General features: G+C 61.0%; 51 protein-coding genes (1 of these 51 only partly in view). 23 read left to right on the forward strand and 28 right to left on the reverse strand.

Annotation, left to right across the window (positions count from 1 at the left end; all coding sequences use genetic code 11):
• Window positions 1-712: 712 nt before the first annotated feature.
• Window positions 713-880 (reverse strand): hypothetical protein, encoded by a 168-nt coding sequence (locus ACUY2T_RS05525; RefSeq protein WP_448307858.1) that lies wholly within the window; start codon window positions 878-880, stop codon window positions 713-715.
• A gap of 79 nt (window positions 881-959) precedes the next feature.
• Between ACUY2T_RS05525 and ACUY2T_RS05530 the strand changes: the two genes are divergently transcribed.
• The 5 genes from ACUY2T_RS05530 to ACUY2T_RS05550 all read left to right on the forward strand — a co-directional run bounded on the left by ACUY2T_RS05530 (window position 960) and on the right by ACUY2T_RS05550 (window position 6,284).
• The gene (locus ACUY2T_RS05530) at window positions 960-1,949 is read left to right on the forward strand and encodes a hypothetical protein (RefSeq protein WP_448307859.1); all 990 of its coding nucleotides are present in this window, start codon (window positions 960-962) and stop codon (window positions 1,947-1,949) included.
• A gap of 275 nt (window positions 1,950-2,224) precedes the next feature.
• Window positions 2,225-4,012, forward strand: coding sequence for a long-chain-fatty-acid--CoA ligase (locus ACUY2T_RS05535; protein WP_448307860.1), 1,788 nt, complete (start codon window positions 2,225-2,227; stop codon window positions 4,010-4,012).
• 3 nt (window positions 4,013-4,015) lie between these two features.
• Window positions 4,016-4,924, forward strand: a complete 909-nt coding sequence (gene glfT1, locus ACUY2T_RS05540) for a galactofuranosyltransferase GlfT1 (protein WP_448307861.1) — start codon at window positions 4,016-4,018, stop codon at window positions 4,922-4,924.
• Window positions 4,925-5,104: 180 nt separating this feature from the next.
• A complete protein-coding gene (locus tag ACUY2T_RS05545; RefSeq protein WP_448307969.1) occupies window positions 5,105-5,830 on the forward strand; it encodes a GtrA family protein in 726 nt (241 codons plus the stop codon).
• Window positions 5,823-6,284 carry a GtrA family protein gene (locus ACUY2T_RS05550; protein ID WP_448307862.1) on the forward strand — a complete coding sequence of 154 codons (462 nt, stop codon included), beginning with the start codon at window positions 5,823-5,825 and terminating at the stop codon, window positions 6,282-6,284. The genes ACUY2T_RS05545 and ACUY2T_RS05550 overlap by 8 nt, the downstream gene beginning before the upstream one ends.
• A gap of 369 nt (window positions 6,285-6,653) precedes the next feature.
• Here the strand turns inward: ACUY2T_RS05550 and ACUY2T_RS05555 are convergent, their stop codons facing one another.
• Entirely contained in the window at window positions 6,654-8,093 is a 1,440-nt protein-coding gene (locus ACUY2T_RS05555) for a hypothetical protein (RefSeq protein WP_448307863.1), read from the reverse strand.
• A gap of 25 nt (window positions 8,094-8,118) precedes the next feature.
• Window positions 8,119-8,841: a hypothetical protein gene (locus ACUY2T_RS05560; RefSeq protein WP_448307865.1), complete on the reverse strand. Its 723-nt coding sequence runs from the start codon at window positions 8,839-8,841 to the stop codon at window positions 8,119-8,121.
• A gap of 183 nt (window positions 8,842-9,024) precedes the next feature.
• Here ACUY2T_RS05560 and ACUY2T_RS05565 point away from each other — a divergent pair, with 183 nt between their 5' ends.
• From ACUY2T_RS05565 to ACUY2T_RS05575, 3 genes are all read left to right on the forward strand, one after another.
• Window positions 9,025-9,249, forward strand: a complete 225-nt coding sequence (locus ACUY2T_RS05565) for a hypothetical protein (protein WP_448307970.1) — start codon at window positions 9,025-9,027, stop codon at window positions 9,247-9,249.
• 155 nt (window positions 9,250-9,404) lie between these two features.
• Window positions 9,405-10,817, forward strand: a complete 1,413-nt coding sequence (locus ACUY2T_RS05570; protein ID WP_293792024.1) for an FAD-binding oxidoreductase — start codon at window positions 9,405-9,407, stop codon at window positions 10,815-10,817.
• A gap of 45 nt (window positions 10,818-10,862) precedes the next feature.
• Window positions 10,863-11,621 carry a decaprenylphospho-beta-D-erythro-pentofuranosid-2-ulose 2-reductase gene (locus ACUY2T_RS05575; RefSeq protein ID WP_293792025.1) on the forward strand — a complete coding sequence of 253 codons (759 nt, stop codon included), beginning with the start codon at window positions 10,863-10,865 and terminating at the stop codon, window positions 11,619-11,621.
• Window positions 11,622-11,756: 135 nt separating this feature from the next.
• Here the strand turns inward: ACUY2T_RS05575 and ACUY2T_RS05580 are convergent, their stop codons facing one another.
• From ACUY2T_RS05580 to trxA, 5 genes are all read right to left on the reverse strand, one after another.
• Window positions 11,757-13,400, reverse strand: a complete 1,644-nt coding sequence (locus ACUY2T_RS05580) for an MDR family MFS transporter (RefSeq protein ID WP_448307867.1) — start codon at window positions 13,398-13,400, stop codon at window positions 11,757-11,759.
• A 104-nt stretch (window positions 13,401-13,504) separates the two neighbouring features.
• Window positions 13,505-14,281 carry a PspA/IM30 family protein gene (locus tag ACUY2T_RS05585; protein WP_293792028.1) on the reverse strand — a complete coding sequence of 259 codons (777 nt, stop codon included), beginning with the start codon at window positions 14,279-14,281 and terminating at the stop codon, window positions 13,505-13,507.
• Window positions 14,282-14,409: 128 nt separating this feature from the next.
• The gene (locus ACUY2T_RS05590; RefSeq protein ID WP_448307868.1) at window positions 14,410-15,486 is read right to left on the reverse strand and encodes a DUF6114 domain-containing protein; all 1,077 of its coding nucleotides are present in this window, start codon (window positions 15,484-15,486) and stop codon (window positions 14,410-14,412) included.
• On the reverse strand, window positions 15,476-16,051 hold the full coding sequence (locus ACUY2T_RS05595; RefSeq protein ID WP_293792031.1) for a DUF6230 family protein: 576 nt from the start codon (window positions 16,049-16,051) through the stop codon (window positions 15,476-15,478). Before ACUY2T_RS05595 ends, ACUY2T_RS05590 begins: the two co-directional genes overlap by 11 nt.
• A gap of 164 nt (window positions 16,052-16,215) precedes the next feature.
• Entirely contained in the window at window positions 16,216-16,587 is a 372-nt protein-coding gene (trxA, locus tag ACUY2T_RS05600) for a thioredoxin (protein ID WP_293792032.1), read from the reverse strand.
• Here trxA and ACUY2T_RS05605 point away from each other — a divergent pair.
• Window positions 16,577-17,215 (forward strand): hotdog fold domain-containing protein, encoded by a 639-nt coding sequence (locus ACUY2T_RS05605; RefSeq protein WP_448307971.1) that lies wholly within the window; start codon window positions 16,577-16,579, stop codon window positions 17,213-17,215. The genes trxA and ACUY2T_RS05605 overlap by 11 nt on opposite strands.
• Window positions 17,216-17,292: 77 nt before the next feature.
• Here ACUY2T_RS05605 and ACUY2T_RS05610 read toward each other — a convergent pair whose 3' ends face one another.
• The 3 genes from ACUY2T_RS05610 to ACUY2T_RS05620 all read right to left on the reverse strand — a co-directional run bounded on the left by ACUY2T_RS05610 (window position 17,293) and on the right by ACUY2T_RS05620 (window position 18,835).
• Window positions 17,293-17,715 (reverse strand): CrcB family protein, encoded by a 423-nt coding sequence (locus tag ACUY2T_RS05610; RefSeq protein ID WP_448307870.1) that lies wholly within the window; start codon window positions 17,713-17,715, stop codon window positions 17,293-17,295.
• A complete protein-coding gene (locus ACUY2T_RS05615; protein ID WP_448307871.1) occupies window positions 17,712-18,224 on the reverse strand; it encodes a fluoride efflux transporter FluC in 513 nt (170 codons plus the stop codon). The genes ACUY2T_RS05610 and ACUY2T_RS05615 overlap by 4 nt, the downstream gene beginning before the upstream one ends.
• Before the next feature lie 65 nt (window positions 18,225-18,289).
• Window positions 18,290-18,835 carry a YceI family protein gene (locus ACUY2T_RS05620; RefSeq protein ID WP_448307873.1) on the reverse strand — a complete coding sequence of 182 codons (546 nt, stop codon included), beginning with the start codon at window positions 18,833-18,835 and terminating at the stop codon, window positions 18,290-18,292.
• A gap of 116 nt (window positions 18,836-18,951) precedes the next feature.
• On the opposite strand from ACUY2T_RS05620, the gene ACUY2T_RS05625 reads away from it, so the two are divergent.
• Window positions 18,952-19,443: a MarR family winged helix-turn-helix transcriptional regulator gene (locus tag ACUY2T_RS05625; RefSeq protein ID WP_448307874.1), complete on the forward strand. Its 492-nt coding sequence runs from the start codon at window positions 18,952-18,954 to the stop codon at window positions 19,441-19,443.
• Window positions 19,444-19,483: 40 nt separating this feature from the next.
• On the opposite strand, the gene dnaB is transcribed toward ACUY2T_RS05625, so the two are convergent.
• Complete coding sequence (gene dnaB / locus ACUY2T_RS05630; RefSeq protein ID WP_448307875.1) at window positions 19,484-20,974, reverse strand: replicative DNA helicase; 1,491 nt, start codon at window positions 20,972-20,974, stop codon at window positions 19,484-19,486.
• A gap of 503 nt (window positions 20,975-21,477) precedes the next feature.
• Between dnaB and ACUY2T_RS05635 the strand changes: the two genes are divergently transcribed.
• Complete coding sequence (locus tag ACUY2T_RS05635; protein WP_448307876.1) at window positions 21,478-23,121, forward strand: flavin-containing monooxygenase; 1,644 nt, start codon at window positions 21,478-21,480, stop codon at window positions 23,119-23,121.
• Window positions 23,122-23,780: 659 nt separating this feature from the next.
• Here ACUY2T_RS05635 and rplI read toward each other — a convergent pair.
• From rplI to ACUY2T_RS05670, 7 genes are all read right to left on the reverse strand, one after another.
• Window positions 23,781-24,233 carry a 50S ribosomal protein L9 gene (rplI, locus tag ACUY2T_RS05640; RefSeq protein ID WP_005292476.1) on the reverse strand — a complete coding sequence of 151 codons (453 nt, stop codon included), beginning with the start codon at window positions 24,231-24,233 and terminating at the stop codon, window positions 23,781-23,783.
• An 82-nt stretch (window positions 24,234-24,315) separates the two neighbouring features.
• Entirely contained in the window at window positions 24,316-24,918 is a 603-nt protein-coding gene (locus ACUY2T_RS05645; RefSeq protein ID WP_005292478.1) for a single-stranded DNA-binding protein, read from the reverse strand.
• 142 nt (window positions 24,919-25,060) lie between these two features.
• On the reverse strand, window positions 25,061-25,357 hold the full coding sequence (rpsF, locus tag ACUY2T_RS05650; RefSeq protein ID WP_293792073.1) for a 30S ribosomal protein S6: 297 nt from the start codon (window positions 25,355-25,357) through the stop codon (window positions 25,061-25,063).
• 185 nt (window positions 25,358-25,542) lie between these two features.
• Window positions 25,543-25,725, reverse strand: a complete 183-nt coding sequence (locus tag ACUY2T_RS05655; RefSeq protein WP_448307877.1) for a hypothetical protein — start codon at window positions 25,723-25,725, stop codon at window positions 25,543-25,545.
• Complete coding sequence (locus ACUY2T_RS05660; RefSeq protein ID WP_448307879.1) at window positions 25,718-27,229, reverse strand: glycosyltransferase family 87 protein; 1,512 nt, start codon at window positions 27,227-27,229, stop codon at window positions 25,718-25,720. Before ACUY2T_RS05660 ends, ACUY2T_RS05655 begins: the two co-directional genes overlap by 8 nt.
• A gap of 4 nt (window positions 27,230-27,233) precedes the next feature.
• On the reverse strand, window positions 27,234-29,990 hold the full coding sequence (locus tag ACUY2T_RS05665) for a transglycosylase domain-containing protein (protein WP_448307880.1): 2,757 nt from the start codon (window positions 29,988-29,990) through the stop codon (window positions 27,234-27,236).
• Entirely contained in the window at window positions 29,983-30,390 is a 408-nt protein-coding gene (locus ACUY2T_RS05670) for a DUF5318 family protein (RefSeq protein ID WP_293792049.1), read from the reverse strand. The genes ACUY2T_RS05665 and ACUY2T_RS05670 overlap by 8 nt, the downstream gene beginning before the upstream one ends.
• A gap of 123 nt (window positions 30,391-30,513) precedes the next feature.
• Here ACUY2T_RS05670 and ACUY2T_RS05675 point away from each other — a divergent pair, with 123 nt between their 5' ends.
• From ACUY2T_RS05675 to ACUY2T_RS05690, 4 genes are all read left to right on the forward strand, one after another.
• On the forward strand, window positions 30,514-31,605 hold the full coding sequence (locus ACUY2T_RS05675) for an inositol-3-phosphate synthase (protein ID WP_448307882.1): 1,092 nt from the start codon (window positions 30,514-30,516) through the stop codon (window positions 31,603-31,605).
• A gap of 211 nt (window positions 31,606-31,816) precedes the next feature.
• The gene (locus ACUY2T_RS05680; RefSeq protein ID WP_448307883.1) at window positions 31,817-32,284 is read left to right on the forward strand and encodes a MarR family winged helix-turn-helix transcriptional regulator; all 468 of its coding nucleotides are present in this window, start codon (window positions 31,817-31,819) and stop codon (window positions 32,282-32,284) included.
• A 26-nt stretch (window positions 32,285-32,310) separates the two neighbouring features.
• A complete protein-coding gene (locus ACUY2T_RS05685) occupies window positions 32,311-33,240 on the forward strand; it encodes a universal stress protein (RefSeq protein ID WP_448307884.1) in 930 nt (309 codons plus the stop codon).
• Window positions 33,241-33,279: 39 nt separating this feature from the next.
• The gene (locus tag ACUY2T_RS05690) at window positions 33,280-33,798 is read left to right on the forward strand and encodes a hypothetical protein (RefSeq protein ID WP_448307886.1); all 519 of its coding nucleotides are present in this window, start codon (window positions 33,280-33,282) and stop codon (window positions 33,796-33,798) included.
• 16 nt (window positions 33,799-33,814) lie between these two features.
• Here ACUY2T_RS05690 and ACUY2T_RS05695 read toward each other — a convergent pair whose 3' ends face one another.
• Window positions 33,815-36,742 carry a leucine--tRNA ligase gene (locus ACUY2T_RS05695; RefSeq protein ID WP_448307887.1) on the reverse strand — a complete coding sequence of 976 codons (2,928 nt, stop codon included), beginning with the start codon at window positions 36,740-36,742 and terminating at the stop codon, window positions 33,815-33,817.
• 84 nt (window positions 36,743-36,826) lie between these two features.
• Between ACUY2T_RS05695 and ACUY2T_RS05700 the strand changes: the two genes are divergently transcribed.
• The 3 genes from ACUY2T_RS05700 (at window position 36,827) to ACUY2T_RS05710 (ending at window position 39,961) form a co-directional block, all read left to right on the forward strand.
• The gene (locus ACUY2T_RS05700; RefSeq protein ID WP_448307888.1) at window positions 36,827-37,507 is read left to right on the forward strand and encodes an SdpI family protein; all 681 of its coding nucleotides are present in this window, start codon (window positions 36,827-36,829) and stop codon (window positions 37,505-37,507) included.
• A gap of 477 nt (window positions 37,508-37,984) precedes the next feature.
• Window positions 37,985-38,914, forward strand: coding sequence for a ribokinase (locus ACUY2T_RS05705; RefSeq protein WP_293792060.1), 930 nt, complete (start codon window positions 37,985-37,987; stop codon window positions 38,912-38,914).
• Window positions 38,915-39,961, forward strand: a complete 1,047-nt coding sequence (locus ACUY2T_RS05710; RefSeq protein ID WP_448307889.1) for a nucleoside hydrolase — start codon at window positions 38,915-38,917, stop codon at window positions 39,959-39,961.
• A 49-nt stretch (window positions 39,962-40,010) separates the two neighbouring features.
• Here ACUY2T_RS05710 and ACUY2T_RS05715 read toward each other — a convergent pair whose 3' ends face one another.
• The 3 genes from ACUY2T_RS05715 to ACUY2T_RS05725 form a co-directional block, all read right to left on the reverse strand.
• Window positions 40,011-40,262: a hypothetical protein gene (locus ACUY2T_RS05715; protein WP_293792063.1), complete on the reverse strand. Its 252-nt coding sequence runs from the start codon at window positions 40,260-40,262 to the stop codon at window positions 40,011-40,013.
• 234 nt (window positions 40,263-40,496) lie between these two features.
• Window positions 40,497-40,799: a hypothetical protein gene (locus ACUY2T_RS05720; RefSeq protein WP_293792064.1), complete on the reverse strand. Its 303-nt coding sequence runs from the start codon at window positions 40,797-40,799 to the stop codon at window positions 40,497-40,499.
• A gap of 76 nt (window positions 40,800-40,875) precedes the next feature.
• A complete protein-coding gene (locus ACUY2T_RS05725) occupies window positions 40,876-42,219 on the reverse strand; it encodes an anion permease (protein ID WP_448307890.1) in 1,344 nt (447 codons plus the stop codon).
• 579 nt (window positions 42,220-42,798) lie between these two features.
• On the opposite strand from ACUY2T_RS05725, the gene ACUY2T_RS05730 reads away from it, so the two are divergent.
• Window positions 42,799-44,172 (forward strand): MFS transporter, encoded by a 1,374-nt coding sequence (locus tag ACUY2T_RS05730; protein ID WP_448307972.1) that lies wholly within the window; start codon window positions 42,799-42,801, stop codon window positions 44,170-44,172.
• Between the two features lie 105 nt (window positions 44,173-44,277).
• Entirely contained in the window at window positions 44,278-45,291 is a 1,014-nt protein-coding gene (locus tag ACUY2T_RS05735) for a bile acid:sodium symporter family protein (protein ID WP_448307891.1), read from the forward strand.
• A gap of 22 nt (window positions 45,292-45,313) precedes the next feature.
• On the opposite strand, the gene ACUY2T_RS05740 is transcribed toward ACUY2T_RS05735, so the two are convergent.
• Genes ACUY2T_RS05740 through ACUY2T_RS05760 form a run of 5 tightly spaced genes read right to left on the reverse strand, consistent with a single transcriptional unit; the run spans window position 45,314 to window position 49,370 of the window.
• Window positions 45,314-45,874, reverse strand: a complete 561-nt coding sequence (locus ACUY2T_RS05740; RefSeq protein ID WP_448307892.1) for an NUDIX hydrolase — start codon at window positions 45,872-45,874, stop codon at window positions 45,314-45,316.
• Window positions 45,875-45,921: 47 nt separating this feature from the next.
• Window positions 45,922-46,299 carry a branched-chain amino acid transporter permease gene (locus ACUY2T_RS05745; protein WP_448307893.1) on the reverse strand — a complete coding sequence of 126 codons (378 nt, stop codon included), beginning with the start codon at window positions 46,297-46,299 and terminating at the stop codon, window positions 45,922-45,924.
• Window positions 46,300-47,067: an AzlC family ABC transporter permease gene (locus tag ACUY2T_RS05750; protein WP_448307894.1), complete on the reverse strand. Its 768-nt coding sequence runs from the start codon at window positions 47,065-47,067 to the stop codon at window positions 46,300-46,302.
• A complete protein-coding gene (locus ACUY2T_RS05755; protein WP_448307895.1) occupies window positions 47,068-47,832 on the reverse strand; it encodes a hypothetical protein in 765 nt (254 codons plus the stop codon). It abuts the gene before it with no gap.
• 53 nt (window positions 47,833-47,885) lie between these two features.
• Entirely contained in the window at window positions 47,886-49,370 is a 1,485-nt protein-coding gene (locus ACUY2T_RS05760) for a CCA tRNA nucleotidyltransferase (protein WP_448307973.1), read from the reverse strand.
• 506 nt (window positions 49,371-49,876) lie between these two features.
• On the opposite strand from ACUY2T_RS05760, the gene ACUY2T_RS05765 reads away from it, so the two are divergent.
• The 3 genes from ACUY2T_RS05765 to ACUY2T_RS05775 form a co-directional block, all read left to right on the forward strand.
• The gene (locus ACUY2T_RS05765; RefSeq protein ID WP_448307896.1) at window positions 49,877-50,686 is read left to right on the forward strand and encodes an NUDIX hydrolase; all 810 of its coding nucleotides are present in this window, start codon (window positions 49,877-49,879) and stop codon (window positions 50,684-50,686) included.
• An 86-nt stretch (window positions 50,687-50,772) separates the two neighbouring features.
• Window positions 50,773-53,664, forward strand: coding sequence for a hypothetical protein (locus tag ACUY2T_RS05770; RefSeq protein ID WP_448307898.1), 2,892 nt, complete (start codon window positions 50,773-50,775; stop codon window positions 53,662-53,664).
• A 254-nt stretch (window positions 53,665-53,918) separates the two neighbouring features.
• Window positions 53,919-57,186, forward strand: partial view of a murein biosynthesis integral membrane protein MurJ gene (locus ACUY2T_RS05775; RefSeq protein ID WP_448307974.1) — the 5' portion only. 488 nt of this gene lie beyond the right edge of the window; only the first 3,268 of its 3,756 coding nucleotides appear in the window; it begins with the start codon at window positions 53,919-53,921; its stop codon lies off the right edge, out of view.

Here is a 57,186-nt window from a genome sequence, read left to right on the forward strand (position 1 = left end):
CCTACCGCCCCACTTATCCCATAAACCACCCTGAAGCCCGCCCTGGTGGGGCACTAAGTGCCGGAAAAGTTGCAGTCTAAAGCGCTAACTGTCGGAAAAGTTGCTAAACGTAAATCCTCGTCGCCGACACCCTGCTCAAAAAACTCGCTGACCTGCAGATTTACAAAACTGAAAATGTCTCCCGATAACACATTGCAACTTTTCCGACATTTTCCCATCCAGCAGCTGCCCTTAGGGCCACCAGACCACCCACCCAGCACTCACACCAATAACAACGCCCCCAGTGGCCCCAATACTCACTTCCACGCATTCGGCCCCACACCCCCGCGCCCGGCGCCAGCACGCCGCCCGCCACCAGCACCACATCCACGTCCGGCGCCAAGCTGCACATACACCATCAAGGGGGTTCTCGCATCTCGATCTTTTGTACTTGTGGATAAATCGCCCACCCGCAGAGAGTTATTCACAAGTCCAAGCCACCCATATTCCACCAAGCTCATTCAATTGCGAGAATGGCCGCGAACCCGGATGCGTTGCCGAATCTCTCTATCCATCTCTCTATCTCCGACACATCTCTTGAAACACATCTCTTAGATACATCTCTTGAAGCACATCTCTCAAAGGCCACGCAGACCAGGGGAAACAGGGGGTCAACAGTGAAACAGTCCAAGGCTCGTAGAACAACAAATTACACCGCACACCAATTGAGCGATTACAGCACGAGCGGCAGTGCAAACACCAACACACCCGCCAGCACTGCAACCAACACACCCGCCAACGCTGCAACCAGCACCAGCACCAGCACCAACACAGCAACCAGCGCAAGCAACGGAAAAGCAAGAACCAAATCCACGCCCACTCGACGGGCGCGTGCGGTCACATTTCCCCAGGTACCACCACGCAGGAAGGCCAAGCTGCTCCTCGACGTTCACACGATGAACCCCTCGGAGGCACGGAAAATGCAGCGACTCGCAGCGAGGGGTGAGGCGGTCAGACTTGCACCGGGAGTTTACATTCCCGCAGGTCAGTGGCGTGAGTTTGAACAAGACCCCGACGCAGAAGCAATTAAAGCGCGAGCCAGAATCGCCGCCGAGTACATCCGCAGTGGTCCAGCCGTCGTGGCGGGCAAGTCGGCAGCCTTCCTCCACGACCTGCCCCTCGAGAAGTTCGAGCCGCCGGAGACGGTGGAATTGGCGTCACCAAAAAGAAGCCTGATGGGAAGAACCGGCAGGTCAGAGCGCCACCTCGCTACGCCGGGGCAAGGCCAGCGCGCTGTGCTGATCCCCACAGAGTTCGGCGAAATCTGGACCAGCGGACTGCTGGATACGTGCCACGACCTGGGGCTTCGACACTCACTGGACGACGCCGTCATCGCCACGGAGGCCGCGCTGCACACAAAGAAAATCACGTGGAACGCATGGCGCACGTGGCGCGCGTGGCAAGACGGGATGTGCGCCCCAGGCGCCACTCTGACCGCCACGCTGACCGCCACGCCGGAAACCGCGCCCATCCGCCACGGCGCCCAACGCGCCCGCACGGCCGCGCGCCTCATCACCCGCTACTCTGAAAGCCCGCGCGAATCGCAGCTGAAGATCCGCTTCTGGGAACACGGCCTGCCCGCACCGTTTCAGCAGGTCAACATACTCAACGAGGACGGCTGGACCATCGGGCGCGTCGACATGTTTTTCGACGTCGGCCTCGCCGTCGAATACGACGGCCGCGAGAAGTACGGCGCCACCACCGACGCCACGAAGCGCGCCCTCCTGCAGGAACGCCAGCGCGAAAACGACATCCAGGCCCGCGGCATAACGCTGCTGCGAGTCACGGCGGAAACGTACCTATCCGGCCGCGCAATCGAGCAGGTCAGCAAGCATTTCCACACCCTTGCGGCACGCCCGACCCGCCCGCCGTGCGCCCTCTGGAGCGGCGGCACGCTCGCCTGGTCATAGCCATTTTTATCCTTTCTTATTGACGCCCCTCGTTCCCGCCACCTTCACCTCCAGCCTCCCGAACCGTCCTCCCCGACCCGGCACAAACTAGAGATAAAAAGAGAATTAATAAACCCGGCCAGAGGAGGCAGCCAAACAGTTAGACTCGGTCAGTGTTACGGCACATGTCGCAGCCCTCACGAGCCCCCTCCAGGGCTGACGTGCAAACCAAACACAAACAACCAGTCATAAACCATCCCGAACAACCACTAAAAACGTAGAACCAGGTGAAACAGTTGACCAACCCAGCAGCCGACAACGGTGCAGGTGCCGCAGGCGCAACCGCCTCCGAGGCTTTCAACTCGAAGGCATGGCTGCAGCATTACACGCCGTGGACGCAGCACACCATTGACCTCGACGACCCCGCGGAGAACCCCTCCGGCTTCACCATCCCGCAGGTCTTCTGGCATGCGGTGGAGACCATCGGCGAGCGCAACGCATACTCCTTCTTCGGGAAAGTCACCACCTACGAGGAGTACGGCCACCAGGTTGCCATCGCCTCCCAGGGGCTCAAGAAACTGGGCGTGCAACGTGGCGATCACGTCGCCATCGTGCTGCCGAACTGCCCGCAGGCTCTCATCGCGTTCTACGCCGTTCTGAATGTCGGCGCGGTGCCCATCCTGCACAACCCGCTATACACTGCCGCCGAGCTCAATCATCCATTTAACGACCACGCAGCGAAGGTCGGCTTCTTCTGGGACAAGGTCAGCGACGTCGCTGAGCACCTGCGGCTGGATAGCCCTCTGGATACCGTCATCGCCGTCACACTCCCCGACGAAATGCCAGCTCCGCTGCGCTACGCCTTGAAGCTACCGATCCCGAAGATCAAGGCCATGAAGGACAAGCTCACCGGCCCGGCACCTGCCGCACTCTCCTGGAAGCGCTTCATGAGCTCCGGCGGGAATGGCAAGCAGTCATGGCGTGAGGGCGTCATTAACAAGAAGATCGAACCAAGCGACCCGGCGCTGATCCTGTACACCTCCGGCACCACCGGCAAGCCGAAGGGCGCCGTGCTGACACACCGTAACCTCATCGCGAACCTCCGCCAGGGTCAGACCTGGGTGAAGGGCCTGGGTAAGGGTCCAAAGCAGGAGGTCATGCTGGCCGCGCTGCCGATTTTCCATGCATACGGCCTTACCATGAACATCACGCTCGCCCCGATGATCGGCGGCGAAATTCAGCTGCTACCCGCACCCGAAATGCCGCTGGTGATGCGTGTGATGAAGAAGAACATGCCCTCCTGGATGCCGGGCGTGCCTGCGCTGTACCAGAACATTATGAAGGAGGCCGAGAAGCGCGGAATGTCGATCTCCGGCATCCGCAACTCCTTCAGCGGCGCCAGCGCCCTGCCCGCAGAGACCGTCCGCGAGTGGGAAAGCTCCACCGGCGGCAACATCGTCGAGGGCTACGGCCTGACCGAAACCTCGCCCATTATCGCAGGTAACCCCATGGGTAAGGGTCGCGAGGGCTACATCGGCGTGCCCTTCCCGTCCACCGAAATCCGCGTGGCCAATCCGGATAACCCCGCCGAAACGATGCCCGATGGCGAGGCCGGCGAGCTGGTCGTCCGCGGCCCGCAGGTGTTCAAGGGCTACCTCAACCGCCCGGACGCGACCGCCAAGGCCTTCTATGAGGACTGGTTCCGCACCGGTGACATGGCCGTCATGGAATCCGACGGCTACCTGAAGATCGTCTCCCGCATCAAGGAAATGATCATCACTGGCGGCTTTAACGTCTACCCCGCCGAGGTCGAGGAAGTGCTGTGCGAGCACCCCTCCATCGAGCAGGCCTCCGTCGTCGGTGTGGAGCGCAAGGACGGCTCCGAAACCGTCGCTGCGGCTGTGGTTTTGGCCAATGGCGCTGTTATTGACGCCGACGACTTCCGCGCCTTCGCCAAAGAACGACTTACTGCGTATAAGGTGCCTAGGGTATTCCATGCCTTCCAGGAACTGCCCGCCGACCAATTGGGCAAGGTGCGCCGACGCGAGGTGCAAGAACTGGTAGCGGAGAAGGAGAACGCCTAGAACATGCCCCTGAGCAGGAACGATACCGTCGCAGCAGTGATCGTCACGCACAATCGCGTGGAGCTGCTGGAAGCCTCGCTGCGCCAAGTCGCAGGCCAGGAAGGCGCGGAAGTCGCGCACGTAGTGGTTGTGGATAACGGCAACGACCCGGCGGTGCGGGAGCTGGTGGAAGACGTGTGTGGCTCGCGGGCGCACTACGTGGGCTCCGAGACGAACCTGGGCGGCGCGGGCGGATTCGCACTGGGATTCCTCACTGCTCTTTCTTTGGGTGCCGATGCGATTTGGTGTGCCGACGACGACGGCAGGCCGGCGGATGAACATGTGCTGGCCACCTTGCAGGAGGTTGCGGAGCGCGAGGGGCTGGAAGAGATCAGCCCGGTGGTGTGCAATATCGATGCCCCGGAGCGGTTGGCTTTTCCTCTGCGCCAGGGGCTGGTGTGGCGGCGCACTTTGTCCGAGCTGGAGGGGTCTTTCCTGCCGGGGATTGCCAGCCTCTTCAACGGCGCTTTGATCAGTGCCCACGCGATGGAGATTATTGGTGTTCCCGATTATCGGCTTTTCATCCGTGGCGATGAGGTGGAATACCACCGCCGCCTGGTCCGCAGCGGCCTACCCTTTGGAACGTGCCTGACCTGCGCTTACCTGCACCCCGACGGGTCGGATGAGTTTAAGCCGATCCTCGGCGGGAAGATGCATACGCAGTACCCGGACAATGAATTCAAGCGCTACTTCACCTACCGCAACCGCGGATACATCATGAACCAGCCGGGCATGCGCAAGCTGCTGCCGCAGGAATACGCCCGCTTCGGTTGGTTCTTCCTCGTACAGAAGAAGGACCCGAAGGGGTTCGCAGAGTGGCTGCGGCTACATGCGCTCGGTCGGCGTGAGCAGTTCCGCCGGCCAGGTCGGTAGCGCGGGCACAGTTCGGCGCTGGAGCAGGGCCACTCGGTCGGCGCACGCAGTTCTAAGAAACTTTTTAAGCACACACACCGGGAAGAATTTTCCTTTTCACCCGGTCGCGGGCGTAGTCTTAAGTGACTATCGCGGTGATCCTGCAAACGCTAGACACCGCCGAGCACTACTTAACCGAGGATCAAGTTAGCCGAAGTGACCGTGTCCGATACCCAGCCTTCCACCATCGCTGAGCCCGCCAAGGCCGCTGACGACGCAGGCGTCAATAAGAAAAACGTCGACGACGCAGCTACCGCATCTGCGCGTCCGCTTTCGCGCGGCCGCACCGTCGCACGGCAGTTCATCCAGTTTGGGATTGTTGGCGCGTCCGGGTTCATCGTCAACCAGGCGATTTTCGTGCTGGCGAAGAAGATCAGCGAGGCCGGATGGGGTATCGACGTGCAGGATGCGTTCCTGAACCTCCTCGGCAGCCAATACCATTTCCGCTGGTACCACGTGTTTTCCGTGATCGCTTTTGTGCTGGCGAATATTTGGAATTTCTGCCTGAACCGCTATTGGACGTTCCGCCACGAGCACAAGCGTGCGTGGTGGAAGCAGCTCCCGCAGTTCATGGCTGTGGGCGTGTTCGGGCTGATTATCACGCTGCTGGTCTCGACGGCGCTGGTGAATCCGGAGTCACCGATCGCGCTGCCCCACGACTTTTTCGATAACTCCACTGGGCTGCGCACGCGCGCGTACTGGGGCAACTTCATTGGTGTGATTGTGGCCGTGCCGGCGAACTTCCTGTTCAACAAGCTGTGGACGTTCCGCTCGGCGCCGCGCGACCACAAGCGGGTGGTGCGCACGGTCGAGCCGCGGACGGGCGCGGGCAATGCGGCAGGTGCTGACGGTGATGCGGATGACTAACTCTTCTTTTGATGACGCCCCCTCGTCGTCCCAGGGTGGTGGCCTTAGTCGGGCGCAACGTATGATCCGTTCGCAGCTAGTGAAGTTTGTGCTGGTCGGAGGGTTCAGCGCCATCGTCGACTTTGGTTCGACGGCGCTTTTCACTTTTGCTTTTGGCTTGAGCGATGGCGTGGCGAAGGCGCTGGGATTCGTGCTGGGAACCCTGACGGCATACTTCATCAACCGTCGGTGGACTTTCCAGGCGGAACCGAGCGGGCGTCGGTTTGCCATAACCATGGCGACCTACGGCCTGACCTTTGCGGTGCAGTGGGGGCTGTACAAGGTGTCGATTCCGTGGCTGGAGGGTTTCGACCTGAATGCGTTCTGGGTGCGTGCGATTAGTTTTGTGATTGCCCAGGGTACGGCGACGGTGCTGAACTTCCTGATCCAGAAGTTCTTTATTTTCAAGCGCTAGCTGGTGGGCCGGGCTGGGTCTGGGTCGGGCTGGGCTGGCTGGTGGGCAGGTGGTCCGGGCGGACTGGTGAGCCGGTGGGCTCGCGGGAGGCTAATTTGGGGGTCTCCGGAGGCTCCGACAAGGCCTAAATGTCGCTAGAACGGGAATTTGTTAACGACACCAGTTTGCAATTAACCAAACACGCAGGTCAGAACGTTTCCATTTTTCGGGATCCGCCGCAAGCCGCCGCAGATTCCCGATTCAACGACATTCGGGGCCCGCAACGACATCCCCAGACCCGCGGGGAAGCTGATATGTGGCCCAGGGTGCTGCAGATCCCCGGGCCCGCGGGAGGCTGATGGGAGCTGAGTCTGGACGCCCGGCCCCCGCCTAGTGCTGCAAGATGAAGCGGTACATCTCCAGGCGTTCCAGCATCGAACACTGTGGAACCAATGGAACTGCCTGGTCATCGGGCTGAGGTTCCCACTTGCAGGCTCCAACCTGCGCCAAGATGCGCCCGGTCCGGCGCGACAACCATTTGATCTCGCTGGCACTGAGGGCGTCGGCACCAAGAGCAGTATCCGTCGGCGGCAGCTTCGCATCCGCGCGCGTGTAACCAAGCGCCGACATGAAGGCCTCGCTGACCTCCCCGGCTTCCGACTCCACCAGCGTGGACAGTGCAATGATCCGCGCCCACGCGGCGGCGCGCCCGATCTTGCTCTTCTCAATCGGCACATCGGCCAACAACTCGGCGGCGTGCTCGGTGACGTTCGCGGGCCGCTCCAAATCCAATGCCTGCAGCAGCGGAATGAACTCGTACAACGCACCGTCGCGCAGCAGCTCTCGCAGCTCAGGGGTAATTTCCGCGAGGATATTCTCAACGGTATCCTCACCGGCCAGCGCCACATTCACTTCCGAGATGTCGACCATCGCCGGAATGCCCGCAGGGTGCAGGTGCGCGGCGAACTCGTCATCCTGATTCTTTTTGACGCCACCCGCCTCCGCGGCTTCATCGTCGGAATCCGCAAGGAAGTCAGCAGCCAGGAGGACTGCTTCGTCGTTTGCTTCGCCCGGCGCGCCGAACAAGTCCTGGGATGAGGCAAGGAAAGGATCGAAGTGCGAGTCCCGGGAGGGGTCGACGAACTCAATTTCGTCGTGGCGGGTGGTGGTATCCGTGACGGTGACGCTGAAGTCGTATCCGTCGACCTTCAGCACACCGATGGTGCCACGGCGGAAAATATCGCCTAGAGCAGTGCCAATGGAATTCGCTCCTTTGGCATAGACGCGCACGTGCCCGGCGGTGCGGGCGCGGAAGCTCCAGGCAGGACCACTGTCACTACCGGCCTCGGCCTCTCCTGCAGCGTGATCTTCCTTTGTGCCGTAGCAGGTTGGGTGGGCTTCAGGTACTCGGTTCACCCGCTCCGGCCAGAGGAAGCTGGCGAGGATGACGTCTGCGAAGTCAGCCACGCTCATTGCGCTGGAGACGCTGAGGAGCCGCGAGTATCTTCCTACGCCCGGAAAGTGGTGCTCCACGGCTACGGTGAAGACCTTTGCGTGAGCCCCTGATTCCCTTCTTATCCCCATCCCCGGTGTGGACATTACCCCCAGGCTTTCCTGCATTTCCGCCCTCTCGGATCTGCTGTCTGCTGCGCTGTCGGCGTCAGCATCGCCGGCACCGTCACGCCGAGCAGTGCGGATTTCTGAAAGGGAAACCACGCTCCCGCCCGGTGCCACTGCCTCTGTGTTGTTCTCCCCCATTGCTCGCGCAGCACTAGAGCCACCGGCGGATTCGTAGCCACCGGCGGCTCCAAAATGTGATGAGCGATTCATGGTTCTCAAGCGTAATCGCGCCTGGCTAACCTCGCTGGGCGAAAACCACCGGGATTGGCTGAGCTTGCGCAAAATCACTGCTCACAGCACCGATGCGCCGGACGCGTAGTTTGTCGAACGCATTGTATTGCGCGATCCACCCGCGCAGCGCCGCTGCCTCCTGCAGTGCGGCAGCAACTGCCACGCGCTCCGCCTCACCAACGCCATCAGCACCGTCCCCGCCAGCTCCACTAGCACCATCTCCGCCAGAGCCACCAGCCTCAGCCCCTCGGAATTCCTCCAGCGGGCGCAAACTTCCCCACGCCGGCTGCTTCTTCCCCGGAAACTCGTCGCTGAAGTGCTGCTTTGCGGAGGCGAGGGCGTCATTAAGCGCAGCCTCCGTAGCCTCCACATCAACCAGCGCAACCTCCTGCGGCAGCACCTTCGCCGCCGCCTCCGGTCCCACGAACAACACGGGGTAGCGCAGCAGTGCGGAGAGCATTGCCCCGCGGTCATCAGTCCCCTCGATCCAATCCGCCTCGGCGGCGAAGCCGTGAATGCCTGCGCCGTCGATCAACCATGCGCCGGAAAAGTCGCCCAACTGCACGTCGGGGTCAGTTTCCACCTGCCAGATGGCGAAGGTTGGGTCGTCTGCCTCACCGGCGGCGGCCACGACCATGATCGGGTCATAACGGACAGGCTGGGGTGCGGTGTCAGTTACGGTGTCAGTTGCGGTGTCAGCGGTGTTCTCTGGGGCGGTTGTGCTCATCGTAATTGCAGGTTACCACCGTCACCGGACATGCCCCCTGCGCTCGCAGCCGCACCCGCTAAGATCATCCCCATGGCTGATTCCGACTCGTCCTCCGTGCTCTCTTCCACGTTCTCCGCCGTCACCAGATTTTTCAAACGCTCCAAGCCCTCCCCCGCCGAGCAGGAGCACAGGAGTGCACCGGTGCGAATTGGGGGCGTCGGTAAGGAAAGCAGCTACGAGGCTTCGACCAGGACAAACCTGCCGCTCAACGAGTATATGACGCGCCTCATGGCCCAGGAGCTACCCATCCTCGACAGCACCAGCCGCCAGCGCGTGCGCGATATCCTGCGCGACTACGACGGCCCAACCATCACCGAGCCGGAGGAACTGCCGGAGGAAATCCGTCAGATCATGGAGCTGTACTAGCAACTAGCGACTAGCGCCGTTCTTGCTTCTTGCACCTGCCACACGCCCTATTTTTGTGACGCCACCCACACCGCAACTGCGAAAACGCTGGCAACTTGTACTTCACGTAGCGCCGCGCCCCGGGGATGTCGTGCGCGGGCGCTAGGGTAGAGAACATGGAATTGCACACCAGCACTCGTACCCTCACCGGGTGGGGACGTACGGCCCCCACGACCGCCGAAGTCCTGTCTACCCAGGATGTCGATCAGATTGCTGCCGCCGTTGCGCGCGTGGCCGACGATAATGCGGATAAGCCCAGCCACCTCCAGCGTGGCGTGATCGCTCGCGGCATGGGCCGCAGCTATGGTGATCCGGCGATGAACGGTGGCGGCCTCGTCATCGACATGCAGCAGCTCAACCGCATTCACAGCATCAATCCCGATACCGCCATCGTAGATGTAGATGCCGGCGTGACATTGGATCAGCTGATGAAGGCCGCGCTGCCATACGGCCTGTGGGTGCCGGTGTTGCCCGGCACGCGCCAGGTGACCATCGGTGGTGCTATCGGCCCGGATATCCACGGCAAGAACCACCACTCTGCCGGTTCCTTCGGCAACCATGTCCGCTCCATGGAGCTACTGGTAGCTGACGGGCGTGTGCTGCACCTGACCCCGGAGGGCTCCGCGGACGATCCGGATGGCGAGCTGTTCTGGGCCACCGTCGGCGGCATGGGTCTGACCGGCATCATTCTGCGCGCGACGATCGAGATGACGAAGACGGAGACCGCGTACTTCATCGCCGATGGCGATATGACGCACTCCCTGGACGAGACTATCGCGTTCCACTCCGACGGTTCGGAGCACAACTTCACGTACTCCTCCGCCTGGTTCGATGCGATCAGCCCGGAGCCGAAGCTGGGTCGCGCGGCGATCTCCCGTGGCTCCCTGGCCACGCTAGATCAGCTGAAGGAATACGCGCCGAAGCTGGCGAAAGATCCACTGAAGTTCAACGCGCCGCAGCTAATGACCGTGCCGGATATCTTCCCGAACTTCACCATGAACAAGCTCTCCATGGTTGCCATCGGCGAGCTGTGGTGGCTGAAGTCCGGTGAGTACCGCAACCAGGTGCAAAACCTCACGCAGTTCTACCAGCCGCTGGATCTGATTGGCGAGTGGAACCGTGGCTACGGTTCCAAGGGATTCCTGCAGTACCAGTTCGTCGTGCCGACGGAGGCGGTGGAGCCATTCAAGGAGATCATCCGCGATATCCAGGCTTCCGGCCACTACTCCGCGCTGAACGTGTTCAAGCTGTTCGGCGAGGGCAACAAGGCGCCGCTGAGCTACCCGATGCCAGGCTGGAATGTCTGCGTGGACTTCCCGATCAAGCCGGGCCTGGGCAACTTCTTGAACGACCTGGACCGCCGCGTGATGGAGTTCGGTGGCCGCCTGTACCTGGCCAAGGAGTCGCGCACCTCCGCCGAGAACTTCCACAAGATGTACCCCGGCCTGCCGGGTTGGCTCGCCACCCGCAAGAACATCGACCCGACGGGTGTGTTCGCCTCCGATATGTCCCGCCGCCTCGAGCTGTAGCCCCTGCCTACAATAGTTGCCCCCCACCCCGAAAGTAGAGTCACAATGATTGATGCCGTTGGCAAACCCCAGTCCATCCTGCTTCTCGGCGGCGCGTCCGACATGGGCCTCGCCGTTGTCGAGGAGTTCCTTTCTCGCGGTTCTGCCCGCGTGATCCTGGCCGCCCGTCCTGGCGAGTCTTTGGACGACGCCACCTCACGCATGAACGCCGCCGGTGCCAGCGAGGTTGTCACCGTTCCCTTCGACGCAGTGGATTTCGATTCCCACCCGCAGGTGTTCGAGGAGATCTTCAGCCATGGCGACGTGGACCTGGCCATTGTTGCGTTCGGAATCCTGGGCGATAACGAGAAACAGTGGACCAACCAGAAGTTGGCTGTGCAGGCCGCACAGGTGAACTTCACCGGCGCCGTCTCCGTCGGCGTGCTGCTGGCGGACTACATGAAGAAGCAAGGCCACGGCCAGATTGTGGCGTTCTCCACCGTTGCCGGTGAGATGGTTCGCCGCTCCAACTTCGTCTACGGCTCCACAAAGGCTGGCCTGGATGGCTTCTACCGCATGCTCAACGAAGCTCTGCGCGGCTCCGGTGTGCGCGTGCTGACGGTCCGCCCGGGCCAGGTCCGCACCAACATGACCAAGGACCTCGAGGATGCCCCACTGACCGTGGACAAGGAAGACGTGGCCAAGGCGATCGCCAAGGCCGTGGATAACCGCAAGTCCCTGATCTGGGTGCACCCCCTGTTCCGCCCGATCATGCTGATCCTGAAACACCTGCCGCTGCCGATCCTGCGCAAGCTGCCGCTGTAGCTCCCCCGAGCCCCCACTCTGGGGTTTGACCGAGCCCCTCACCAGCCCCCTCACCGGCGGGTCCACCATCTCCTCACCCGCGCACAAAGCACAAGCGCCGCCCCACACCCTGGGCGGCGCTTTGTCGTTCCCCTTCTAGTTCTTCAGGTGGCCTGGATGGGCGGACTCTTTGGCGTCCAACTTCAGGAACGCCGACAGCACGATCAGCGCCACCGAAACGAAAGCCGCCACCAAGAACGCCACGTGGATGCCCTGGCCCACCACCTGCTGCTCGGCCAGAGCGGGATCCGTCGCTGCCAAGCCAGCCAGCTCCGCAGCGTTGCTCGAGGCATAGCGGGTGGAGGCAAACGTCATCACCGCCACGAAGATTGCCGTACCGGCACCACCGGCAACCTGCTGGAACGTGTTCAAAATTGCCTGCCCGTGGGAAGCCAGAGAATCCGGCACGGCCGCCAGAGCGTTGGACATAAGGGGCGTCATCATCAAAGCAATACCCAGGTTCAATACCACCGTAAGGACCATGAGCTGCACAAACGCCGGCCACGTACCAGAGCCAACCCACCCGAACAGGCTCTCCGTCTGCTCCAGGGCGGCAAATCCCATCATGCCAATCGCGATCAGGATGCTGCCGGGGATGATCAGCGGGCGCGTGCCACGCGCGTCATAAGCGCGGCCAACGGCAGGGCCGAGCAGCCCCATCACCAGACCGCCGGGCAGGGAAACCATGCCGGTCTTCAGCTCCGACAAGCCCGCAACGTTCTGCGCGTACAGCGGCATCAGAATGATGAAGCCGAAGAGCATAGAGAACGTCAGCAGCAGCAACCCCAGCGACAAGTTGTACTCGCGCACGCGCACCGGCTGCAGGTTCAGCAGCGGGGTGGCGTTCGGCTTATCGCTGCGCTCCAGGGAACGCTGGCGCAGGAAGAAAAGCACCAGGATAACCGCGCCGACAGCCAGGATGAGCAGGCGCTGCACCGGCACCCCATCAGCCAACTTGGACAGACCAGCCAGGCCGTAGACCAGGCCCGCGAAGCCGAATGCGGAAAGAAAGACGGACAGCACATCCAGGGACGGGCGCGTCGGCTCCTCGAAGTTCTTCACCAGGAACAAGCCCGCGACCAGGGTAATCAACACCAGCGGGGCAACCAGGATAAAGATCCAGCGCCAGCCCAGGGCCTCCAGCACCACACCGGAGAACGTCGGCCCCAGCGCCGGAGCCACCGCAATGACCACCGAGACCAGGCCAAAGACCGCGCCACGGCGGTCGATGGGCACCAGGCGGATGATGGTGGTCATCAGCATCGGAATCACCAGCGCCGTGCCGCTGGCCTGCACCACGCGGGCGACCAGCAAAATCGGGAACGTCGGCGCGACTGCGGCCAGAATCGTACCTATTAGGAAGGCTGTCAGCGCCGCGATGTAGATCGACCGCAACCGAAACCGTTGCATGATGTAGCCGGTCATCGGAATGACGACGGCCATCGTGAGCATGAACGCTGTAGTCAGCCATTGCGCCGCATCAGCGGTGACGCCAAATTCTCCCATCAAGACGGGGAGGGCCACGGCCAAGGTGGTCTCGTTGAGAATCACCACGAACGCTGCGACTACCAGCATGCCGATGAGCAGTTTCGCGCCCACCGCGGGCTCCTCTGGAGGGGTCGGGTGGCCCGCGCGATCGGGGCTGCGATTTTCGGAAATGCTTTCCGTTGACGCGACCGCGTCGGCTGGAGTGGTGGCGCGGTCGGGATCGGCGGCGTCAGAAAAAGGCTTTTTAGACAAAAGTATCCCTCCGAGACAAGAAAAGACGGGTGCACGAACGCACCCGCGAACCCTGGATACTTTACACCAGGTGTGCTGCGCCTGAAGGGGATAAACGCTGTGGGCTAGCGCTCCAGCTCGCCCTGGGACTCGTCGGTCTCGAGTGCGTTTGTGCCACTGCCCGAGTTCATCTGGGCGCGGATTTCCTCCAGGCGGGAGGCAGCACGCATGTCGTTACCTGCAGCTTCGATTTCTGCCATGCGGCCCTGCACGGAGTTTTCTACAAGCTCCTGGCTGCCGAGCGCCTGGGCGTAGCGCTGCTCGATCTTCTCGCGCACGCTATCCAGGGTCGGCACATCGTCGTTTTGCACTAGGCCATCCATCTGTTGCATGGAGTTGGCGGTAGCTTCCTGCATCTTCGCCTGATCTACCTGGGCGCGCAGCTGATTAATCTGTGCCATCTGCTCCTCGAGGCGGGCAGCGGACTGCTGTTGTTGCTGCTGGGCCTGACGGGCGGCCTCCTCCGCACCGGCGTACAGCTGCTTGGTTTCGTCCAGCTGCTGTTCCACCGAGACCAGCTGGGAGGCGAACAGCTCCGCGGTCTGGTTCAGGTCGTTGGCCTTGGTCTGGTCGCCAGCAGCAGCGGCATTGTCGGCCTGCTGGATGGCGGTGCGAGCATTGTCCGACAGCTTCTTCGCGTCCTGCTGAAGGCGGTTCATCTTCATCTCCAGCTGGTTACGGTTACCGATCACGCGGGCTGCGCTTTCGGAGATCTGCTGGTGCTGCTTGCGGGCAGCCTCCGTGGCCTGCTGGATCTGTACATGGGGATCCGCGTTCTCCTCGATCTTCGTGTCGAGGGACTGCATGAGGTATTTCCAGCCCTTAGAAAATGGATTCGCCATGGGAAAGCTCCTGTATCGGACGTGATGGTGTGGTCAATTTAGCTGCAATGCAGCCTGTTGAATTCCAGCGTACTGGCTTTTGGCGCGGCGCACGGAGCGAATGGGCGGGCGGCGGAATCAGGGATACGTTAGAGAGCCTTCAGGTGGACTACCGGGGCGTTCATATCCCGCCCGGTTAGGTGCAGCAGGTCTAGCTTCACTTGCTTGAGGGAGACGACCTCCATCACCGGGTCTGGGATGGGCGCCTCGCTGGGAACCAAGCCCAGCTGGTGCAAAACGTCCCCCGCACTACCGGAAATATCCACCTTCACCGGGATCGTGGAGATCTCGGCTAGCGCGGGAACGGCCTCCAGGGACGTCGCCTCCACCACGACCGGCCCCTCGACCACACATGTCTCCACCTTTGAGCCGGTCCGCAGCATGCCATCGCCCCACTGGCCCGGCAGCTGGATCTGCAGGTTCTTAATTTGCAGGCGATCCCCGGTGATGCGTATTAGGTCGCGGCGGCCGTGCTCCGTGCCCACGGAATCCACGCTGATGCGCACATTCCCCTTGAAGGTCACGTTGTCGGCGGTGACCTGGCCGACATCGCCCACGCGGGCGGGCTGCGCCGCACTGTACGGGGCGTTCGCGTTCAGGATGCCCACGCCGGTCGCGATACCCACTGCCACCAGCAAGGCCGCTACCGTCGCGGAGTACCCACCGCCGGACTGCGGCGCATCGCCATCCGCGCCATCCCCGCCGTCGCCTACGCTCTCCCCAGTCGACTCAGCCGACTCTGCCGACTCTGCCGACTCAGCCGACTCTGCAGCAGTGGCCTTAGCTTTCTTCCGCTTGCCGTCCCCCGGCTCCCACGCCAACGCAAACGCGCCGCCGAAAATCCCCAGCAGCGAGCCCAATAAAAAGCCGCCGATATTAGAGGCCGGCAGCGCCACCAAAGACAGCAGAATGGCGAACACACCCAGGTAAGGTGCTGTCGCCGGCTTCAGCCAAATACCCAGGCCAAACATAATCTGGGCTGCGCCGAGGAACAGCGTGGAGACCCCCGACAACGTGGAGATCATCACCAGTAGGTCATTAATGCGTAGGGTCAGGTAGGCGGGCGTCATAATCACCACACCCGAAAGCAGCACCAGCAGTCCCGGCACGAACGGCCGACCGCGACGCCATTCCGCGAAGCGTGCCAAACGCCCTCTAGCAGGCATTCTCAGTTCCCCGGCGCACGCTCGCCTCAACTCCGGAAACGTTCAGCTGCTTCGCCCCAACAGATGTCGCAACAATCTTTTCTGCCACAACCTGCACGTCTTTCGAGTGCAGACCCCATGCATCGTCCGGTGCTTCGGGGTTGACCTGGTGGGCGTCAATACCAAGGTTAGGGTCAGCCATCCGCAGGCTGCCCTTAATATCGGTAGACCCGACGATCAGGTCCTTCGCATCCACACTGTTCTTTCCGTTGGAGCGCAGGGCAAGAGTTGCCTCACCGACGGCGGGCAGGTTCGGCACGGTTGTTGAAAGGCACAGGTCAGAGGCCTTGGCCTGCTGAATCTTCACGCGCGCGACGGGCAGGTGATTATCACCTTTAACGTCGTTATCCATGAACAGCGAAAAGTCCTGCCCGGAAAGGTGATCGATCGTCACGGTGAAAAAAGAACCAGACAGCGCGAGGTTCGCGGAAATGCCGCCTTTCGCCACCGCCATTCCGGTTCCGGCGAATCCAACCAGCCCAGCGGTCAATGCAATCGCTGCTTTCCTGGCGTTGATTCGTCCCATTCTGTGCGCCTCCTCTTGTAATGCCCTCAAGCATTATCCCTGTGGTGGCGCCGATGCGCGAATCGCTGGTCTATTATTTTTTGTTTCGGTTCGAGGCCACCCGCGCTAGCCCCTCAGCCCACACACTGCGCGCGAGACCGGCCAGCGTGCCTACCACGCAGTCTTTACTGCTCCTTGGCCTGCTCGGCCTCGATCTGCTTGCGCACCTCATCCATGTCCAGTTCCTCGGCCTTGGCGATGAGCTCGTTCAGCGCCTTCGCCGGGAGCAGGCCGGACTCGCGGGCCAGCAGAACACCATCGCGGAACAACATCAAGGTAGGGATCGACTGGATCTGCAGCGCAGCGGAAAGCTCCTGGTTGGCCTCAGTATCGACCTTGCCGAACACAGCCTCCGGGTGCTCATCAGAGACCTGTTCGAAGATGGGCGCGAAGCGCTTACACGGACCGCACCATTCCGCCCAGAATTCCAGCACGACGATGCCGTCGCCCTGCACGGTGTCCTGGAAGTTAGCTCCGGTGATTTCGATGGTCGCCATTTGTTTCCCTTCGGGTCGATTGTGCTTGTCCAAAAACTTTGTTGTTGGCGCCCCGGTGAAAGGGGGCGAGCATGTTTTCCAACATTACGCAACGGTCGCTTTATTCCACGTTAGAGTTCTCACTATGTCTATTTATGACGCCAACGCGAATCCATCTAGCACTTTCAAAATGTACAAGCAGCTTGCGAAGAAGCCGTTCGGAAACGGTTTGTTCTCGGCTGCGGCCGGCTTTAAAGCACCATACTTCCTCACCGTACAGCCTCGGGTGCAAGAGCTGCGCCCGGGCTTCTGCAAGGTTCGGTCGAAGAAGTGGTGGCTGCTGAACAACCACATTGGTACCTTCCATGCCATTGCGGCCTGCAATGTCGCGGAGTTTGCAATGGGGATGCTGGCCGAGGCCTCGATTCCCAATACGCACCGGTGGCTGCCACAGGGCATGCGAACTCAGTACTTGAAGAAGACGAAGGGCAGCCTGACGGCCACCGCCACTGCCGAATTGCCGGACTTCGAGAAGATCACTCAGGAGTCTGGCGGACAGACCGTGACGGTGAAGATCCACTTCGCCGATGATGAGGGCAAGGAATCCACCTACGCGGAGATTGACATCTGGGTGACGGCCAAAAAGTAGCGCAGATACCTGGTACGTTTGCGCGGCTCCCGGCGACGTACACGGCGTCGTAGCGTCCGCACCCGCGCGAAGGCTCCTCAGGCGCCAGCAAGTAGCGCCCCGCACCACAGCGCGGGGAGGAACACCGCGCAGCAGACCACTGCCATCCCCACCACGCCCGCAATACGGCGAGCGGGCTGGGGCCGGGTGAAAACCTCCACCATCACCGTGGAGAACGTGGTGAAACCGCCGGCCAAACCAATGCCAAGCAGGGGAAATAAGATATCCTGCGTCTCGCCTGCACTGGTGGATCCGGCAGCTCCGTCAAGATGCTGCGAGGTGTACCCAAGCACTAAACCCAGCACGACTGTGCCGAGGAGGTTCACCACCGCGAGGCTCCACAGAGGCGCCCAGCCGCGCTGGGACTTTAGGTGAGTATCCAGTACGTAGCGGGCCGCCGCTCCCGTCCCGCCTCCGAGGGCGACGGCTAACAGCTCAATGAGGGTTGCTCCGGTGTTCATCGTGCGCCACCTCTGTGGGGCTCATGGGGATCCTGGGGCTCGTCGGCGCCGTCGGCTGCGCGTCGCAGCCGCGCCAGCTCATTCAGATCCCGCCCGAGGCGCAGCCCCATCGCAGCTGCAATTAGACCAAGCGCCAGCGTAAACACGCCGTAGGTTCCCCCGATGAGGATGGTAGAAGCTGAATCGGTGGTGGCGTCAACAGCCGCAGCAAGCGAGCTAAACGACGTAAAACCGCCGAGCACTCCCGTGCCCCAGAACGTGCGACGTGGGTGGGCAGAATCCGGGATCATCCCGACTAAGAGCCCTAAAAGGAGCGCCCCCAGGACGTTGACCACCAGCAATGCGATGTCTCCTAGAGGGATCCCTCCAATGATGTTCAGCGGCGTGGCTGCGCCGAGCACGCGTGTGGGGTCGCCGAGGGCGGGAATCCAGACGGTCAGCGTCCAACGAATAATCGCCCCCAGCGCGCCGCCGAGGAAGACCAGGGCGACGGGCGGAAGGCGATTCATAGGTGCAATGTTACCCAGCTGGCAGCGCGACCAGTCGAGTTGGGCGGCCACAACGGCCGGTCAGGTTAGCTCTGCTTGACGGCGGAGATGTCGAAGTTCAGCGTGATCTTTTCGGAAACAAGCACGCCGCCACCATCAAGAGCGGTGTTCCACTCCAGGCCAAAGTCACGGCGGTTAATGCTGGTGGAACCCTCGAAGCCGACGCGGGTCTGGCCCCATGGATCCTGTACCTCACCGGTGAAATCGAAGTCGATGGTGACGGGCTTTGTCACATCCTTAATGGTCAGGTCGCCGGTAACGCGGAGGGTGGATTCGCCAGCAGCGGTAATGTCCGTGGAGGTGAAGGTGATGTGCGGGTACTTCTCCGTGTCGAAGAAATCACCAGTGGTCAGGTGAGCGTCGCGGTCGGCGTTGCGGGTATCGACGCTGTTGACGTCGATCTTGACCTCAATCTTTGCGCCTTCCAGGTTCTCGCCGGTGGTGGCGGTGCCCTCGAAGTCGGTGAATGCGCCACGAACCTTGGTGACCACGGCGTGGCGGGCGACGAAACCAATCTCGGAGTGCGCTGCGTCGATCTGGAAGTTGCCGGAGTAGTTGTTGACGTTGGTCATGTTGAACCTTTCAGTTGGTGTGTCAGTTGATTACTTCTTTTGATGCGCTGGCCTCAAAGCTATGCCCTGTTAGTTGATGTGTCAACTATTTTGACCGATATGCGATACTGGTGCACATGACACAAGAAGACACCCCTCCCCCGCTACACAACGATGCGAACAAGGGGACAAAGTGGCTGAACAGTCGCGAACAACAGGTGTGGCGAGCGTGGATCAATGCCCACATCCACATCAATGCCGAACTAGCGCAGCAGCTGTCGGCGGAAACGTCCCTATCCCTGGCGGACTACGAGGTTCTGGTTCACCTTTCGGAAGCACCGGACCACCAGCAGCGAATCGTCGCGCTGGCAAACATGATGCAATGGAGCCGTTCGCGCCTTTCGCACCAGATCACGCGCATGTCTAAACGCAGTCTTGTACGCCGTACAACTTGTGACGCCGACGGTCGCGGGGCCTACGTAGTCCTGGAACCCGCAGGCCTCGAGGCGATAGCCACCGCCGCCCCCGGCCACGTGGCAAAGGTGCGGGAGCTGGTCTTCGACCAGCTCAGCGACGCAGAGATTGAGCAGTTCTACGAAATTCTGGCGAAACTAAACGGGAAATCCTAGGCACTGGGCGCCTTGGTTCCTAGGTTCCTAGGTTCCGACACTAAGGCATGGGGGAGATATCGCGGGCCATGTCGGAGAACTTAGAGAATTGCAGCTGGTTGGCAACAGTCACGGTGCCGATCGGACCGCCACGGTGCTTAGCCAAGATAATGTCCGCCTCACCCGCACGCTCATGGTCGGGGTTCTGGGAATCAGGGCGGTTAATCAGCATAACCATGTCGGCATCCTGCTCCAGCGAGCCCGATTCACGCAGGTCAGAGACACGCGGGAGAGCATCGTCACCACGCGACTCCACACCACGGTTCAGCTGCGAAATCGCGATCACGGGCACATTAACTTCCTTGGCCAGAAGTTTGAGCTGACGAGAGAACTCCGAGACCTCTTGCTGACGGGACTCCACACGCTTACCGGAGGACATCAGCTGTAGGTAGTCCACCACAATCAACTGCAGATCCACCTGTTGCTTCAAGCGGCGGGCCTTGGAGCGGATCTCCATCATCGTCAGGTTCGGCGAATCGTCGATGTAGATCGGCGCATCTTCAATCTCACCGATGCGCACCGTCAGCCGATCCCAATCATCGTCAGTCAACTTACCGCCGCGCATGGAGGCCAGGCGCACCTCCGCCTCTGCGGAAAAGATGCGCATCATCACCTCCGACTTGCTCATTTCCAAGCTGAACAGCGCCGATGCCTTGCCATGCTCAATGGAGGCAGACCGCATGAAGTCCAGCGCCAGCGTAGATTTACCCACACCGGGACGCGCCGCCACAATCACCATCTGTCCACCGCGCAAACCATTGGTTAGATCGTCAAGATCCTTGAAGCCGGTGGGGATACCCATTTCGATGCCATCTTGGCTTTCCAGCTGCTCGATCTCCCCCACCGTCGATGCGACCAACTCCGCGAAGACCTCATAGTCCTCCTTCGCGGCATCGTTGGTGATGGCGAACATTTCCTGCTGTGCGCGGTCCACCACGTTGTCTACATCTGCACCCTCGGTGCCCGCATAGCCCAGCTGCACAATCGTGGTACCGGCCTGCACCAGGCGACGCAACGTGGCCTTCTCTCGCACAATCGAGGCGTAGTAGCCCACGTTTGCGGAGGTCGGAGTCTTTTGGATGATGCTATGCAGGTATCCCGCACCACCGATGAAGCCCAGCACGCCGTCGCGATCCAAGCGCCCGCCAAGGATGACTGGGTCGACTTCCTTACCCTCGCCGTAGAGCTGAAGTATGGCGTCAAAAATAGTCTTGTGTTTCGGCACATAGAAGTCATCGCCGACAAGGACTTCTACGACATCCGCGATCGCGTCCTTATTGAGCATCATGCCACCGAGCACACCCTGCTCGGCCTCCGGGTTCTGCGGCATCTCGCGGACGATCTGCTGGGTGCCCGAACCTCCGCGACGCCCACCGCGGCCACTGCCGAAGTCACGGCCGCCGGCGAAATCCTGGGATCCGCCGAAGTCATCAAACGGCTCGTCGGGCAGCGGGGCGCCGTCATCGAAGTTCATGCCTGCATTCTTGCTCATGTCGACCACTTTAGTGGCAGCACCGGACAACCTCGAACCCCGCCCTGTACCCGCTTTTTGTGCTCACCCGCCCCGTGCGAGAGCAACTTGGGAGGGCATTGCAAATCAAGTTATCCACAGGCACTGTGAATTTACCTGTGGAGGAAATGTGCATAACTTCCAATAGCCCAGGACGGGTTGTGGATAACCTGTGGACAGTCAACGCTCTCACCTGCACTTTCTTCTATTATCGCAGGTCAGGAGCGTGTGACTGGTGTGAAAACCTCTTTTTTCATCGGTGGATAACTTGGGGATAAACAAACCTGCAGGCCAGGCGATTGCCCTTCTGTAAACGCCCAGGTCGCCTGAAAGTTCAAAATATTCACGTATTATTCACCTTCGGCGCGGAGTTTTGCACAGCCCTTATCCCCTCCTCAGACATTGCCTAATTTTCAGTTTGCTAAGTGGAAGCAAAATATTGGTTCTCCCACGAGACGTCACCATCGTGAACTAGCCTGTTCCCCATGAACGCAACGCCCGACCACTCCACAGCCGACCAAACCTCCACCGCGACCACTCCCCTGCCCGCCCTCGCAAACGCTAGCGCCGAACACCCCCTCGACCTCCTTATCGTCGGCGCAGGCCTCTCTGGCATCGACATCGCCTACCACGTCTCCAAAAACTTCCCTTCCTGGAACTGGGCAGCCGTCGATTCCAACTACGACGTCGGCGGTACCTGGGCCACCTTCCAATACCCCGGAATCCGTTCAGATTCCGACATGGCCACGTTCTCCCTCCCCTTCAAGAAATGGCCACACAAGGGCACGCTCGGCTCCGGCAAGCAAATCCGCGACTACTGCCACGAAGCCGCCGCCGAAATCGGCATGCTCGACCGCCTACAACTGTCCACCTGGGTCGAATCCGTAAACTTCCACACCGACCGCGGGCTGTGGGAGGTCACCATGCGCCTCGGTCGCACAGGCCACGCAAACTCCGAAGGCACCGACGACTCCGGCCTCGCGCAGCCCACCCTCACCACGTGGACGCGCCGCCTCCACTTCGCCACCGGATACTACCGCCATTCGGAGGGCTTTACCGCGCAAATTGAGGGCGTCGATACCTTCCATGGCACCGCCCTACACCCACAACAATGGCCCCGCGACCTCGACGTGCGCGGAAAGAAGGTTACCGTGATTGGCTCCGGAGCCACGGCAATTACGCTGGTTCCGGCGCTGCATTCGATGGGCGCGGACGTCACGATGCTGCAGCGAACTCCCACGTACATTGCCCCGCTGCCGGAGACGGACACGATCAGCTCCCTCGTCGGCCTGGGTCTCAGCACACAGCCGGGCACATTCGGCCATCGTTTGGCCCGCAGCCTGCATATTGGGCGCGACATGGCGCAGTACCACCTATGCCAGACATTCCCCAGCATCGCGAAGTTGGTATTCCGGGGCTGGAATCGTCTGTACCTGCCCGCTGACGAGGTGCGCCGGAACTTCACTCCCCCGTATGGGCCGTGGGATCAGCGCGTCTGCAAGTCCCCCGGCGGCGACTTCTTTAAGGCCGTGCGGGGTGGGGCGCGAGTCGTTACCGACCACATCGACCGCGTTGACGCAGGTGGGGTGCGATTGCGCTCCGGCGGGTACATCGAAGCCGATGTTTTGGTGATCGCCACGGGGCTGCAGCTTTTGGCCTTTGGCGACGCCAACTTCTCCGTGGACGGCACTCCCGTACCGACCGAATCTCTGGTGGCTTATCGTGCCATGATGGCCAATCGCCTGCCGAATTTCTCGTACACCATTGGGTATTTGAACCAGTCGTGGACGCTGCGCGCGGATATGACTTCGCGCTATTTGGTGCAGCTGTGGAAGGACATGGAAGCGCGAGGCGAGCAGTGGGCTTGCCCGCTGCTGCCCGCCGGAGAGGCCGCTGACCTGCCGCTTTTGGAGATGTCCAGCGGCTATATTCAGCGGAGCGTGGCGACTCTGCCGCGTCAGGGTGCTGGGGATCCGTGGCGGATGGAGCAGGATTACATCAAGGAGCGGCGCACCTACACGGGCGCGGACAACAAGCATGACATGGCATTTGGCGTGGAGGCTTTGGAGGCTGCGGCGCCGCTGGCGGCTGGAGAGGGCGGCGGCGGTGCCGCTGAGCTGCGACAATAGCTCTGGCTGTGGTGGCCCTGGTTGCGGACACCGGCTCCGGCAGTGGTAGCCCTGGTATGCGGACCCTGGCTCCGGCTGTGGTAGCCCTGGTATGCGGCCAACAGCTTCGGCGGTGGTCCTTCCCCGTAGCATCAGAGGTCCTTCCCTAACCCCAGCGCGGGCGAGTTTGTGTGCTTCAGAACGGAAAATGTCGCTAAAACGGGAATCTATTAACCGCAATTGTTTTCATTAATGCAAACCCGCAGGTCACAGCGCTGAAGAATTTTCTAAACTTTTCAGCCGCCCGCCACATTCCCGACCTAACGACATTCCTGGCCCGCCGGAGCCCTTCCAGGCACCAAACCGGCCCCACATTCCCGACCTAACGACATTCCGGGCAAGGTTCGCCGTGGCGTCCAAAAGCCCCAACCTGCACCCCGGTAACGGAAAAGACCCCACGCATAGGTGCGTGGGGCCTTAACCTGCTGTTGTCTAAGTTAGAAAAGTTTTCTTCTGGTGCGTTCTAGTTATTGGCGCATCATCGCAGTTCAGGGCATTAAATCCGGCCGAGCCGCCGAAAAATCAGCCACCCGTGTTGTCTAGGCACGGGCAAAAGGGGCTCGCAGGAATGCCTTGCCCTGCCGGTCACCGGAAAACGGCGAAACCGGACAGTTGCGAACTTACGCGGAAACAACCTCGAAGCTCAGGGATGCAACGATGCCTTCGTGCAGCTGAACGTCCACAGAGTAAACGCCGGTTGCCTTAACATCGCCCTTGCGCAGCTTGATGCTGTGCTTGTCCAGGGAACGACCGTTGGCCTTCTTCACTGCATCAACAATGTTGTCTGCGGTGACAGAGCCGAACATCTTGCCGGATTCTGCAGTGCGAACCGAGATGGTCACGCCAGACAGGTTCTCCAGCTCTTCCTTAACCTCGCGTGCGTGATCCAGGTCGCGAATCTGTCGAGCTTCCTGCGCGCGCTTAATTCCTTCGATCTGCTTCTCAGCACCGCGGGTTGCAACGATTGCATAGCCGCGCGGAAGCAGGTAGTTACGTCCGTAGCCAGCCTTGACCTCTACGATGTCGCCGGGGACACCGAGGTTGTCAACGTTGGCGGTGAGGATCAGCTTCATGATCCAGCCTTTCGTTGTGCTTTGGTTCGACCAATTATGTTCAAAAAATTTAACGCTGACCAGCGACTTTTAAGCCAACCGATCAGAATGGCGGTTCGTCGTCGCCATCACCAAATCCGGACTGTGGTGCAGAGTTCCACGGGTCATCGTCCATGGCAGCGTTGCGGCCACCGAAGCCCTGGTTGTTCTGTCCCCGATTACCCTGACCCTGGCCACCGGCATTGCCGCCACCAAAGCCACCCTGGCCGCCAGCATTGCCGCCGCCAAAGCCACCGTTTCCACCGTTGCCCTGACCCTGGCCACCCTGGCCGCCTCCACGGAACGACTTATTAATGTCCGCAGTTGCGAAGCGCAGCGACGGGCCTACCTCTTCAACCTCAATCTCGAAGACAGTACGGCGCTCGCCATTGCGATCGTCGTAGGAGCGCTGGCGCAGACGGCCAGTCACGATCACGCGGTCGCCCTTGCTCAGGCTGTTGGCCACGTTCTCGGCAGGTTGACGCCACACGTTGCAGGTCAAAAACAGCGGCTCACCGTCGACGAATTGACCAGCTTGCTGGTCGTAGCGACGAGGTGTGGAAGCCACGCGGAAGTTTGCAACTGCAGCCCCGTTGGGCGTGTAGCGCAATTCCGGATCCGCAACGATGTTGCCGACCACAGTGATCTGGGTGTCTCCCTGTGCCATGTTTCTTTCCTAACGTTGTGTGGTGAAGGGCGGTTGAGCAGTGTTTAGTCCTGTTCGAGCCCCGTTAGAACCCTGTTCAGGTCTGTTTAGGTGTAGGTACAGTCCGTTCGGAGCCTGTAGCTCGCCTCAATGGCGATTGTAGCTACTGGTCCTTCCGCAGCACCTTGGTGCGCAGAATCTGGTCGTTGATGTTGAGCAGGCGGTCGATTTCCAGCACGGTAGCCGACTCACACTTCAGGTCGAGAACTACGTAAATGCCCTCGTCCTTCTTGTTGATCGGGTACTCGAGGCGACGCTTGCCCCAGATATCAACCTTTTCCACGGTACCGTTTTCCTTGCGGACAATATCCAAGTACTTGTCCAGCGACGGGGCAACGGTGCGTTCATCCTGGGAAGGGTCGATGATGATCATCATCTCGTATTGACGCACGGACCTCATCACCTCCTATGGTCTTGTGTTTCGGCCATACCCCTTTTGGGCATGGCAGGAGGGTCGTTGCGTCAGCAACGTTCCCAGCCTACCTGGTGCCCCCCGATTTAAGAAATGCCCCGTCGCGCGACCTGACCCCGCGCAACTGTCCCCGCGCTTCCCGTCCCCGCGCTACTGACCCGTATCGCCGACCATTACGCCGCGACGAATACCGCCAAGCTCACCGGCACAATTGTCAGGAACACGATGGCGATGCAGAACAACGTCCACACCTGCTTCTTCGACTTGCCGTACATAAAGCTGGCGAAGCTGCCGCCGAAGAACAGAAATCCCGTGAATACGCTCGCCATGGTGATCAATACGGTCGTGTTATCCATCGTTGTTCTCTTTCTTCGTAGCACCCACTTTTTTCTTTGTGACGCCCATTTCTCCGTCGCCACCATCGTCGAGTACACCGGCCAATGGATCATGGCCAGCGTGTGCATCGCGTACCGGGTCGGGGATCCGTCCCATGATCTGTCGGATCACCAGCACCGCCATGTACACCAGCAGCGCCAGTCGCAGCACGGTCACGCTATCGACCAGCCAATTGGGTGCTGCTTGGTTGGAGGGTAGGAATTGCCACATGCGCAGGTACCAGTAGACGGCCTCCAGAGCCGCCCAGCCAAAGACGAGTCGCCAGCGGGGGAGTGCCAGCACCAGCAACGGCACGAGCCAGATGGAGTACTGGGGGCTCCACACTTTATTAGTAATCATGAAGGCCAAGGTGGCCAGGAATGCTACCTGAGCTACTCGCGGGGTTCGCGGCGCGGCGAAAATGACTAGCCATGCCAGTGCTAGCAACACGAGGAGAAGCAGTACGCCGGTCAGCAGGTTCAGCGCATCAGCGCCTTCAACAGACTTCGAGGGGGACACGCCGTTCCAGGCGTCATTACCCATGATGTGTGCAATGACGGCATAGATGGTCGAGCCTTCCCAGCCGCGTTCAGAGTTCAGTCGGAAGAACTCAGACCAGCCTGTCGGCGCGAGGAGGATGATCGGCAGGTTCACAGCGATCCAACTGCCGAGGGTTCCGCCGACTAGCTTGGCCAATGGACCCCAGGCGCGCTGGCGCAGGCAGAGCAGGATCAACGCTCCGCCGATGAAGGCAGGCCACAGCTTCAGAGCCACGCCCACGCCGGTAGCCACACCCGCCCAGCCGGGGCGGCGGTTGGCCCAGAAGCTAAAGATAGCGACAGCGGCGGCGCAGGCCAGCAAGTCGAAGTTCGTGAATGCGTGGACGATGACCAGGGGAGAGGCGGCCATCAGCAGGGTGTCCCATACCCGGTTGCCGGTCAGCTTCGTCATGAGACCGGTCGCGACCATCCAAAAGAGGCCTAGGAAGAATGCGTTAACGCCGAAGTAGATCGCTGCAGAATCAGCCGTCGGCAAGGGGAGGAAGTCCCACACCACGCCTACCGGCTGGGCGATAACCGCCACGAGCCACTGGTACAAACCGGTAAGCACCGGGTATTCCATGTACCTGGTGGCGCCGTCACCGTCAGTAAAAGAAGTTAAATAGGGGAAGTCGAGTGTATCCAGCCCGTGACTGCCGAATAGCGAAATCGTGTCGGAGTAGCAGGCGGAGGTGAATTGGCGCTTCCCGGACCAGTCAATATAGGGGAGACCCTCAGGGTCAAAAGCTGTGCGGAGGCACTGGGCCTTCTGTAGCCATCCAAATGCCAGGAAGGTGGCAGCGGTGGCCAGAAGTACGCGTAGGGGAGTCCACCACCGGGCCCGCCCGATGAGGGCATGGGCGCCGGGTGGTCCGCCGATGAAGCGGATGAAGCCCTGCGCCATCGGCTCGGTGCGGGAGGGCAGTACTCGCTGCTCGGCGGTCATTTTTCTATTGGTTGAGGAATCCATCGATCAGGTCTTGTAGATCGTTGTTCGCCGGCGGGTTACCGCCCCGCGGGGCGGGTTGGCGCGGTGCCGGCTGCGGCGACTGGGGGGAAGGGGGCGCGGCTGGTGCAGGGGATTCTGGCTCCGTCTGTGCTTCGCCCTCGGTTCCGGCCCCAGCGGCCGCGCCAGCGCCAGCGTCAGCGCCAGTGTCAGCGCCACCGCCACCGCTGTAGGCACCGGAGCTGCCTGACGAGGCAGCTGCTCCGGTACCAAACTGCTCGATCTCGGAATCTGCCAGCTGGCGATCCAGCACACCCTTCCAAATCTGGGCGGGCAAGCCGGAACCGTACATAATGCCGCCGTAGCTGTTGTGAATTGGCTTGCCGTCGGCAGTACCAACCCACACTGCGGTGGAGAGCTGCGGGGTGGAGCCCAGCATCCAGGCATCCTTGTTCTCGCCCGTGTCACCCAGCTGCGCGGTACCAGTCTTGGCTGCAGATGGGCGACCACCGGCCAGCACGTTGCCATTGGAGTAGGCGGCGATGGGCTGCATCGCCTGGATCACTCCGTTGGCAACTTCCTCGGAGACTACGCGGTCGCCGTCGTCTTTAGTGTTATCCAGCAGGACATCACCGTTGGAGTTCTCCACCTTCTGTACAAAGTGCGGACGGTGGTAGACGCCGCCGTTGGTCATGGTCGCCAGGGCGGTGGCCATATCCAGCGGGCTGGACTGGTACATGCCCAGGGTAATGCCATCGGCGGGCTTGCCGTTCTTCTCCTGGAGCGTCTTGCCCACGCCCGGTAGCTCCTCTGCCACGCCCAGGCGGTGCGCCATATCGGCCACATCTTGCGGGCCGCCCTTCAGCGATTGCGTCAGACGGATGAAGCTGGTATTCAGCGACTGCTTTAGCGCCTCGGCGATGGAACAGGTGCCACAGCTGGCGCCACCAACGTTTGTCACCTGCGCATCACCGGTCATGACAGGGGAGGAGTCGAATTGGTCGTAGATGCTGCCGCCCTGGTCGAGGTATGCGGCCAGCGTGAAGATCTTAAACGTCGAACCAGTCTGTAGACCTGCACCGGCGAAGTCGAAACCGACTGGGTCATCGCCGCCGTACCAGGAGCGCACTCCACCGGTCTTCGGATCCACCGAAACAACGGCGGTGCGTAGGCCCTTCTGTTGGCCTTCCATCTTCTTGTGGATTTCATCCACTGCTTCGGCTTGCATCTTCGGGTCGATGGTGGTGGTGATCTTCAGACCACCCGTGTTCACCTGCTCCTCGGTGATGCCGGCCTGCTCAAGCTCTTCAATAACCTTCGTCTTGATCAGCCCGTTGGTACCCGCGGCCTGAGTGCTCTCGGCGGTCTCCGCCGGATCCTTTACCTTCGGGTAAACGGCGTTCTTACGGTCGGCCTCCTTCATCGCACCAATGCCCACCATGCCGTCGAGCACATAGTTCCAGCGCGATTCGGCGCGTTCACGGTTCGTCCATGGATCCAGTCCAGAAGGTGCCTGAATAGTTGCAGCCAGCACCGCGCCTTCCTCCGGGCTGAGCTCCTTGACGTCCTTATCAAAGTAAGCATGCGCCGCTGCGCTAATGCCATAGGCATTGCGCCCGAAGTAAATGGTGTTCAGGTAGGCCTCGAGGATCTCGTCCTTCGACCATTCGCGAGCCATCTTTGCGGAAATCACCAGCTCCTTCGCCTTTCGGCTCAAGCTGAACTCGTCACCCACCAGCGCGTTCTTCACATACTGCTGGGTGATCGTCGAACCGCCACCTGCGCCATCGCGGCCCAGCACCTGGCCGACAGCTGCACGGGCAAAGCCGGAAACTGAGAAACCAGGGTTGCTGTAGAACTCGCGGTCCTCAGCAGCTAGAACGGCCTGGCGCACTGCCATTGGCACTTCGTCCAGTTTCACGTTCTGGCGGTTGCCCTCCGGCGGCACGATGCGCGCCAGCTCAGTGTTGTTATCACTCGCCATGATGTAGGAGATCTGGTTGTTCACCAGCTCTTCCGGCTCTGGCACCTTCGTCACCGAATAGGCCGTAAAGAAGGCCACCAGCGGCACGATAATCATGACCGCCATCACGGCAGCCAACCCTGCAAAAAAGTTGCGCAGGGTTCGCTTGTCGCGCCAACTGCGCTTCTTACGTGTTCTTGCCTTTAGCTTTCCTTCGCCCACGGAGCGGCTCCCATCCTTCTTCATCCGAGTCTGCGGACCATTCTTCTTCAGTCCGTTTCTTTGCGGACCGTTCTTTTGGGGCCTCTTGTTTTGTGACGCCACCGCGCCAGCAGCAGCTCGACGCTTGCCCGGCTGTGCACTGCGATTCTGCCCCGGCTTACGCGCGCCCGGCCTACCCGGCTGGCCTGCCTGGCTGACCCTGCTTCTCTGCCCGACCCGGTGCTGTCCAGACTTACCTGGCTGGCCCTGTCCGGCACGCCGCTGACCCGGTCTACCAGGCCTACCCGGCTGACCCGACCGACTTGGCTGGCCCTGTCCGGCGCGGCGCTGACCAGGCGCACCGCCTTGTGCAGCTTTGCGGGAACCCGGCTTGCCGCCCTTAGCGGCCCGGTGCTGGTTCAACCGGCCTGGCTGTCCAGACTTACCTGGCTGCCCCTGCCCGGCACGGCGCTGCCCCGGCTTGCCCGGTTGCCCCGGCTTCCGCTGTCCACTCCGGCCGTTGCTGGAGCGGCCACTACCGGAATTACCGGCACCACCGCGGGAGTAAGGGTTCTTGGACGGCTTGTCGCTACTCAACTAGACGAGTCTCCTGATTATCGATCGTGATTCCGATCAGCTCTTCTCGGATCAAGTGATTCCATCTACACTTCATGCACACTTCAACGGTGTGTATCGAAAACTCAGCATTCTGCTGTTTATCCACGAGTGTCTCAATCACACCATTGATCTCTCTTACACTACGCGCTGTACCCGACTTTTCACCTAATACAGTGCCGTGAATCCACTGCGTTTCCTTTAAATAAGGCTTTCCACACACCGGACACGGGCGATCAACTGCCCGTCCTAGAACCTCCGCGGAGGATAGGAGCCGCGGGGTGGCGTCACCAATAAAGCGCTCGACCGCACGCACCTCGGATAGGGCGCGACGGCGATCGAGTGACCTATCAATAACCCTTCGCGAAATCGACACACCCATATTGTAAACACGCTCCGGGCAACCCCTTCTCCCCGTAGCTTGATCGATAAACCGGGCTAGCTTGATCGGTTAACCTGCCGATGAAGAGCAGTTTTCCGCGGCTCTCGCCCTACGGTTGTCCGCATGACTACGAATACTTGCAACATCGCTATCGTGGGGCTCGGTAACTGCGCGACCTCGCTGATTCAGGGAATCCACCTTTATTCTGACGCCGATGCGTCCCAGGACGTCCCAGGTCTTATGCACACCAAGTTCGGCCCCTACTCGGTGGGCGACGTGCGCGTGACCGCTGCCTTCGACGTAGACGCGGACAAGGTTGGCAAAGACGTGTCCGAGGCGATCTACGCAGGCATGAACTGCACCATCAAGATCGCCGATGTCCCGCACACCGGCGTGACCGTCCAGCGTGGCCACACGTTTGATGGCCTCGGCCGCCACTACCAGGAGAGCATCACCGAATCCGACGCAGAACCCGTCGACGTGCCGCAAGCCCTGCGGGACGCGAACGTGGACGTGCTGGTCAGCTACCTGCCGGTCGGTTCTGAAGAGGCCGACCGCTTCTACGCACAGTGCGCCATCGACGCAGGCTGTGCCTTTGTGAACGCCCTTCCGGTCTTTATCGCCTCCGATCCGGAGTGGGCGGAGAAGTTCCGCGCCGCTGGCCTACCGATCGTTGGCGACGACATCAAGTCCCAGGTCGGCGCTACTATCACCCACCGTGTGCTGGCACGTTTGTTCGAGGAGCGCGGCGTGCGCCTGGAGCGCACCATGCAGCTGAACGTCGGCGGCAACATGGACTTTAAGAACATGCTGGATCGTGATCGCCTGGAGTCCAAGAAGATCTCCAAGACCCAGGCCGTCACGTCCAACCTGCAGGAAGGCCCGCTGGCCGGCAAGGTACACGACCGGAACGTCCACATCGGCCCCTCGGACTACGTGGAGTGGCTGGACGATCGCAAGTGGGCCTATGTCCGCCTCGAGGGCTCCGCATTCGGCGAGGTTCCACTGAACCTGGAGTACAAACTGGAGGTCTGGGACTCTCCGAACTCCGCGGGCATCATCATCGACGCTGTGCGCGCCGCCAAGATCGCGCTGGATAGGGGAGTGGCCGGCCCGGTCGACGCTGCCTCTAGCTACCTAATGAAGTCTCCGCCCGTACAGCTGCCGGACGATGTCGCCCGCGCGCAGCTGGAAGAGTTCATTAACGGGGCATAGCACCTTTACCTTGTCCCGGCGCAACAACCCTGTGCACCCTGCGCCCCTGTACCCCTGTACCCCACCCAAGGCGGTGGGGTAATTCGTTTCGATGCACAGCTCCGCAACAGCGAACGTCACCGCTATTCACCGCTTTCAGATGGGGGCAAAACCTCCGTGTCCAGCGCCCTGCTTGTGCATTTACAACCAAAACTGTTGTATTTTAGTACCTATGGCTTCCACACCCTTAGAAATCGCCAAAGAATTGCGCCTCCCTCTGACGCGGCTGTACCTGCTGTACTTCCGCCAGACAGAGAACTCGCACATCAGTATGGCGCAACTTTCCATCCTCATGATCCTCGAGGAAAACGGCCCGATGCGCATCAGCCAAATCGCGGCCACCGAGACGATCCGGATGCCCACCGCCTCTAACGCTGTTAACCAGCTAGAGACAATGGACCTGGTCACTCGCGTACGCGACACCTCCGACCGCCGCGGCGTCAGCGTCACCCTGACCGATAAGGGACGCGAAGAGCTGCGTCGCCTTTCCGAAGAACGCGCCGAGCAGCTCTCCAGCATGCTGGCTAGCCTCAGCGATGAAGAACTCAAGGAAGTAGCGAAGGCCACCCCAGTTATCGAACTGGTGCTACGTCGCTACACTGAGGCTATAGAGGCAAAGCTGAACAACGACCAGCACTAGAAGCTGGAGCTAGCGAGCAAACTTCCTTGAGCAACACCCCTAAGTCCCACGATCCCCTCCGCCTGCTCCTTACGTGGCGTCCGGAATCTGCCGGTGACGAAGCCGCGCAGGTCGCAGCCTGGCTCGGCCGCACGGAAACTGTGGCAGTGCGCACTGCAACCGTCATTTCGCGTTCCTGGACCGCACAGCCCGAGCTGGAGTTCGATAACTACTCACAGTGGATCGAAAAGGAATCAAAGGCAGTCTCCTCCGCCGCGCAGAAGGCTCTTGACCTGGCCAAATTGCCGGATTCTATGCTGGACGCCGACGAGCCCTCCTCCGTCACTGTCGATCACTCGGAGACGAAGGCTCTTATCGACGCCGCCACCGAGTTCAACGCCGACATGATGATCTTGGGCTCCCATCCTGCCGCGCCGCATTCTCGCTTTAGAATCGGCTCGACGGCGGATGCTTTGCTGCATTACGCTCCGCTGCCTTTACTATTGGCTCCGCGGACGCCGAAGTTGTCGAAACGTGGCGTCACCAGGGTCAATTGCTGTTACATCGACACCGATCAGTCGCATGAGGCCCTGCGTCGCGCCGCCGATCTGGCGCACCGGTGGAATGTACCGCTGCGGCTGGTGGCGTTTAGCCCACGCGGGGCAACGATGTACCCGACGGAGACGGAATTTATCGATAACTCCGACATGATGGTCGAATGGCGCGAGCAGGCGCTGGCACTACTGGATCGCGGGCGTGACCGCGCGCTGAACCGGCACGGCGACCTGACTGTGCAGATGGAAGTCGGTAGCGGCTATGGCTGGTCCGGCGCGATCAATGCCCTGAAGTGGAAGAAGGGCGATCTGCTGGTCATGGGGTCCAGCACATTGGGTGGTTTCCACCGCGTGTTCATCGGCCCGTCGACAAACCAGATTCTGCGCCACAGTCCGGTACCGGTGCTGCTGAGCACGGTCTAAGCCTTAGGCCATTACCCGGCGTGTAGATTTGAGGGCATTATGAGCACTGATGGTTTGAACGATAGCCCCTCACCTGCTGATAAACCGAGCCCTGACGCCGATCCTCGTGCGAACGACCTGGATTTTCCGGGTGAGTTCTCCGACCTTGATCGTCCCGGCGCGCCCTCGGAGCTCGACTACGAAGCCGACCCTTTGCTCCGCCTGGAGCGCAACAATAAGTCCACCCGCCAAGCGATACGGTTCTTCATCGGCGTGATTGTGTCGACCACGCTATCCGCCATTTTGATTTGGGTGGCCTCGAAGGCCGTTGGCGGGCCGTACTGCGAGGCTGATTCCTCCGCTCAGCTGTGTAGCCGCACGTTCCAGCTGCTCTTCGCTATCGTTCCTACCTCGCTGGCGTTTTTCGGCCTGTTCGGCTCGGCCTTTATCACCTATTACAAGTGGAAGAAGCACCAGCGCTGGCGCCCATGGGTGGCGGTGATCTGGTTCATTATGCCGTTCTGCATGGCTTGGATCACGTCAGTTGGCGCCTACCTGATCCTCGACCACAACCTCTAAAAGACGCCGCCGCGCGCTACTTTGCGACGACGTTCACCATCTTGCCCGGCACGACGATGATCTTCGCCACCGTCTTACCCTCGATGTGCGCTGCCACGTTCGGCTCTTCCAGCGCAGCGGCCTCAATGTCCTCTCGCGAAGCATCCGCTGCCACGTTAATACGGCCACGTAGCTTGCCCATCACCTGCACGGGCAGCTCGATGGTGTCATCCACCAGCCACTTCTCGTCCCACTCCGGGAAGGGAACGTAAGTGATGCCATCGGCGTGCCCGAGCACCTCCCACATCTCCTCGGCAATGTGCGGAGCCACCGGTGCAAGCATCTGCACTAGCGGTTCCACGGCCGCACGCGGAGTCTGGCCCGTGGAGTACGTCTTCGTCAGGTAATTCACGTACTCGATCAGTTTCGCGACGGCTGTGTTGTCGCGCAGCTCTGCATAGTTCTCGTGAACGCCCTGGACGGTCCTATGCAGGGCCTTTAGGTCTTCATCCGTGAGGGCGTCATCGCTCACAGAGCACTCACCCGTGTTCTCATCGACGGCGAGGCGCCACGCGCGCTGCAGGAATCGCTGCGCGCCCACAACGTCCTTCGTCGCCCACGGTCGCGACGTGTCGAGAGGCCCCATCGCCATCTCGTACACGCGCAGGGTGTCCGCACCGTAGTCGTCGCAGATCTCGTCGGGCGAGACCGCGTTCTTGAGGGACTTGCCCATCTTGCCGTATTCCTGGAATACCTCTTCTTCCTTGTCGACGCCCTCAGCGTCATCGGCTGTGCGAACCCAGAAGAACTTACCGTCGCGCTCGGTGACCTCTTCTGCAGGTACGTATACGCCACGGGAATCCGTGTAAGCATAAGCCTGGATATAGCCCTGGTTGTACAGGCGGTAGTAGGGCTCGAAGCTGGAGACAACACCCAGGTCAAAGAGCACCTTGTGCCAGAAACGGGCATACAGCAGGTGCAGCACGGCGTGTTCCACGCCGCCCACGTACAGATCCACACCGCCAGAGGGGCGACCTTCGCGCGGGCCAACCCAGTAGCGTTCATTTTCGATGTCTACCAGGGCATTGTCGTTATTCGGGTCGATGTAGCGCAGCTGGTACCACGAGGAACCTGCCCACTGCGGCATGACGTTCGTGTCCCGGTAGTAGGTTTTCTCGCCGTCGCCGAGATCCAGGGTGACCTCAACCCACTCCTTAGCCTTGGCCAGTGGGGGCTGCGGTGCAGAGTCTTTGTCTTCCGGATCAAAGCTGACGGGCTTGTAGTCCTCTACTTCCGGCAGTTCGACGGGAAGCATCTCCTCCGGCAGGGCGTGCGCCACACCGTTCTCGTCATAAACGATGGGGAAGGGTTCACCCCAGTAGCGCTGACGGGCGAACAGCCAGTCCCGCAGCTTGTACTGGATCTTGCCACTGCCGGTGCTCTTGGCTTCCAGCCATTCAATGGCCTTGTCGATGGCCTCGGCCTTACCCAGTCCATTGAGCTCCAGGCCATCGGAGTTGTTGGAGTTGATGTGCGGACCGTCTTCGGTGAACGCCTCCGTCATTTCGGCTCCGTCCCCGGCCTCAGAGCCAGCTTCAGCGCCCTCAGCGGACAGCACCGGCACAATTGGCAGCCCGAACTCGGTGGCGAACTCAAAGTCGCGCGTGTCATGCGCCGGCACGGCCATGATCGCGCCGGTGCCGTAGCCCGTCAGCACATAGTCAGCGATGAAGACTGGCACCTGTGCACCATTGACTGGATTGGTGGCATAAACGCCCAGGAAAACGCCGGTCTTTTCCTTATTCTCCTGACGCTCCAGATCGGACTTGGCGGCGATTGCCGCACGGTATGCCTCCACTGCAGCAGTCGGGTTCGCCTGCCCATAGGTCCACCGTGGGTCAACATCCGCGTAGGCGTCATCACCCGCAGAAGAACCAGCCTGCGCGACGAGAGTATCGACCAGCTCGTGTTCCGGAGCCAGCACCATATACGTCGCACCGAAGAGCGTGTCCGGGCGGGTGGTGAAGACATCAATGTCTTGGCCGAGGCAGTCAAATGTAACCTCCGCACCACGGGAACGGCCGATCCAATTGCGCTGCATCGACTTCACCTTCTCCGGCCAGTCGAGGTACTCAAGATCGTCGATCAGCCGGTCGGAGTACGCGGTGATGCGCATCATCCACTGCTGTAGGTTTTTGCGGAAGACCGGGAAGTTTCCGCGCTCGGAGCGCCCCTCCGCCGTAACTTCTTCGTTGGCCAGTACTGTGCCCAGGCCGGGGCACCAGTTCACCGTGGAGTTGGAACGGTAGACCAGGCGGTGGCTATCCAGGATCTCCTGCTTCTCGGCGGCGCTGAGCTCCGCCCAGTCGGCACGCTCGGCGGCCAGCTTCTCTTCCAGCTCGGCGATGGGGCGGGCCTTACCCAGGGTGCCGTTGGCGTTCTTGGACTCCGGGTCGAACCAGGAGTTGTAAATCTGCAGGAAAATCCACTGAGTCCAGCGGTAGTAGTCGGTATCCGTGGTGGCGAAACTGCGGCGCTTGTCGTGTCCCAGACCCAGGCGACCCAGCTGGCGTTCCATGTTGGAGATATTCGCCATGGTGGTGGTGCGCGGGTGGGTGCCCGTCTGCACGGCATATTGTTCGGCAGGCAGGCCAAACGCATCATAACCCAGCGTATGCAGGACATTTGCGCCCTTCATGCGGTGGAATCGCGCGAACACGTCCGTGCCAATGTAGCCCAGCGGGTGGCCAACGTGCAGGCCCACACCGGAGGGGTAGGGGAACATGTCCTGGATGAACTTGCGATCCTCCGGCAGCTCCGTGCCCGGCTCGGCTAGGTCGCCCGTGGGGTTCGGGGCGTTAAACGTGCCGCTATCGGCCCAGTGCTTCTGCCACTTGGCCTCGATCTTGGCCGCGAGGTCAGGCGTATAGCGGTAGGAATTGTCTGCAGTGCTGCCGTTCGTCATGGTTAAACAGTCTAGTAGGTCGCCCGGACAGGGCAGGTTATTGCGTTTGGCTTGTTGGCCACCTGCGGTAATAGACTGTTTTCCATGATCGTCTTGACCGTCGTGTTGGTATTAATGGGGCTGGCTTTCTTCGTCGCGGGGCTGCTGGGAGCAATGGGGAAGCTGCCGGGGAATCCAGTGGTTGGCCTGCGAGTTCCGGAGGTGCGTAAGTCCGAGGAACTCTGGATCACCGCACACAAAATCGTCGGCCCGGCTTGGATGGGCGCGGGTGCGGCATTCCTGGGCGCGGCGCTGATCACCTTGAAGGTGAGCGGCTGGATGTGGTTGGTCTTCGCATTGTTGCTGATCGGTGCCGTATTTTTGATCGGCCTCGGCTCTGCTCTGGGCGCCCACACCGTCGCACGCCTGGATGCCCGTGCCTCTCAGCTCGAGGCCGCCGATTCTTCCTGTTGCTCTAGCGGTGACGCCACCTCGGACTCCTGCTGCTCCGGTTCCAGCGAGGCCGCCGGCGCTTCCGACTCCGCTGGCGCTTGCTGTTCCGACGACTCTGGCGTTGGCGCAGACCAGAGTGCTGGCATTAGCGCTGGTCAGGCTACGGGCTCCGGCGCCAAGGCCGGCACGGTGAGCGCGGAGGCGTGCGCAAACGGCAAGGCCTGCGGCAGCTGCTCGCTGAATGGCTCCTGCGAAGGCGGCGGCGTGGACTGGGAGGCCGCCCAGCGGGCCGCCTCGGCGCAAGACTCCGCGCAGAACCCGGCACAGGCCTAGTCCAGCACCCCCTAGCCCAAGTACTGTTAGCCCAGCACGGGCCTCGCCCAGTACCGCCTCGCCCTGAGGCTCAAGTCCCAAGCCCCCGACTCCGTCGGGGGCTTGGTTTCTGTCTGCCTTATCTCGCCTCGCTATCTCTCCGCGAATCCTGCCCGCATTGGGGCTCCTAAAGGGTCAATGTCCCAAATCTACGAGTTATTGAAAGAAGCGGGTTTGAAGCTAAAAATGGCGGTCCTCTGACCTGCGAAAATAGAATAGTTATATTCTAAGACGTGGAATTTGGGACATTCACCCCTCCAGCCGGGCATCCAGCCAGCCATCGGCATCCCAAAACTACCCAGACTTCAGCCCGTCGCCCCAGCACCACTGCACCCATCAACCCAGCACCACTGCACCCGTCGCCGCGGCTCCACCACGTCCGCTGCCGCAGCTCCGCCGCCCCAGCTAACCCAGTATTCTCCAGTATTCTGGGGAACCATGAGAGACAGCAACGCCACCGTCGTCGTATCAGGCACCACTAACGTAGATACCTTCGTCACCGTCCAAAACTTCCCCCTACCAGGGGAAACTACCATTGCAAAACCCGGCATAGAGGGTCTCGGCGGAAAGGGCGCTAATCAGGCGGCAGCGTGCGCACATATGGGCGTCAATACCGTTCTTTTGTCTGCGGTAGGCAACGACCCACAGGGCGAGCTGGCCCTGCAACAGCTGCGCGAACACGGTGTGAACACCGACTACTTGGTCACGAGTAGGCAGCCGACGGGGCGCGCATTCATCATGAACGATCCCAGCGGTGAGAACATCATCATCGTCACTTCCGGCGCAAACGAGCTGGTCAGCCCCGCCCAGCAGCGCGAAACTGTCGACGAGCTGCGACGCCAGGGGCCGGTGCCGATCGTCCTGGCGCAAGGCGAGCTCACCCCTGAACACAGTGCGGAACTGCCGAAGTTGGTGGCGAACTCGGACACTCGACTGGTGCTGAACCTCGCGCCGGTAACCACGCGCGATCCCGAACTACTGGCCGCTGCCGACCCACTAGTCCTGAACGAAGGCGAGGCCGCCGCCGTGCTCGACGCCGCCCCCGGAACTCCTGTCGAGGACCTTATCGAAGACCTGCGGGCCACGGCCCGCTCCGTCGTCGTTACTTTGGGGCAGCGTGGTGCGCTGATCTTGGAAAAGGACGCCGAACCGGTGCACATTCCCGCCGTCTACGTCGAACATGTCGTAGACACCACTGGTGCAGGTGATGCCTTCTGCGGCACGCTCGCCGCCGCGCTGGCACAAGGGGAGACCCTCGTGGATGCCTGCACGCTGGGAGCGGCAGCCGGGGCACTGGCCACGCAGAAGCGCGGAGCCGCTGGAAGCTACGCCACTGAAAACGAAATCCGTCGCCTAGGGGATGCTTAAATGACTGCAAATGCCAACTCCGTACGAAAGATCATCCTCGACTGCGATCCTGGCCACGACGACGCCATTGCGATGCTGCTGGCCTGGGGAAACCCAAATCTCGACCTGCTGGCAGTCACCACGGTGGCAGGTAACCAGACGTTAGAAAAGGTCACCAAGAATGCGCTGGCACTGGCGAAAGTCGGCAACATCACCGGCATTCCCTTCGCCGCCGGAGCCGACCGGCCGCTGGTGGCACCGCAGATCATCCCGGAGGAAATTCACGGAGACAGCGGCCTGGACGGCCCCCAGCTACCCGCCCCTGGCGCTGAACGAGACCCGCGCCACGCAGTTAACCTCATTGCGGACATCATCCGGGACAACGAGCCGGGAACTGTCACCATCGTCCCGACAGGAGCTTTGACCAACATCGCCCTGTTCGCCCGCATGTATCCGGAACTGGTTGAACGGGTAGGTGGCGTCACCCTGATGGGCGGAGCGCACCACGCGGGCAACATGACTGCCAGCGCCGAGTTCAACATCCTGGCGGACCCGGAGGCCGCGAAGATCGTGTTCGGCGCGGGTTGGCCTGTGACGATGGTGGGGCTGGACGTCACTCACAAGGTGCTGGCCACCCCCGAGCGGATGGCACAACTGACGAACGTCGGCACTGATGTAGCGACCTTCATCGCAGAACTGGTGGAGTTTTTCGGCGCGGCCTATATGAAGGAGCGGCACTACCCAGGCCCGCCGATGCACGACCCTCTGGCTGTGGCAGCCGTCGCGGATCCGCAGGTCGTACACACTGTACTAGCGCCCATTGACGTAGAGACGCAGGGCCAGTTCACGCGCGGAGCGACTGTCGTGGATCTGCGGCGCACATGGGGCAGCCAGGAAGGTTGTCAGGATCCGACCGCACTGGGCACGGCCGATGATTCTGATGTTTCTAGTTCCGACGCCACCACGGCTCCGTTGCACACACGCGTTGCGGTGGACGTCGACGCGGATCGGTTCTGGGATTTACTGGTCGATGCGCTGCAACGCATCGGCAACACGGACTTTGCATAGTCCTCACACTGCACATGCTGGCGCGGAATGTGAGGAGGTGCTGTGCTTCTTAGCGCAGCCAGCCGAAGGCCAACAGGTAGTTCTCCGTGTCGAGGAGGTCTTCTACGCTGGCCTCATGCCCCAAGACAGTGCGGTAGGCGTTAGCGATATCGCTGGTGGTCGCGGGGATCGTATCGTTCGCGAACAGCTCCATCGCAATACGCTCCTCGGTCTGAACGCCATTGAGCACGTCCAGGCCGGTCCCGGTGGAGCTCGTGAATGCTGTCGAAACCTTGCTGAAGATCTCGTTGAAGGTCATCATTTGGCTCACCTCTTTACTTTCGAATTTGAATGGTGCCTTCGCAATGCGGTGGCTCTTCTGTAGATACCGCATTTGTTACAACGGTTGAATCTACCAACAAATTTCCAAAAGTCCACAATCTTCCGCGATATTGACAGAAAATATACAAACGGCCTGCAAAGTGAAGTAGATCACTTCGCAGGCCGTTTGGCGATAGTCGTGTGTCTGAAGCCGGGGCTCTCAACCCCGGTGTTTTTAGTGGTGGCCAGACATACCTGGGAACAGGTTCCAGCCGAAGTAGTGGTTCAGGGAATCCTTCGCCACCCAGACGATACCCAGCAGGATCACGGCTGCCAGTACCGCGTACACGGTCCAGCCGAGAACCTTCATCTGCGTCGAGGCCTCGGTATCTCCAACGATGACACCGTTATCGTCGCGGATTGGGTCACCGGTCATGCAGCGCATGCCAAGGGAGAACAGAACAGGAATACCAGCGCCGAACAGAAGAGCCAGGGCAGCGACTCGGATGATGGCCTGGAAGATTTCAGGGGCAGTCATTGTTCTTCACACTTTCTGTGTTTTTAGCTTTGGCTCCAACGAGCCAAGGTGGGGCTTGTGTGCCTGTGTGTTGTGGCTACTTGCCGTCGTTGCCTAGGCCAGGGTGCTTGGGGTCTGCAACGACCTCAGCGACAGTGTCAGAAGGGGTGGGGTAACCGGCTCCGACCATCTCCGGATCATGCTCGGTAGTGGGCTGGCGATCGGTGGTCTTGGCAGCGGCTGCGGTGGTACCGGTCTTCATGGAGGAGTCCACAGACTCGGAGTCCGGATCCCAATCGTCGTTAACATTGTTAGCGTCAACCGGGTTCATGCGGGCGCGGATGACGATCGCTGCAGCCATCGCGATCAGCAGGATGAAGTCAACGATCACACCGCCCATGGTGTTGGTCATCTTGGATACGCCGGTGGCGACCCACCAGGACGCGAAGCCAACAAACGCGGCACACGGCAGGGTAATTAGCCATGCAGCGGCCATGCGCATTGCCACGCCCCAGCGGACGTCCGCACCCTTGCGTCCCAGACCGGTACCCAGGATGGAGCCGGTGGAGACGTGAGTGGTGGACAGTGCCATGCCGCCTGCAGCGGAGGTCAGGATGATAGCTGCGGAGCTGGACTCTGCGGCCATACCCTGCGGGGACTCGATCTCGACCAGACCCTTACCCAGGGTGCGGATCACACGCCAGCCGCCGGACAGGGTGCCGGCTGCGATGGCAACTGCACAAGCAATGATGACCCAGGTCGGGATGCGGGCGGCTTCGTCGGCGGAGCCAGCTGCAACCAGCGCCAGGAAGATAACACCCATGGTCTTCTGCGCGTCACCAGCACCGTGCGCGAGGGAGACCAGGCAGGCCGTGACGATCTGTCCGTGGCGGAAGTGCTCGTTCTTCACCTTGTTCGGAATGGTGTTCGTCACCCAGTAGATCATGAAGGTGCCGACAGCGGAGACCATTGCAGCGATGAACGGGGAGGCAACCGCAGGCACGATGATCTTGCCCAGGATGGAGCTCCAGGCCACGCCGCCGGTGCCCAGGGCAGCGAAAGCTGCGCCGATGAGTCCACCGAACAGAGCGTGAGACGAGCTGGAGGGCAGACCCAGCAGCCAGGTAAATAGGTTCCAGAAGATGCCACCGATCAGACCGGTGAACACGACAAGGAGCAGCGCGTCGCCATCCCCGCTATTCGCCAAGTCATAAGAATCAAGGTTGACGATGCCCTTGGCGACTGTGGCGGCAACGTTGACGGACAAGAACGCACCGACCAGGTTTAGGGCAGCGGAAATAGCTACTGCAGTGAAGGGCTTCAGGGCACCGGTAGCGATGGACGTAGCCATCGCGTTAGCGGTGTCGTGGAAGCCATTGGTGAAGTCAAAAGCTAGTGCGGTGAGCACTACGATGACCATGATGATGAGCGTCGTTGTCACGACAGTGACCCCTTAAACATTAAGTTACTGCTATTAATGGCGATGAGATCGGAATAAGTTGGTCGCAGGCCACTCGCGTGGTTCCTGTAGTTTTCCGACAGTGAGTTAAGCTACTCCGCCCCTAAAGCCTCAACAACATTGCGGATCTTAACCCCTTCCTAGCACCAGCGACCCCCCCAGGTATCAGACATAACTGCTGGTCAAGATGATTCTATGGGCTTCATTTCGCCCCCAACGCGTCCTCAATCGACTACCTCTTTATCAATTTGTCCAACAATATTCACTCACGCGACGACCTTTATTAATACTCTGTTTACCTTTAGATAAGTGGCAAGCGCCTCAATGGCCAGACCTTATCGTCGCGCTAACTATGCATTACAGTGCTAACTACACGTGCTAGCTACACGTTTTGCAGAAATCTTTAAGCACTCTCGGGGGTTGCCCATGAATTCCACCAATCCGTCCTCTGCCGACCGCGCCCCGGCAGACGCGCCCGGCGCGACCACTGGCAAAACTGGCACTGGCACTGCCGTCTCGCCCGACCCGATAGATTCCCGCCCTGGCGGAATCGGCCTGCTGATGACTGTGCTCATCACCGCGGCAATCGCTTTCCAGCTCAATGCTTCCATGCTCTCCCCGGTGCTAGCGACTATGGCCCGCGAGCTAAATACAGATGAAGCCGCCACCGGCCTCACCCAAACCGCGTTCTTCACCGGCGGCGCGATGTGTGGCCTATTCCTACCGCGCCTGTCGGATATCGTCGGCCGCCGCAAAATCCTCGTCATCATGCTCGGCGTAATGTCCCTCGGCGGACTCATCGCCGCGCTGGCACCCAATATCGGCGTGCTGATGGTTGCCCGTGCCATGCAGGGCATCGCCGGCCCGACAATTCCCATGACCCTCATCATCTTGCGCAGCCAGGTGAAGGAAGAGGTGCGCCTCGGCACCCTCATGGGTCTGCTGGCAGCCATCAATGGTGGCGTAGCGGGCATCGACGTTATCCTCGCCGGCTGGCTGGCAGAAAACTACGGCTTCCGCTCTGTATTCTGGCTCATCGCCATTATTGGCATCATCGCCACCGTCGTTGTCGCATTCGGTGCACCGGAATCTAAGCCTTCGGACAATGTGAAAATGGACTGGGCTGGCGCTGCGCTGCTAGTGATTTCGGTGCTGTGCATCACGCTGGGCGTCAACGAGGCCGGCAAGGCCGGGGAGGCAAACTGGCTGTACGTCATTGCCATGCTGATCATCGGCCCCGCGGTATTCCTGGGCTTCTGGAAATACGAAGGCCGCCACTCGCAGCCGTTGGTCGCCCCGAAGTACCTGGCCCGCCGCCACACATGGGCGCTGCTGGCCACTACCGTGCTGACAATGACCGGCGTGTTCGCCGCAGTCAACGGTGTAGCAATCTCTCTGGCACAGAACCCAGATGCAGGTTTCGGCCTGGAGGCCGACAAGGCCTCGCTGTGGCTGCTGACCCCCTACGCCCTCGTCGGCTGGGCAGTAGGCCCCTTCGCAGGCCGTTGGGCGCCAAGGGTGGGCTATGGACGGCTGATCATCATCGCCAACATCGCCAGCGCGGTGCTGATGCTGGGGCTCGCATTCGTCGGCGTAAAGTCCCTGGCAGTTCTGGTTATCATCGTCATCCTGCTGGGCGTCACCTACGCGGGTGTCGGAAACATTGTCATCAACAACCTCGGTGTCGTGAACTCACCGAAGGATAACGAGGGCTTCCTGCCCGGCATGAACTCCGCGGGCTTCAACCTCGGCGCCGGCGTATCCTTCGCCATCCTGCCGGTTTTCCAGGTCGCCGGCTCTCCCCAAGGCTCGGACTCCGTAGCGGGCTACACCACGGCGTTTATCGCCGCCGCGGTCATCTTGGGCATCGCTGCGGCTGTAGCATCGCTCATCCCCAAGCAGACTGTCGCGGAGCTCGACCGCGCCATCGTCTAAGCCACACGCCCATTTAGCTGGCACACTCCGCCCCTATCCGGCGCCTGCAACGTTTCTCGACGTTTGCGGTTCGCGGGAATAGGGGCGTCAATAATATAGAGACACATGGCAGAAAAACTTCCGCTGTGGCAGCGCATCATCAATTACCGGCCAGACTTCCTCATTATCCTGATCGTCATCGCGGTCATGGCCGCGGTGATTGTGCCCGTGCGCGGCGAGGCCGCGGATGTCGCAAGTGTCTTGACGAAGATTGCCATCGCCTTCCTATTCTTTCTCTATGGCGCACGGCTTTCCCCACAAGAAGCGCTCAAGGGTCTGCTGCATTGGCGACTGCACCTGCTGATCATGGCGTTCACTTTCGTGGTCTTCCCACTCATCGGCGTAGCCATGATGCCGCTCAAGGGAATTGTCGGAAATGAGCTCTACCTGGGGATTCTCTTCTGTACCCTGGTGCCGTCGACGGTGCAGTCCTCAGTCGCATTCACCAGCATCGCGCGAGGCCACGTCGCCGCCTCGATCGTCGCAGCGAGCGTCTCTAGCCTGCTAGGTGTTCTATTCACACCGCTGCTAGTGCTGTTACTGATGTCTTCTTCGGACGGATTTCATATTGACGCCAGCACTTTCCTGGACATCGGCGTGCAACTGCTGCTGCCTTTTGCCATTGGCCAGCTCTTGCGCAGGTGGGTGTACAAGTTTGCGGCGTCAAAGGCGACGAAAAAGGTGGATCAGATTTCCATCGGCCTGGTGGTGTACGTCAGCTTCTCGGAGGGCATTGTCTCCGGCGTGTGGGGCTCCGTCAGCTGGCTTACCATCGTTGGCTTGGTGGTGGGCTCCATCGCGCTGGTCCACGTGATGCTCGGGATTACCAGCTTCACCTCCCGAAAGTTGGGCTTCGACTATGCAGACCAGGTAGCTATTCAGTTCGCTGGCACCAAGAAGTCCCTGGCCTCCGGGCTACCGATGGCGGCAGTGATGTTCGGGGGAGCAAGCCTTGGCATGATGATCCTGCCGCTGATGATCTTCCACCAGGTGCAGCTTGTGATCTGCTCCATGCGCGCCAGTTCCTATGCCACGCGGTTCCCAGAGGGAGGACAGACCGTCGGCGCACACACCTGGTAAAGCGGCGAACTTCACGGCACAGCTATTCCGGTTTCTGCAGCCGCTTTACATACCCCATGCGCGGACGGAACCCAGCAGGGTGCTTCATCTGCGCCACCGCATCGGCCACAACCAGGCGGAAGCGCGGCTGCATCGGAGGCATTTGCGAGATCGAATACCAGCCAACCTGGGTGGACTCGTCGTCGCCAACCACTGGTTCGTCGTTGAACTCGCCGGTCTCGGGGTCGGGGATGACCGTGCAGCGCACGGTGGTATCCACATAACTCGTCACATCCCCGTTCGGATACTCGATCGGCCCAACTTGCCCCACGCCCAGCAACGCATCGACCTGCACAATTAGACCGGTTTCCTCCCTCACCTCGCGGATCGCCGCAAGATGGGGCTCTTCACGCGGATCAACAATGCCAGTCACGGGCGTCCACTGCCCGTCGTCGGCGCGCTTGACCAGCAGCACCTCTGGCACAGCCCATACTGGTGCATCCTCCGGGACGTCACGGATGACAATGGCCGTCACACCCGGCAGCCACAGCTCATCGTGGCCGATTTTCTTGCGCAGTTCGACGATAAATTCTGGGGTCGGCATGGGCGCTATTCTACGGTGCTGGGGCGGCAGGCGAGGGAGGAGGGGCGTCAAAAAACAAGGTTAACCAGGACTAGATACAGCACCGTGCCTAAAAGAATCGACAAGGTTGTCGAACGGCGCCAGAGATGCAAGGCGACGGTGAAAACCAGGGCGATGCCGACCGCCGTCAGTCCGCCCGGCGCGCTGGCCTGGCCGGAGACGGTGTAGATGACGAGGAGAGTCATCACGCCGACGGGCATTGCCAGGCCAAGCCATGTGACGAGGTCAGACTCGCGGAAGAAACGGAGGGCGGCGAAAGGCAGACCGCGCAGGGCAAGGGTCACCAGGAAGATTGCGCCGAGGGCCGCCAGGGTGGGTCCCAGTTGCACCCCTTCGGGCAGTCCAGCGGCGGCTAACAATTGCACAGTAGGCACGGGCTCAGCCATCTACTCGACCTCCCGGGACAGGACGTTATCCGCGCCGACCTTCAGCCGCAAAGCGCGATCCAAGGGCGGGCACACGAAACGCACGATGAGGCTGAGGAAGTACAGGCTCATGCCAATCACCAGCATGTTGTCAGGTGAGATCAGCAGCCCCACGGCGCCACACAATACGGCCACAATCGGCAGGGAGAGATCCTTGAAGCTCACGAAAGCTTCAATCACCAAGACCGTGAACAGGGCGATCAGCGCAAATTCCATGCCCTGGATCTCGAAGGGAAGGGCGCTTCCAAACAAGGCTCCAACCAGGCCACCGCCGATCCAGCCGACCTGCAGCAGACTCTGCACTGCCAGCACGCGAGCCGTCGACCACCGCGCATCGCGCCGGGCTGCGAGGATCGCATACGTCTCGTCCGTCAGTGCATAGATGCCATATGCCTTAGCCAACCACCCACGCACATGGGCTATGGGGTAGTTCAGGGCGTAGAAGGCATGGCGAAAGTTCACCAAAAATCCGTATAACGCTGCGCTCAGCGGACCCACACCGCCCGTGACCAGTGAGACAGCCAAGAACTCCATCGAGCCCGCGTAGATGACGAATGAGAAAATCGGCGTCCACCACCATGCAAAGCCGACCTGCGTAATCAGCAGGCCAAAGGCTAGACCCAGCGGCACCATGCCCAAGGCGACCGGCCAGGCGTCGGCGATCCCGGCGCGCCAGTCGCGGTGCGGGTTGCGGCGGTGCACGCTACGGTGCGAGTTGTCTGCGCCCATTTAATTACGCTCTGGGTGGCTCGCCCATGTCACGAACAGGTTGTCGGGGAAGGGGCGCTGCTTCATCAATTGACGCCACGTCTCCGCAGGTCTTTCCGTGAAAACATCCTCGGCGGTTGCGGCCTGCACACCAACGAGCCCGGCATCCACCCAATTACGCAAGTCCTGCATATCCAGCTGCACATAGCTATGGAAGAGCCTTAAGCCCCGCAGCATGGAGGGGTCCACGTGGCCAACGACCTCCGCGACTTGTTCATCCACGCTCGGCGCTTCTTCGGCAGTGCTGACCAACAGAAATTGGCCGCGCTTTCCGAAACGCGTGGGGGCGGAGGCGGTGGTGGCGTCAAGTTCCAAACGATCCACATCCAGCAGGCCAACCGCGAGCACAACAGGTTCGTTGTTGCCGCCAATGAAGAAAACCTTTGGCTTGGTGAGCTTGTCTGCGAGAGCGGGGAGGTGATTGGCGGCGGCTTCGCTACTCATGAGGCCCAACTGGACTGCCACGATTGTGCCGCCAGCACCTTCAGCATCGTCCTGCACCTCCAACACCAGCAGTGCATCCGCGCCGGGCAATCCCGGTTCGGCCAGCACCCCCGGCGCATTACCGAAGACGGACATGTATTTCTGCAGGTCCTCGGCGGTTGCGTCGATAGATTCGACGTATCCTGCGGGATCCACGACGGTGGCCGGGGATTGGAAGATAACGTCTCCGGGTTGCACGTCGAACGGCAGGTTGGCGTTCAGTTCTTGCTGGTCAGAGTTCACGTCTGCGATCTGCCTTTCTGGGCTTAGTCATTCTGCGCTCAGTCATTGTGCGCTCAGTCATTCTGGGCAGCCCACCATTCCTGCAGTGCGGCGACGGCGTCGTCATGATCCATCGGCCCGCGATCCAACCGCAGCTCCTTCAGGTACGCCCACGCCTTGCCCACATCAGGGCCGGGTTTGAGGTTCAGGATCTGCATGATCTCGTTGCCGTCCAAGTCGGGGCGGACGGCGGCGAGGTCCTCTTGTTCCTGCAGCTGTTCAATGCGCTTTTCCAAGTTATCGTAGGTGCGCTGCAGCCTCTGGGCTTTCCGCTGGTTTCGGGTTGTACAGTCCGCACGGACCAGCAAGTGCAGCAGCGGCAGCAGTTCGCCTGCGTCGTTGACGTACCGGCGCACCGCCGAGTCAGTCCAGGTGGATTCGTTGTTATCCTTTTCGCCCGCGCCGCGTGGGGCGTCCTGGTTTTGGCCTTTGCCCTGGTTATCGGCGTAACCGTGGAAACGCATGTGCAGGAACACCAGCTGTCCAATGTCTTGGACATGCTGCTTGGAGTACTTGAGCTTCCGCAGGCGACGCCGGGTGATGCGCGCTCCAACGACCTCGTGTTGGTGGAAGGTCACCGCCCCGGATTCGGTAAAAGCCCTGGTATCCGGCTTGCCAATATCATGCAGCAATGCCGCCATGCGCAGTTCCAACGAAGGCTCCAGGCCTCGTTCCGCCTCCAGATTCACGGCGTTGCGCAGCACCTTTAGCGAATGCCAGTAGACGTCCTTGTGCTGGCGGTGCTCGTCCTGCGTGAGCTTCAACGCAGGCAGTTCCGGTAGCACGTGGTCAGCCAGCCCAGTCTCGACCATGAGATCCAGGCCCACCCACGGCGCAGCCCCGAGCATCAGCTTGTTCAGTTCCACAGCCACACGCTCGACGGTGATGCGGTTTATCTGCTCGCTCATCGCCGTCATCGCTTGCTGTACTCGTTTGGTGACGCCGAACTCCAGCTGCGAGACGAACCGGCATGCGCGGAGCATACGCAGTGGGTCGTCGTTGAAACTGATCTCTGGGCTGTCCGGGGTGTCTAGCACTCCGGCCTGCAGGTCTTCGAGTCCGTTCAGGGGGTCGCGGAGCTGGTGGTTGCCGTCGGGGGAAAGCTCCAGTGCGATGGCGTTGGCACGGAAGTCCCGGCGGATGAGGTCTCCGTCGAGGCTGTCGCCGAAGGATACTTCGGGGTTGCGGGACTGGCCGTCATACTGGTCGGCGCGGAAGGTGGTGATCTCTAGGATCTGGCCCTTGACCAGTGCAGATACCGTGCCGTATTCAATGCCCGTGTCCCACACGGTTTCTGCCAGCGGCGTGACGATATCGACGATTGCCTGCGGCCGGGCGTCGGTAGTGAAGTCCAGGTCGTGGGAGAGGCGCCCCAGCAGGGCGTCGCGCACCGACCCGCCGACGAGATAGAGGCTATGCCCGGCCTCGTTGAAGGCCTGCGTAAGTGGCAGCAGGTCGCGGTCGAGCGCGCGCAGGGAGGTGAAGGCCTCCTGCAGCATGCCGTCGATGGTTCGCTGATTTGCTGCAGTATCGGCTGGCTGTGCCTGTTGTGCCGGGTGTGTCGAGTATGTCCGGTGTGTCAGCTGTGCCTGATGTGCTGGCTGTGCCTGTTGTGCTGAACCGGTCTGTGCACCCGACTGCATAGGACGCTTGCTGGAAGGGGAGTGGGCGGGGTTTGTCACGCTGCCAGATTCTACTAGCCCGCGGTACGGAACCAACCAGCCCCTAGCTTCCACACCTCACAAGTCCCAAAGCAGTCCCACAACAGCCCCAAAGCAGTCCCAGATGTCGCTAGATCAGGAATGTGAAAGCCGGAATCCGGATCTCCAAAAATTCGCAACTCTCTGACCTGCACTAATGCAAGGTCGACATTGGTTGTCAATAACAGATTCCCGTTCTAACGACATTTGGCCTCACTGTTGACCACCCAGCCTGCGGATACCTCTCCATCGCTGGTTACATATTCAGTTCCACATTGTGCAGTTAACCGGCTATCGTTATCAGAATGAGTGGAAACGACAGCACCGGAAACGGCACGCCCCGCCGCCGGCGCCGCCGTTCAAGAAGAAGGTCGCGCTCCGGCGGCGGCCAAAGCCAAAACCAAAGCCAAAACCAAGGCCAAAACAACCGCAATAACCAGGGCAAAGGCTCCAATAACAACCAGCCAAATAACAGCCAGCCCAACAGAAACCAGCCCAGCAAAAACAAAAACAAGGGCAAAGGCAAAAACCAGTCGCGACGCGGACGTGGCTCCGGGTCCAACAACCGTCGCCACAACTCAAGGCCTAATTCCTTCGACGAGCACTCCAACCTGCCGACTTCCGTGGAAACCTCCGCGGGCGGCCTCGTGCTCTCTGGCCTGGCCGAAGCTGTGCAACCCAACGGCGACGTCGACTTTTCTTCGATTTACGTAGCTCTGATCGGCCGTCTAGATCGCCGGGGCAGGTTGCTGTGGTCCATGCCAAAGGGCCACATTGAGCCGGACGAATCCCAGCACGCCACCGCCGAACGCGAAGTGTGGGAGGAAACAGGCGTCGCCGGCAAGGTCATCGCAGACCTTGGAACCATCGACTATTGGTTCGTGTCTGAAGGCATCCGCATCCACAAAACCGTCCACCACCACCTGCTCCGCTATGTCGATGGTGACCTCAATGACGAGGATCCCGAGGTCACCGAGGTCCGCTGGTTGCCGGTCAACCGCCTGATCGAACACCTTGCGTATGCTGACGAGCGTCGCCTTGCCCGGCAGGCCTTCGATAGCCTGGCGGATCTCGCCCGCGCAGAGGCCGACGCTAGCCGTGCCACGCCACGCTAAAGAATCGACAAGGTCGGACTGCTAGAACTAGTAGTACTAAATAGAAGTACTTAAGTAAGCATGTAATCGTGCAAAAGGTGAGCGCAATGTCTAGATTCCCCCACGCCTGCATGGCGTTTGGTGTTTCTGTCGCGCTCTGCGGACTCTCCGCCCTGCCGGTCGCCCCGGCAGTTGCGAACCCTATTTCCGACGCCACCTCGGCTCCCGCCACCCACACCTCAGCCCAGGGCGCCGAATCTGCAGCCCAAGGAGCAGACTCCGCGAACCGGTCACAACCCACCACCGCCCCGGATCCGATGAACCCCGAGGCTCGCGACGATACCTACTGGGCCAATCCGCTGGCCCGTGCGACAGACCCGCAGCAGGACGTGAACCTGGAGATCACAGGTATCGGCACCGCTCCAGCCGATCAAACCAACCCAAGTGCGTCGAGCAATCCCAGCAGCTCCGCCAACCAGATCTACACCCTGCGCATCCGTAATGACCGCTCGCACGCCCTGAGCAACCTCTCGCTCACGCTGTACTACCGCACGGCTGCTACCGCCGCCGAAGTCCGCGTCGCACAGCTCGCTAACCAGGGCGAATACTCCCTCAGCAGCCAGCCTTTACAACTCGAAGGCACCCTCAGCCCCGGCGAGACTCGCGAAATCAAGATCTCGTTGCCTGTCGGAAAAGCTGCAGGAGAGGCTGGATCCGCTGATTCTGATGACGCCTCCTCGGCTCAACCGCTCAGCATTCCCGCAGACGCTTTTCGTGAACCCGGCGCTTATCCCCTGTTGTTTAGCCTGAGTGGTCAGGATACCAACCCGGAAGCTGCCGACGAAGGGGGTGTGCAATACCTGGCGGTGGCGCGCACCACTCTTAGCGTGGGGGCGTCAAAAAGAACGGAGGAACAGCCCAGCTCTCCGGTGACCGTCGTGTATCCGCTGGCCGGGCCTACGTATATGGCGGCCGGACAGACGGGTGACGCGCCCAAGCGCCGGCCCGCGTTTGTCACAAAGGACGTGCTGGCCAAGGAGGTCGCCGAGGGTGGCAGACTGCGTGGCCTGCTAGATGCCTACCGTGAAGCGAAGTCGAAGAAACTCAAGCAGGCGACGTGTATTGCGATCGATCCGGAGCTGCTGGATACCGTGAACCGGCTGGCAGAGGGTTACTTCGTGGGCGAGCGCACACCCGACCCGGTAGAGGAACAGAAACGTCTGCGCGACTCCTGGGACGAGATTTTAGGCGGCAAAGACATCAACGCCCAGCACATGCCCGGCAATGCAGATGCGAAGAAATGGATTGCTGACCTGCGGGAAGTCGTGCAGGGAAACTGCTCGGTGGCATTGCCCTATGCGGGGGCTGACATTAACGCTTTGGGACGGGTCAATTCTGACTGGCTCCGAGTGCGTGGGCTCGGCATGGGTGCCGGGGTAATCCAACGAATCCTGGGTGTGGTGCCGACGCAGAACGTGGTGATTCCCGATGCTGGCTACGTGTCCCCGGAGGCGCAGAAGATTCTGGCGGCGGGCATCAGCAAGTCGCCGGAAGGCGCGCAGCCTGTGGAGTCCGACGAATCGCGACGCTTTGAGCAGACCGTGCAAGGCGAACCGGCTATTCCATCTGCTGGGCATGTGACTGCGCTGGTGGCGGAGAATACCGTCAACGTCGAGTCCCCGGCGTTGCCGCCGGAGGCAACGTCCGCGGCTGACCCGAACCAGCCCGACCAGTCCAGCCAGCCCGACCAGTCCAGCCAGCCCGGCCAGCAGCCCAACGAACACCAGCAGCCGAGCGCCGAGGACAATGCATGGAACCACCGCCTGGTTAATCTTCCCGGCGCGACCCTCAAGAGTGGGAGTACCTCTGCTACCGCCACCGCCCTGACGTATTCCGCGGATCTTGGCACGGTACTCAAGGCACTGGGCGAGCACCCGGAAGTTGCGGCTTATTCAAACCCTGAGCTGCGCTTTAACCTCAGCGACGACAGTTCCGCTTCCCGTCTCGCCACGGCTCAGGCTGTGCTGGATCTGGAACTCGACTCCGGGCGCCCCACCTTGGCCGTCCCGCCCGCTGCATGGTCCGTCAATAAGAACCAAGCCGCCGGCTTCCTACAGACGATCAGCCAGCATCTCGAGAACAGCTCTGCTCGTCCCGCGCCGCTGCCGGAGGCCGTACAACCCCGGGGCATCGACATTGCCCGGGTGGCTTCTGGCACCACGACGGTGCCATACACCGACCCTGGCGAGTACTCTTCGCCATATCTCGACACCCTGACGGATGCGACCCGCAAGCTGCGGGAGCTAACGCTCTTTATGCAAAACGATTCCGCTATTGCGCTGACCCGCGAGGGCTTCACCAGTCCATTGTTTGCCGATTTGCTGCGTGGCGTAACCACTTATCGCAAGCGTGAACGCCACTATGCCGAAGTGCAGCGTGGGGAACTCAGCACCAAGCTAGGTCGTGTGGAGCAGGTCACCACGCAATTGCGCCGTTCGATCTCTCTGCTGCCACCGGGCAACGTCTTCACCCGCACCTCCGATTCCTCACCGTTGCTTGTCGTTGCGCGCAACGGACTGCCCCTGCCTGTGATGGCCGAGGTTGATTATCGTTCTGACGCCAACACGGATGTCACCGTTCATGTGGATTCCACGGCCTCGCCGATGATCCCGGCGAAGGGCTCCATCACTTGGTCGCTGACCACAGATATCGCGGACACATCCCAGCAGGTCAACCTCTCTTTATGGCTGGCGACGACGAAACAGGACGGAACTGCGGATCTGCAGGAGGGCACCCGCATTTCAGATCCTGTGGAGCTGCGCGTGCAGTCCGTCCCCGGTCTTTCCACGCGTAGCGTAGCGATCATCGGCATTCTCCTACTGGGCATCGGCATGGCGGGCAAGTTCTTGTGGAATCGCCGCAGCGGACGGGGCGGAGGAGATCTCAGCCCTAAGCCGCTGGAACGCGTTGCTCGCCCAGTAGAGGGCGAACAAAACTAGACACGCCCACTTCTCCGTTAGGCAATATACGGCTGGTGCATAAAGATGGAGTAGTGACTTCTGAGCAAGAGAGGGAAGACCTACCAGCTAGCCCCTCGGCTGGGCAACGTGGACGTTTCCGCGCAACCCAGCCGCCGGCGCTAGCGCCGAAGAAAGACCGCGCTAAGACTGGTGTGTCGGCGGGCGGAGACGGGGCGTCACAAAGCTCCACAGAGGTAAACCCGACCTCCGCTAGTGGCCACGGCGATGTTGCCATGGTTGGTGACCAAGCATCCGGTGCCCACAATGCGGCAGCCGTTGGCGATAGCAACCCGGCCGCAGGCAGCACGGTGAGTGCAACGACCGAGCGCGAAACCAGCCTTCGCACTGCCACAAGCGGCGGCGACCACAGCAGCGACCACAGTAACGACAACAGCGGCAACTACGGTGGCAACGAAAGTGGTGAGCAGGGCAGCGGGCACAGCAACGGGCAGGCCAGCGATCAGAACGATAAGCAAAGTGACGAGCAGATCGTACGCGCTGGCGGCTCTATGGCGATTGCAACGCTGATTAGCCGCATCACGGGCTTCCTGCGCACGGTATTCATTGCCTCGGCGCTGGGCGGCGCGGTGGCCAGTGCGTTCAACACCGCCAACACGCTGCCGAACCTGGTGACCGAGCTGGTTCTCGGTGCCGTGTTGACCTCGCTGGTGGTGCCAGTGCTGGTGCGCGCCGAGAAGGAGGACGCGGATCGCGGCGAGGCCTTCATACGAAGACTTTTGACGCTTACGTTCTCACTGACCGTTGTCATCACCTTGGTCTCCGTGGCGTGTGCACCACTGCTGGTGCGCATGAGTCTGGATTCCGAGGGCCATGTGAATGTCGGCATGTCCACGGCATTTGCCTACCTGGTGCTGCCGCAGATCATGTTCTACGCGATGTTCGCGGTGTTCATGGCGATCCTCAATACCAAGGGAGTGTTCAAACCCGGCGCGTGGGCGCCTGTGGTGAACAACGTGGTCACACTCGCGGTGCTGGGACTGTATATGTTCCTGCCGCGGGACACGAAACTGCAGCCGATGGACAATGTGACCATCACGGATCCACACGTCCTGCTGCTGGGCCTGGGCACCACTGCGGGTGTGGTCATGCAGGCACTGATCATGGTGCCGTTCCTGCGCAAGGCCGGCATTAACCTGCGCCCCCTGTGGGGTATCGACGAGCGCCTGAAGTCCTTCGGCGGCATGGCCATCGCCATCGTCGTGTACGTGGCTATCTCCCAGGTCGGCTGGCTGCTCAACAACCGCATCGCCTCCGATACATGGGAGGTCGCGCCGACAATCTACATGCAGGCCTGGCAGCTACTGCAGATGCCCTACGGCGTGATCGGCGTAACGCTACTTACGGCTGTGATGCCGCGCCTGTCCCGCAATGCGGCGGAGGGCGACGACAAGGCTGTGGTGCGCGACCTGACTGTCGCCTCGAAGCTAACGATGCTGGCAATGGTGCCGATCATCGTGTTCTTCACTTGCTTCGGCACGCTGATTTCCGCGGCGCTTTTTGCGTATAAGGAGTTCTCGCTGGATGACGCGAACGTGTTGGGCTGGACCATCAGCTTCTCCGCGTTCACCTTGATTCCCTATGCATTGGTTTTGCTGCACCTGCGCGTGTTCTATGCCCGCGAGGAAGTCTGGACGCCGACCTTCATCATCGCCGGAATTACCGTGACGAAGCTGGCCTTCGCCTACATTGCCCCACAGATCGCCACCGAACCCCGCTTGGTCGTGGTGCTGCTGGGTGCGGCCAACGGCCTGGGCTTCATGGCCGGTGCCATTATTGGCGATCGCCTGCTGCGGCGTTCACTAGGTGATCTACAGTTCCGCAAGGTGACGATGACGGTGCTGTGGGCGCTGGGATCCTCGCTGGTCGGTGCTCTGATCGCCTGGCGCGTAGATGTGGTGCTGGCGCGCTACGCATTCCAGACACTAGCTAACCCCTGGTTTGTTGTCCGCCTGTTTATCGCTGGTGTGCTGTTCCTCGGTGTTACCGGGTTGATCCTCGTGCGCGCCCCACTGCCAGAGATTCAAACTCTGGTGGGGGCTCTGTCGCGCATTCCGGGGTTGTCTCGGGTTCTTCCTTCTCGACGCCCACTCCCCAGCGACGAACAATCCACCGTCGAGGCTGGCCCCCGTCGTCTCTCGCCTCAGGAACTGGCTGCCCGCGAGGCCATTGCTCTGGACCACATGATGGCGGGCGTGGCGCTCCCACCATTGGCAGCTGGCCGGGTGCGCGGCCCACGCCTGGTACCGGGTGCGCCGCTGCTGGAAGGCCGCTACCGTCTGCTGGCCGACCACGGAGGCTGGTCCGCCGCCCGCTTCTGGCAGGGGCGCGAACTGGCGACGGGCGACATTGTGGGTCTCACGATCATGGATCCGGTGGCCTTTGCCCGTTCGCAGGTGGAACCCGGAGTATCCGTGCCTGTAAACGGCCCGGCAGTGGCCCACGCAAAGGACGAAATGCTGCGTCGCTCGGCCAAGCTCAAGCAGTTCGATGCGCCGGGCATGGCGCAGGTCAATCGTGTCATCGACTACGGCAATCTGGTTGTCATCGTTTCCAGTTGGGTACAGGGCTCGCCTCTGACGAAGGTGGCGGAGAGCCAGCCGGAGCCGCTGGCCGCAGCTTTCGCCGTAGCCTCTCTGGCAGATGCTGCCGCACAGGCGGAGGCCAGTGGCACTGCGTTGGGCTTGGATCACCGCGATCGTGTGCGCATCGGCACTGATGGAGCAGCCGTCCTGGCCTTTCCGGGTGTTCTGCCCCACGATGACACGGCACAGGATGCCCACGGCGTGGCCGTCGCACTGCGACTGCTGCTTGAGCATGTCCCGTATGAACAAGTACCGGAGGAGCTCACCCGTATCTACAAGAAGATCCACGAATTCGATGGAGAGAAGGTCGAACCGGAGGATCTGCAAAAGGCTGCGAAGAGCCTGCGAGACCTGAAGTCGGGTCAGCTGGCGATCCAGGAAGATCAAACCCCGGATCCAAGTGCTCGTTCTGGTTTCGGCGCCGAGGGCAACCGTCCGGTCGGCATGGCTGCTGCGGCGGCTATCGCTTTCATCTCCGTCGTCATCATCGCTGCTTTGGTCGCAGCAGTGGTCAGTGTCGTCGGCGGCGACCGCAAGGATTCGCCGTTGTCCACCGACTCGCTGCGTCAGGGTGCGCAGGCCGTGCGTGGCGTGGATCCTGCGGATGTCCCTTTGAGCAAGCCGCTCGAGTGGCTCCCCGCCGATGTGGACTGGCCGCTGGATCGACCGGACTTGGCGCGCCTGATTACCGACGGAGATCCGGAGACGTTCTGGCAGTCCAACCCCGCAACTGTGCAGCTCGGAGGCGAGCCTGGCACCACTAAGCCTGGAATCGGACTGCTTATGACGCTGCCAGAGGGCACCGCCCTGTCGCAGGTTCAGCTGCGCGGTCTGACCCGCGGAACCACCATGGAACTGCGATTGGCGACCGCCGACAGCAACGGCAAGTTGGCGTCTC

This window comes from Corynebacterium sp. 22-2729 (assembly GCF_053479475.1).

Excerpts from the sequence above, each read along its gene's own strand:
- ACUY2T_RS05530 (WP_448307859.1), top strand. The coding sequence starts at position 960 with ATGCAGCGACTCGCAGCGAGGGGTGAGGCGGTCAGACTTGCACCGGGA.
- glfT1 (WP_448307861.1), top strand. The coding sequence starts at position 4,016 with ATGCCCCTGAGCAGGAACGATACCGTCGCAGCAGTGATCGTCACGCAC.
- ACUY2T_RS05550 (WP_448307862.1), top strand. The coding sequence starts at position 5,823 with ATGACTAACTCTTCTTTTGATGACGCCCCCTCGTCGTCCCAGGGTGGT.
- ACUY2T_RS05555 (WP_448307863.1), bottom strand. The coding sequence starts at position 8,093 with ATGAATCGCTCATCACATTTTGGAGCCGCCGGTGGCTACGAATCCGCC.
- ACUY2T_RS05560 (WP_448307865.1), bottom strand. The coding sequence starts at position 8,841 with ATGAGCACAACCGCCCCAGAGAACACCGCTGACACCGCAACTGACACC.
- ACUY2T_RS05570 (WP_293792024.1), top strand. The coding sequence starts at position 9,405 with ATGGAATTGCACACCAGCACTCGTACCCTCACCGGGTGGGGACGTACG.
- ACUY2T_RS05575 (WP_293792025.1), top strand. The coding sequence starts at position 10,863 with ATGATTGATGCCGTTGGCAAACCCCAGTCCATCCTGCTTCTCGGCGGC.
- ACUY2T_RS05585 (WP_293792028.1), bottom strand. The coding sequence starts at position 14,281 with ATGGCGAATCCATTTTCTAAGGGCTGGAAATACCTCATGCAGTCCCTC.
- ACUY2T_RS05590 (WP_448307868.1), bottom strand. The coding sequence starts at position 15,486 with ATGCCTGCTAGAGGGCGTTTGGCACGCTTCGCGGAATGGCGTCGCGGT.
- ACUY2T_RS05595 (WP_293792031.1), bottom strand. The coding sequence starts at position 16,051 with ATGGGACGAATCAACGCCAGGAAAGCAGCGATTGCATTGACCGCTGGG.
- ACUY2T_RS05605 (WP_448307971.1), top strand. The coding sequence starts at position 16,577 with ATGGTCGCCATTTGTTTCCCTTCGGGTCGATTGTGCTTGTCCAAAAAC.
- trxA (WP_293792032.1), bottom strand. The coding sequence starts at position 16,587 with ATGGCGACCATCGAAATCACCGGAGCTAACTTCCAGGACACCGTGCAG.
- ACUY2T_RS05610 (WP_448307870.1), bottom strand. The coding sequence starts at position 17,715 with ATGAACACCGGAGCAACCCTCATTGAGCTGTTAGCCGTCGCCCTCGGA.
- ACUY2T_RS05615 (WP_448307871.1), bottom strand. The coding sequence starts at position 18,224 with ATGAATCGCCTTCCGCCCGTCGCCCTGGTCTTCCTCGGCGGCGCGCTG.
- ACUY2T_RS05620 (WP_448307873.1), bottom strand. The coding sequence starts at position 18,835 with ATGACCAACGTCAACAACTACTCCGGCAACTTCCAGATCGACGCAGCG.
- ACUY2T_RS05625 (WP_448307874.1), top strand. The coding sequence starts at position 18,952 with ATGACACAAGAAGACACCCCTCCCCCGCTACACAACGATGCGAACAAG.
- dnaB (WP_448307875.1), bottom strand. The coding sequence starts at position 20,974 with ATGAGCAAGAATGCAGGCATGAACTTCGATGACGGCGCCCCGCTGCCC.
- ACUY2T_RS05635 (WP_448307876.1), top strand. The coding sequence starts at position 21,478 with ATGAACGCAACGCCCGACCACTCCACAGCCGACCAAACCTCCACCGCG.
- rplI (WP_005292476.1), bottom strand. The coding sequence starts at position 24,233 with ATGAAGCTGATCCTCACCGCCAACGTTGACAACCTCGGTGTCCCCGGC.
- ACUY2T_RS05645 (WP_005292478.1), bottom strand. The coding sequence starts at position 24,918 with ATGGCACAGGGAGACACCCAGATCACTGTGGTCGGCAACATCGTTGCG.
- rpsF (WP_293792073.1), bottom strand. The coding sequence starts at position 25,357 with ATGAGGTCCGTGCGTCAATACGAGATGATGATCATCATCGACCCTTCC.
- ACUY2T_RS05655 (WP_448307877.1), bottom strand. The coding sequence starts at position 25,725 with ATGGATAACACGACCGTATTGATCACCATGGCGAGCGTATTCACGGGA.
- ACUY2T_RS05660 (WP_448307879.1), bottom strand. The coding sequence starts at position 27,229 with ATGACCGCCGAGCAGCGAGTACTGCCCTCCCGCACCGAGCCGATGGCG.
- ACUY2T_RS05670 (WP_293792049.1), bottom strand. The coding sequence starts at position 30,390 with ATGGGTGTGTCGATTTCGCGAAGGGTTATTGATAGGTCACTCGATCGC.
- ACUY2T_RS05675 (WP_448307882.1), top strand. The coding sequence starts at position 30,514 with ATGACTACGAATACTTGCAACATCGCTATCGTGGGGCTCGGTAACTGC.
- ACUY2T_RS05680 (WP_448307883.1), top strand. The coding sequence starts at position 31,817 with ATGGCTTCCACACCCTTAGAAATCGCCAAAGAATTGCGCCTCCCTCTG.
- ACUY2T_RS05690 (WP_448307886.1), top strand. The coding sequence starts at position 33,280 with ATGAGCACTGATGGTTTGAACGATAGCCCCTCACCTGCTGATAAACCG.
- ACUY2T_RS05695 (WP_448307887.1), bottom strand. The coding sequence starts at position 36,742 with ATGACGAACGGCAGCACTGCAGACAATTCCTACCGCTATACGCCTGAC.
- ACUY2T_RS05700 (WP_448307888.1), top strand. The coding sequence starts at position 36,827 with ATGATCGTCTTGACCGTCGTGTTGGTATTAATGGGGCTGGCTTTCTTC.
- ACUY2T_RS05705 (WP_293792060.1), top strand. The coding sequence starts at position 37,985 with ATGAGAGACAGCAACGCCACCGTCGTCGTATCAGGCACCACTAACGTA.
- ACUY2T_RS05710 (WP_448307889.1), top strand. The coding sequence starts at position 38,915 with ATGACTGCAAATGCCAACTCCGTACGAAAGATCATCCTCGACTGCGAT.
- ACUY2T_RS05715 (WP_293792063.1), bottom strand. The coding sequence starts at position 40,262 with ATGATGACCTTCAACGAGATCTTCAGCAAGGTTTCGACAGCATTCACG.
- ACUY2T_RS05720 (WP_293792064.1), bottom strand. The coding sequence starts at position 40,799 with ATGACTGCCCCTGAAATCTTCCAGGCCATCATCCGAGTCGCTGCCCTG.
- ACUY2T_RS05730 (WP_448307972.1), top strand. The coding sequence starts at position 42,799 with ATGACTGTGCTCATCACCGCGGCAATCGCTTTCCAGCTCAATGCTTCC.
- ACUY2T_RS05735 (WP_448307891.1), top strand. The coding sequence starts at position 44,278 with ATGGCAGAAAAACTTCCGCTGTGGCAGCGCATCATCAATTACCGGCCA.
- ACUY2T_RS05740 (WP_448307892.1), bottom strand. The coding sequence starts at position 45,874 with ATGCCGACCCCAGAATTTATCGTCGAACTGCGCAAGAAAATCGGCCAC.
- ACUY2T_RS05745 (WP_448307893.1), bottom strand. The coding sequence starts at position 46,299 with ATGGCTGAGCCCGTGCCTACTGTGCAATTGTTAGCCGCCGCTGGACTG.
- ACUY2T_RS05750 (WP_448307894.1), bottom strand. The coding sequence starts at position 47,067 with ATGGGCGCAGACAACTCGCACCGTAGCGTGCACCGCCGCAACCCGCAC.
- ACUY2T_RS05760 (WP_448307973.1), bottom strand. The coding sequence starts at position 49,370 with ATGCTGCAGGAGGCCTTCACCTCCCTGCGCGCGCTCGACCGCGACCTG.
- ACUY2T_RS05765 (WP_448307896.1), top strand. The coding sequence starts at position 49,877 with ATGAGTGGAAACGACAGCACCGGAAACGGCACGCCCCGCCGCCGGCGC.
- ACUY2T_RS05770 (WP_448307898.1), top strand. The coding sequence starts at position 50,773 with ATGTCTAGATTCCCCCACGCCTGCATGGCGTTTGGTGTTTCTGTCGCG.